General features: G+C 42.0%; 53 protein-coding genes and 1 pseudogene (1 of these 54 running past the window's edge). 27 read left to right on the top strand and 27 right to left on the bottom strand.

Features of this window, described 5'->3' with window-relative positions; genetic code table 11:
- On the bottom strand, positions 1-81 hold the 5' end (the start) of the coding sequence (gene cbiB, locus H6G74_RS04250; RefSeq protein WP_390849032.1) for an adenosylcobinamide-phosphate synthase CbiB. Its footprint begins 876 nt before the window's first position; the window shows 81 of its 957 coding nt (coding positions 1-81); its start codon is at positions 79-81; its stop codon lies off the left edge, out of view.
- Between the two features lie 232 nt (positions 82-313).
- Positions 314-757 (bottom strand): Rrf2 family transcriptional regulator, encoded by a 444-nt coding sequence (locus tag H6G74_RS04245; protein ID WP_190590751.1) that lies wholly within the window; start codon positions 755-757, stop codon positions 314-316.
- 436 nt (positions 758-1,193) lie between these two features.
- On the opposite strand from H6G74_RS04245, the gene H6G74_RS04240 reads away from it, so the two are divergent.
- On the top strand, positions 1,194-1,607 hold the full coding sequence (locus H6G74_RS04240; protein ID WP_190590752.1) for an AbrB family transcriptional regulator: 414 nt from the start codon (positions 1,194-1,196) through the stop codon (positions 1,605-1,607).
- A gap of 58 nt (positions 1,608-1,665) precedes the next feature.
- Here H6G74_RS04240 and H6G74_RS04235 read toward each other — a convergent pair whose 3' ends face one another.
- Positions 1,666-3,564 (bottom strand): chloride channel protein, encoded by a 1,899-nt coding sequence (locus tag H6G74_RS04235; RefSeq protein ID WP_190966488.1) that lies wholly within the window; start codon positions 3,562-3,564, stop codon positions 1,666-1,668.
- Positions 3,565-4,186: 622 nt separating this feature from the next.
- Between H6G74_RS04235 and H6G74_RS04230 the strand changes: the two genes are divergently transcribed.
- The gene (locus tag H6G74_RS04230) at positions 4,187-4,555 is read left to right on the top strand and encodes a hypothetical protein (RefSeq protein ID WP_190966487.1); all 369 of its coding nucleotides are present in this window, start codon (positions 4,187-4,189) and stop codon (positions 4,553-4,555) included.
- A 95-nt stretch (positions 4,556-4,650) separates the two neighbouring features.
- On the opposite strand, the gene H6G74_RS04225 is transcribed toward H6G74_RS04230, so the two are convergent.
- Positions 4,651-6,270 (bottom strand): ArnT family glycosyltransferase, encoded by a 1,620-nt coding sequence (locus H6G74_RS04225; RefSeq protein WP_190966486.1) that lies wholly within the window; start codon positions 6,268-6,270, stop codon positions 4,651-4,653.
- Positions 6,271-6,520: 250 nt separating this feature from the next.
- On the opposite strand from H6G74_RS04225, the gene H6G74_RS04220 reads away from it, so the two are divergent.
- On the top strand, positions 6,521-8,098 hold the full coding sequence (locus H6G74_RS04220) for a hypothetical protein (protein ID WP_190966485.1): 1,578 nt from the start codon (positions 6,521-6,523) through the stop codon (positions 8,096-8,098).
- An 85-nt stretch (positions 8,099-8,183) separates the two neighbouring features.
- Here the strand turns inward: H6G74_RS04220 and H6G74_RS04215 are convergent, their stop codons facing one another.
- Positions 8,184-9,191 carry a ferritin-like domain-containing protein gene (locus H6G74_RS04215; RefSeq protein ID WP_190966484.1) on the bottom strand — a complete coding sequence of 336 codons (1,008 nt, stop codon included), beginning with the start codon at positions 9,189-9,191 and terminating at the stop codon, positions 8,184-8,186.
- Positions 9,192-9,573: 382 nt separating this feature from the next.
- Here H6G74_RS04215 and H6G74_RS04210 point away from each other — a divergent pair, with 382 nt between their 5' ends.
- Positions 9,574-10,437: a Tab2/Atab2 family RNA-binding protein gene (locus tag H6G74_RS04210; RefSeq protein WP_190966483.1), complete on the top strand. Its 864-nt coding sequence runs from the start codon at positions 9,574-9,576 to the stop codon at positions 10,435-10,437.
- Positions 10,438-10,652: 215 nt separating this feature from the next.
- On the opposite strand, the gene H6G74_RS31455 is transcribed toward H6G74_RS04210, so the two are convergent.
- Positions 10,653-10,781, bottom strand: coding sequence for a hypothetical protein (locus H6G74_RS31455; protein ID WP_256364362.1), 129 nt, complete (start codon positions 10,779-10,781; stop codon positions 10,653-10,655).
- Here H6G74_RS31455 and H6G74_RS04205 point away from each other — a divergent pair.
- From H6G74_RS04205 to recJ, 3 genes are all read left to right on the top strand, one after another.
- Positions 10,780-12,093 (top strand): TldD/PmbA family protein, encoded by a 1,314-nt coding sequence (locus H6G74_RS04205; RefSeq protein ID WP_190966482.1) that lies wholly within the window; start codon positions 10,780-10,782, stop codon positions 12,091-12,093. The two genes, H6G74_RS31455 and H6G74_RS04205, sit on opposite strands and share 2 nt — an antisense overlap.
- A 106-nt stretch (positions 12,094-12,199) precedes the next feature.
- Positions 12,200-12,925, top strand: coding sequence for a class I SAM-dependent methyltransferase (locus H6G74_RS04200; protein WP_190966481.1), 726 nt, complete (start codon positions 12,200-12,202; stop codon positions 12,923-12,925).
- 65 nt (positions 12,926-12,990) lie between these two features.
- Positions 12,991-15,084 (top strand): single-stranded-DNA-specific exonuclease RecJ, encoded by a 2,094-nt coding sequence (recJ, locus tag H6G74_RS04195; protein WP_190966480.1) that lies wholly within the window; start codon positions 12,991-12,993, stop codon positions 15,082-15,084.
- Between the two features lie 45 nt (positions 15,085-15,129).
- Here recJ and psb30 read toward each other — a convergent pair whose 3' ends face one another.
- Complete coding sequence (gene psb30, locus H6G74_RS04190; RefSeq protein WP_062296431.1) at positions 15,130-15,264, bottom strand: photosystem II reaction center protein Ycf12/Psb30; 135 nt, start codon at positions 15,262-15,264, stop codon at positions 15,130-15,132.
- Positions 15,265-15,394: 130 nt separating this feature from the next.
- Here psb30 and H6G74_RS04185 point away from each other — a divergent pair, with 130 nt between their 5' ends.
- Complete coding sequence (locus H6G74_RS04185; RefSeq protein ID WP_190966479.1) at positions 15,395-15,745, top strand: YkgJ family cysteine cluster protein; 351 nt, start codon at positions 15,395-15,397, stop codon at positions 15,743-15,745.
- Between the two features lie 261 nt (positions 15,746-16,006).
- Positions 16,007-16,330, top strand: coding sequence for a hypothetical protein (locus tag H6G74_RS04180; protein ID WP_190966478.1), 324 nt, complete (start codon positions 16,007-16,009; stop codon positions 16,328-16,330).
- Positions 16,331-16,365: 35 nt separating this feature from the next.
- Here the strand turns inward: H6G74_RS04180 and H6G74_RS04175 are convergent, their stop codons facing one another.
- Positions 16,366-16,797, bottom strand: a complete 432-nt coding sequence (locus H6G74_RS04175; protein ID WP_190966477.1) for a type II toxin-antitoxin system VapC family toxin — start codon at positions 16,795-16,797, stop codon at positions 16,366-16,368.
- On the bottom strand, positions 16,790-17,044 hold the full coding sequence (locus H6G74_RS04170; protein ID WP_190966476.1) for a YlcI/YnfO family protein: 255 nt from the start codon (positions 17,042-17,044) through the stop codon (positions 16,790-16,792). The genes H6G74_RS04175 and H6G74_RS04170 overlap by 8 nt, the downstream gene beginning before the upstream one ends.
- A 146-nt stretch (positions 17,045-17,190) precedes the next feature.
- Between H6G74_RS04170 and H6G74_RS04165 the strand changes: the two genes are divergently transcribed.
- Together H6G74_RS04165 and H6G74_RS04160 are read left to right on the top strand one after the other, a co-directional pair.
- The gene (locus H6G74_RS04165; protein WP_190966475.1) at positions 17,191-17,607 is read left to right on the top strand and encodes a TMEM165/GDT1 family protein; all 417 of its coding nucleotides are present in this window, start codon (positions 17,191-17,193) and stop codon (positions 17,605-17,607) included.
- Between the two features lie 43 nt (positions 17,608-17,650).
- Positions 17,651-17,944 (top strand): TMEM165/GDT1 family protein, encoded by a 294-nt coding sequence (locus H6G74_RS04160; protein ID WP_190966474.1) that lies wholly within the window; start codon positions 17,651-17,653, stop codon positions 17,942-17,944.
- Positions 17,945-18,119: 175 nt separating this feature from the next.
- Here H6G74_RS04160 and H6G74_RS04155 read toward each other — a convergent pair whose 3' ends face one another.
- Positions 18,120-18,611, bottom strand: coding sequence for a DUF4149 domain-containing protein (locus H6G74_RS04155; RefSeq protein ID WP_190966473.1), 492 nt, complete (start codon positions 18,609-18,611; stop codon positions 18,120-18,122).
- A 232-nt stretch (positions 18,612-18,843) separates the two neighbouring features.
- Here H6G74_RS04155 and H6G74_RS04150 point away from each other — a divergent pair, with 232 nt between their 5' ends.
- The gene (locus H6G74_RS04150) at positions 18,844-19,419 is read left to right on the top strand and encodes a DUF2808 domain-containing protein (RefSeq protein ID WP_190966472.1); all 576 of its coding nucleotides are present in this window, start codon (positions 18,844-18,846) and stop codon (positions 19,417-19,419) included.
- Here the strand turns inward: H6G74_RS04150 and H6G74_RS04145 are convergent.
- Complete coding sequence (locus tag H6G74_RS04145; protein WP_190966471.1) at positions 19,390-19,578, bottom strand: hypothetical protein; 189 nt, start codon at positions 19,576-19,578, stop codon at positions 19,390-19,392. The genes H6G74_RS04150 and H6G74_RS04145 overlap by 30 nt on opposite strands.
- Positions 19,579-19,741: 163 nt before the next feature.
- Between H6G74_RS04145 and H6G74_RS04140 the strand changes: the two genes are divergently transcribed.
- Positions 19,742-20,662 carry a DUF4351 domain-containing protein gene (locus H6G74_RS04140; RefSeq protein WP_190966470.1) on the top strand — a complete coding sequence of 307 codons (921 nt, stop codon included), beginning with the start codon at positions 19,742-19,744 and terminating at the stop codon, positions 20,660-20,662.
- A gap of 193 nt (positions 20,663-20,855) precedes the next feature.
- Here H6G74_RS04140 and H6G74_RS04135 read toward each other — a convergent pair whose 3' ends face one another.
- A complete protein-coding gene (locus H6G74_RS04135) occupies positions 20,856-23,447 on the bottom strand; it encodes a GAF domain-containing protein (RefSeq protein WP_190966469.1) in 2,592 nt (863 codons plus the stop codon).
- A gap of 1,295 nt (positions 23,448-24,742) precedes the next feature.
- Between H6G74_RS04135 and H6G74_RS04130 the strand changes: the two genes are divergently transcribed.
- From H6G74_RS04130 to H6G74_RS04120, 3 genes are all read left to right on the top strand, one after another.
- Complete coding sequence (locus H6G74_RS04130; protein ID WP_190966468.1) at positions 24,743-25,105, top strand: four-helix bundle copper-binding protein; 363 nt, start codon at positions 24,743-24,745, stop codon at positions 25,103-25,105.
- 220 nt (positions 25,106-25,325) lie between these two features.
- A complete protein-coding gene (locus tag H6G74_RS04125; protein ID WP_190966467.1) occupies positions 25,326-26,795 on the top strand; it encodes an efflux RND transporter periplasmic adaptor subunit in 1,470 nt (489 codons plus the stop codon).
- Positions 26,792-28,009, top strand: a complete 1,218-nt coding sequence (locus tag H6G74_RS04120) for an ABC transporter permease (RefSeq protein ID WP_190966466.1) — start codon at positions 26,792-26,794, stop codon at positions 28,007-28,009. The genes H6G74_RS04125 and H6G74_RS04120 overlap by 4 nt, the downstream gene beginning before the upstream one ends.
- A 305-nt stretch (positions 28,010-28,314) precedes the next feature.
- Here H6G74_RS04120 and H6G74_RS04115 read toward each other — a convergent pair.
- Positions 28,315-29,273: pseudogene (locus H6G74_RS04115) on the bottom strand (HAD-IC family P-type ATPase); the annotation flags it as partial.
- 874 nt (positions 29,274-30,147) lie between these two features.
- Between H6G74_RS04115 and H6G74_RS04110 the strand changes: the two are divergent.
- A complete protein-coding gene (locus tag H6G74_RS04110; protein ID WP_190593265.1) occupies positions 30,148-30,402 on the top strand; it encodes a hypothetical protein in 255 nt (84 codons plus the stop codon).
- 3 nt (positions 30,403-30,405) lie between these two features.
- On the top strand, positions 30,406-31,650 hold the full coding sequence (gene mltA / locus H6G74_RS04105; RefSeq protein ID WP_190966465.1) for a murein transglycosylase A: 1,245 nt from the start codon (positions 30,406-30,408) through the stop codon (positions 31,648-31,650).
- Positions 31,651-31,710: 60 nt separating this feature from the next.
- Here mltA and H6G74_RS04100 read toward each other — a convergent pair whose 3' ends face one another.
- On the bottom strand, positions 31,711-32,580 hold the full coding sequence (locus H6G74_RS04100; protein ID WP_190966464.1) for a DUF5895 domain-containing protein: 870 nt from the start codon (positions 32,578-32,580) through the stop codon (positions 31,711-31,713).
- Positions 32,581-32,947: 367 nt separating this feature from the next.
- Here H6G74_RS04100 and H6G74_RS04095 point away from each other — a divergent pair, with 367 nt between their 5' ends.
- Both H6G74_RS04095 and H6G74_RS04090 read left to right on the top strand, forming a co-directional pair.
- Complete coding sequence (locus H6G74_RS04095; protein WP_190966463.1) at positions 32,948-33,652, top strand: Uma2 family endonuclease; 705 nt, start codon at positions 32,948-32,950, stop codon at positions 33,650-33,652.
- A gap of 87 nt (positions 33,653-33,739) precedes the next feature.
- On the top strand, positions 33,740-34,909 hold the full coding sequence (locus H6G74_RS04090; protein WP_190966462.1) for a homocysteine biosynthesis protein: 1,170 nt from the start codon (positions 33,740-33,742) through the stop codon (positions 34,907-34,909).
- Between the two features lie 96 nt (positions 34,910-35,005).
- Here H6G74_RS04090 and H6G74_RS04085 read toward each other — a convergent pair whose 3' ends face one another.
- On the bottom strand, positions 35,006-36,022 hold the full coding sequence (locus H6G74_RS04085; protein ID WP_190966461.1) for a hypothetical protein: 1,017 nt from the start codon (positions 36,020-36,022) through the stop codon (positions 35,006-35,008).
- 376 nt (positions 36,023-36,398) lie between these two features.
- On the opposite strand from H6G74_RS04085, the gene H6G74_RS04080 reads away from it, so the two are divergent.
- The 5 genes from H6G74_RS04080 to H6G74_RS04060 all read left to right on the top strand — a co-directional run bounded on the left by H6G74_RS04080 (position 36,399) and on the right by H6G74_RS04060 (position 38,513).
- Positions 36,399-37,277, top strand: a complete 879-nt coding sequence (locus H6G74_RS04080) for a tetratricopeptide repeat protein (protein WP_190966460.1) — start codon at positions 36,399-36,401, stop codon at positions 37,275-37,277.
- 100 nt (positions 37,278-37,377) lie between these two features.
- Complete coding sequence (locus H6G74_RS04075; protein WP_190966459.1) at positions 37,378-37,641, top strand: HigA family addiction module antitoxin; 264 nt, start codon at positions 37,378-37,380, stop codon at positions 37,639-37,641.
- Positions 37,616-38,032, top strand: coding sequence for a XisH family protein (locus H6G74_RS04070; protein ID WP_190966458.1), 417 nt, complete (start codon positions 37,616-37,618; stop codon positions 38,030-38,032). Before H6G74_RS04075 ends, H6G74_RS04070 begins: the two co-directional genes overlap by 26 nt.
- Positions 38,020-38,355 carry a XisI protein gene (locus tag H6G74_RS04065; RefSeq protein WP_190966457.1) on the top strand — a complete coding sequence of 112 codons (336 nt, stop codon included), beginning with the start codon at positions 38,020-38,022 and terminating at the stop codon, positions 38,353-38,355. Before H6G74_RS04070 ends, H6G74_RS04065 begins: the two co-directional genes overlap by 13 nt.
- Before the next feature lie 14 nt (positions 38,356-38,369).
- On the top strand, positions 38,370-38,513 hold the full coding sequence (locus H6G74_RS04060) for a hypothetical protein (RefSeq protein WP_190966456.1): 144 nt from the start codon (positions 38,370-38,372) through the stop codon (positions 38,511-38,513).
- 142 nt (positions 38,514-38,655) lie between these two features.
- Here the strand turns inward: H6G74_RS04060 and H6G74_RS04055 are convergent, their stop codons facing one another.
- The 12 genes from H6G74_RS04055 to H6G74_RS04000 all read right to left on the bottom strand — a co-directional run bounded on the left by H6G74_RS04055 (position 38,656) and on the right by H6G74_RS04000 (position 52,486).
- Positions 38,656-39,063 carry a VOC family protein gene (locus tag H6G74_RS04055; RefSeq protein ID WP_190593286.1) on the bottom strand — a complete coding sequence of 136 codons (408 nt, stop codon included), beginning with the start codon at positions 39,061-39,063 and terminating at the stop codon, positions 38,656-38,658.
- Between the two features lie 122 nt (positions 39,064-39,185).
- Positions 39,186-39,785, bottom strand: coding sequence for a tRNA-(ms[2]io[6]A)-hydroxylase (gene miaE / locus H6G74_RS04050; protein WP_190966455.1), 600 nt, complete (start codon positions 39,783-39,785; stop codon positions 39,186-39,188).
- A 596-nt stretch (positions 39,786-40,381) separates the two neighbouring features.
- On the bottom strand, positions 40,382-41,098 hold the full coding sequence (locus tag H6G74_RS04045; protein ID WP_190966454.1) for an SDR family oxidoreductase: 717 nt from the start codon (positions 41,096-41,098) through the stop codon (positions 40,382-40,384).
- Positions 41,099-41,304: 206 nt separating this feature from the next.
- Positions 41,305-42,021 (bottom strand): diacylglycerol/polyprenol kinase family protein, encoded by a 717-nt coding sequence (locus H6G74_RS04040; protein ID WP_190966453.1) that lies wholly within the window; start codon positions 42,019-42,021, stop codon positions 41,305-41,307.
- 275 nt (positions 42,022-42,296) lie between these two features.
- Complete coding sequence (locus H6G74_RS04035; RefSeq protein ID WP_190966451.1) at positions 42,297-43,265, bottom strand: SDR family NAD(P)-dependent oxidoreductase; 969 nt, start codon at positions 43,263-43,265, stop codon at positions 42,297-42,299.
- Entirely contained in the window at positions 43,262-45,214 is a 1,953-nt protein-coding gene (locus H6G74_RS04030) for a GlcNAc-transferase family protein (RefSeq protein ID WP_190966449.1), read from the bottom strand. The genes H6G74_RS04035 and H6G74_RS04030 overlap by 4 nt, the downstream gene beginning before the upstream one ends.
- Before the next feature lie 25 nt (positions 45,215-45,239).
- On the bottom strand, positions 45,240-45,893 hold the full coding sequence (locus H6G74_RS04025) for a 2OG-Fe(II) oxygenase (protein WP_190966447.1): 654 nt from the start codon (positions 45,891-45,893) through the stop codon (positions 45,240-45,242).
- A 56-nt stretch (positions 45,894-45,949) separates the two neighbouring features.
- A complete protein-coding gene (locus H6G74_RS04020; protein ID WP_190966445.1) occupies positions 45,950-46,558 on the bottom strand; it encodes a PqqD family protein in 609 nt (202 codons plus the stop codon).
- 146 nt (positions 46,559-46,704) lie between these two features.
- Complete coding sequence (locus tag H6G74_RS04015) at positions 46,705-47,232, bottom strand: PqqD family protein (RefSeq protein WP_190966443.1); 528 nt, start codon at positions 47,230-47,232, stop codon at positions 46,705-46,707.
- A 27-nt stretch (positions 47,233-47,259) separates the two neighbouring features.
- The gene (locus H6G74_RS04010; protein ID WP_190966442.1) at positions 47,260-48,108 is read right to left on the bottom strand and encodes a hypothetical protein; all 849 of its coding nucleotides are present in this window, start codon (positions 48,106-48,108) and stop codon (positions 47,260-47,262) included.
- A 320-nt stretch (positions 48,109-48,428) separates the two neighbouring features.
- Positions 48,429-49,667 (bottom strand): nucleotidyltransferase domain-containing protein, encoded by a 1,239-nt coding sequence (locus H6G74_RS04005; protein WP_190966440.1) that lies wholly within the window; start codon positions 49,665-49,667, stop codon positions 48,429-48,431.
- A gap of 248 nt (positions 49,668-49,915) precedes the next feature.
- Entirely contained in the window at positions 49,916-52,486 is a 2,571-nt protein-coding gene (locus tag H6G74_RS04000; RefSeq protein ID WP_190966439.1) for a penicillin acylase family protein, read from the bottom strand.
- Between the two features lie 344 nt (positions 52,487-52,830).
- On the opposite strand from H6G74_RS04000, the gene H6G74_RS03995 reads away from it, so the two are divergent.
- Together H6G74_RS03995 and H6G74_RS03990 are read left to right on the top strand one after the other, a co-directional pair.
- Entirely contained in the window at positions 52,831-53,301 is a 471-nt protein-coding gene (locus tag H6G74_RS03995; RefSeq protein ID WP_190966437.1) for a MarR family winged helix-turn-helix transcriptional regulator, read from the top strand.
- 208 nt (positions 53,302-53,509) lie between these two features.
- On the top strand, positions 53,510-57,532 hold the full coding sequence (locus H6G74_RS03990) for a PAS domain S-box protein (RefSeq protein WP_190966436.1): 4,023 nt from the start codon (positions 53,510-53,512) through the stop codon (positions 57,530-57,532).
- The last annotated feature ends 139 nt before the right edge of the window (positions 57,533-57,671 follow it).

Raw genomic sequence — 57,671 nt, 5'->3', positions numbered from 1 at the left:
TCCCATGACTTGGACTGGATGCGGCCAACCCCAAGGATCACCTATTAAGAAATCTAAAATTGCTGCGATGATTAATGTCATTTGTCCTTTGTCATTTGTCATTAGTCATTTGTCTGGAGTGTTGCTAAGAGGTTTTTTTAAAAGCGGTTAGTTGTGTTTATCTGCACTTCCAGATCCCCCCAACCCCCCTTAAAAAGGTGGGCTAAGAGTCTCTTACAGTCCCCCTTGCTAAGGGGGATTTAGGGGGATCTAAAATGTTTGGCTACCAACGCTAGGAATTTTAAAACATCCTCTAATGACTAATGACCACTGACTAAACCACAAAACTTGCTTCTTCCCCTAAAGATGCTTGCCAACTGCGGGCATCGTAATAAAGATCAGCCAAGGTAATGCTGTATAAAGCTTCTTTCAGTTTTTGGTTGAGTCTTTGCCAGAGAGTGTATGTTACCCAATCTTCTGCTTGTATTGGTGTTGGGTGGCGATCGGGAATATGGGTAATGGTCTCGCCGACGGCTTCTAATATTTGTCCGATAGATATTTCTTTGGGTTCTCTTGCTAGTTGGTAGCCACCAATGCTGCCCCGAATTGATTTAACTAACCCCGAACGGCGCATTTCTATTAGTAATTTTTCCAGGTATGGTGCAGGAATATCTTGACGTTGAGCGATCGCTCTGACAGATACCGGCCCATAATCTGGCTGTAAGCTTAAATCTAGCAATGCTTTGACACTGTAATGTCCTTTGGTAGTTAGTTTCATTATTTTTTAGTCAAGAGTCAAAAGTCAATAGTCAATGCTCAATGGTCAATAGTCACAAGTTAGAAAATTACTAATAAATAGATTTTGCCTTTGACTGTGGACTATGGATGATTGACTAAAAATCAGGGTTGCTTATCATTTTATGTTCCCAGAAGCAAGCTGACTGAGTAGATAAACTTTTTTGTCTTAGTTTAAAAAACTTAAACAATTATAGTTTAGCAGTTTTTTCCAAACTATATATAGCCATCAGCATTGTCGATATCTAAACAATAGATTGTCTTGACATTATTGATAATTGTGCAACAATTCTGGCTAGGATTGTAATATACTTGGCTAGGTTGATATAAAAACGAATGAATTTTGTTCCTATCAACTCAACCTCAGCTAAAATAAAATCGATTCAACTACTTCAACCATTCATTTTCAACCTAAGTTGATGCCTAAACAGAAAAAAATTGAACCCCTAGTTGGGGAGGATCTGCTCAAAAAAGTCAAAGAGCTAGAGAACCTTAGCAAAGAAGAAAAAGCTAAGGAGTGCGGCTACTATACCGTGACCAAAAATGGTATAGAGCGTGTCAATATGATGAAATTTTTGAATGCTCTCATTGATGCTGAAGGCATTCAATTAGATAGTGCGCCGAATGCAAATGGACGGGGCGGACGCAGTGCCAGCTATCGGATTAGTGTGCAATCCAACGGTAACTTACTGATTGGTTCTGCTTACACAAAACAGATGAATCTCAAGCCTGGTGACGAATTTCTGATCACTTTAGGGAAGAAGCACATTCGTCTGCGTCAAGTAGATCCAGAAGACAGAGAAGGTATTGAGGAAATCGAAGCCTCAGCATAATAAATAGTCAAGAGTGCAAAGTCAAGAGTCAACAGTCAATAGAAATCATGACTATTAACTATTGATCTTTGACCATTGACTTTTGACTAAAAATATATTTATGGAGTGTTTTGCGGGTGGCGGCTAAATTGCAGGTTAATGCAATTTGCTCTTTTTCTAATAAACCCAAAATGCGCTCTTGGTTGTCTCTAGCTACCACTGGTAATTGATGCAAACCACGCAAAGCCATCCGATCTAAAGCTTCAGATAAAGGTTCATCCCGCCAAGCATAGAGAATTTCTGTGGTGCAAATATCCATGAGAGTTTGATTGGATAATTCACCATTATTTTCTGTGGCAGAATTTTGGTAATTTTGCCAGCGAGTCAGAGCGCGATTAATATCTTCTAAAGAAATAATCCCGACTAATTGCTGGGCTTCATTAATTACTAAAGCACTGCGTATGCGATCGCGGGTCATTTCTATCGCGGCTTCTAACAATCCTAAAGTTGCAGGTAATTTTTTTGGGCAGGAAAGTACAGCATCTTCCACTAAAATTTCCTGCACAATTTCTGCTTGCTCATCCTTTAAATCGGCTAAACCAAATTGTTGCAGCTTCGAGTTAGAGTTAACATTTGGTTTAATTTGGTCTATCAACCATACACTTAAACCCACCGCAGCCATTAACGGTAAAACAATGCGGTAATCACGAGTTAATTCAAACAGCATAATAATCGCAGTTAATGGCGCTCTCACACTAGCAGCCAACACAGCAGCCATCCCCACCATTGCATAAGCTGGGGGTGCGGCCATATATGCGTCAATTCCTGGGACGATGAGACATAAAATTTTGGCATAAGCCGAGCCGAAAGAAGCGCCTAAAAACATGGCTGGGGCAAATAAACCACCCACAAAACCACTCCCGGCACTAATGGCTGTCATTAATAATTTTACTACCAGCAAAGCCAGCAACAGATTTAAGGAAAATTCCACATCTTGCAGCATGGCTTGGACAGTACCATAACCAATGCCTAAAATTTGGGGAAATTGCAAAGCCACTAGGCCTAAAATTACCCCGCCGATAATTGGGTGAATTGATTTGGGGATACTTTGAAAAAATTCCAAGCCAGGAATTGTACCAGCAAAGCCAGCTTTCGCTAACCGAATTAATTCGGTATAAGACAAAGAAATTAAACTCGCGCCCAAACCCAAGCCGAGATACAAAGGTAATTCAAACGGGCTACGGACTTGGTATGCAGGTAAAGTAAAGGCAGGTTGCGTCCCTAAGCCAATTTGGGCAATTAACGCCGCCACCACCGCCGCGAGTAACACCACACTCACCGCCGAAGTGGCAAAAGATGTCGCCCCCATAACTACTTCTAAGGCAAAAAATACCCCAGCGATCGGTGCATTAAATCCGGCGGCTAAACCTGCGGCTGCACCAGCACTTAACAGCAAACGCTGACGTTCTTGGGAGACTTGGAGAATGAGCGACAACAACATCCCAAAGTTAGCGCCAATTTCCACACTCGGCCCTTCTGGCCCCAACGAAGCCCCACTTCCCAAAGAAACAGATGCGGCAATCATTTTGGTGACAGGCCTTAAGGGACGCTGAACTGCTGTTCCTTGGGAGGCGGCGATTAAAGTTGACAAACTAGGGCCAAAATCTTGGGTGCGCCAGCGCATTAATCCGACAACTAATCCACCCAAAATGGGGACACAGGCTAAAGTCCAGCCGCCCCAAGCGCCAATTACACTCATCAAATCTTCTAACATCAGATGGTGAATTAGCTCAATTAAATAGTGGAATGTCACTACACCCATACCAGTACCACCACCAATTAATATGGCTAAAAACAGCACAACTGTTTCCGGTGTGGGTTGAAAACGGTTAATGAGATGTGTTAAGCGGTTAGTAGGTGTAGGAAGTGCAGGTTGTTCCGTTACCTTCCTGACGTTGGTGGGAGGCAAGAGAGTCATTGAACGGTTGGGGTAAATGTAAGAAAAAATTTAAATAGTTATCTGTTATTTCTCATTGTGAGCCATTATTTATCAACCAGACAAGTAAGTGAGATTAGCGGGATTTATAAAGCTTTGATTAAAAAAATGTATTGGGTGAAAGTTTTCTAGGAGAACAGCCAGATGACGGAAAATTAATATTCAATGGTCAGCGATCGCTGGTATGGTAAAAATTAGCAGTTTCGCAATTTTCTTCCGATAAAATACATTATTAAGGTATTGAGTAGATGTACCATAAGTGAGCAGCAAACAGCAGTCATCTTCACTCAAATCTAGCTATACTCGTGTTGCAACCATTGAGTTATCCCTAGTAGAACACTTAAAGGATGATTGACTGTGCCGATTTTCGATTTGAGATTGCCGATTTTAGATTTTTTTGGTTCATCTGTCGTCGCTGCTGGGCAGAAAGTATCCAAAATCCTCCATTTAAAATCTTCAACTTCTGTACCCCCACGTTCAGAGTCAATCCTAAATCACTGGCTTCAGGTCATCATCCTCAATTAGTAAAGCTACTATGTGTTACTCCCAAATTCAATATACCTATCTTTATCGAGCAAGTAGATGGACTAGGCGGACAAGGTAAATGAACACACCCATATTTGATAATCATTATGTTACTTGCCCAATTTGCCAAAGAAATGCTAGACCCAAACCAATCAAGGCTTATATAGGTTTATTTACCTGTCCCTATTGCCAGGAAAGATTAGTTGTCTGTCGTAGCGGTCATTATGTCCGCGACCCCTTTACTTTTAAGCATATACTTCTAGCTTCGGCATTGCGTCGCCAAAGTAGCCCCTTAGCCAGAATTGTCCGGGATTTTCTCCCACTAAGACGACCTTTGCTTACTCTAGCACTTGGCGGTGCAGTTTTATTCGGTGCGATCGCCATTATGCAGCAAAACACCAACCACGATGAGTTGACTTTGCCGAAAAACGAAAGAATTCAAGACTAAGTTGTAGAGACGTTGTATACAACGTCTCTACAGAATTTATAGGTGTAGCTTCATATTCAATTGGTATGAAGTATGAATTCCGGCAATTTCACACTTCATAACCTTGGTGCTTCTTTTGTCACTAATTTCCAACCTTCAGCTTGATCGATGATTTTCATTGATTTTAACTGGAGGTTATTTAGTGCTGCACCATTGAGTAAAAAGTAGGGTTTGCTGCTGTATTGCCAATAATATTGTAGTTCGTCTGCCTTAGCTGGAATAATAGTGCGATCGCTGTAAAAATCTAAAGACGAACGATGGTAAGGAAAAGATGTATAAATCTTTTTGACAGCAGGATTCACACGGGAGATCATCATCGCTACTGGTTTAACTGGATAAGCTTCCGATAATTCCCAAGCCCAATAGTTAGATTTGACTAATAAAAATAACGCAATATAACTTCCCCAAAATAAAATCCTTAAAAATTGTCCATCACCACGTTCTGCTAAAATTGCTGCCAAAATCATCGTGATTGCAACTGCGGCAAACATCAGTTGTAAATCTGTTTTGGGTGGTATACCCCAACTAAAATACATACTACTAGCAGAAGCCAGAACCGCCAGTACAGACAATCCCACTACCCAACTCCGGGGATAAGATGACAGTAAAGGTAAGTTTTCTGTCTCAGCTAATAGCGCCCCAAAAGCTAAAGCTAAAGCTGGGTAAATTGGCAAGATATACCAAGGTAATTTGGTATCTAACAAAGAAATACTAACCAAGTAAAAGCCACACCACACCTGAATTAATTTCGCCCAACTGAGGTTGCGATTTTCCCAAACATAACGCCCAGTTTGGGGTAAAAATAGTAACCAAGGCCATGTCCACTTCAAAAGCTCAATCACGTAATACCAAGGTACTTGATAACTGTTGATGAGAAATGTATCAACTTGGCTACGAGATTGATTTTGTAAGCCTGCTTCCACAACAGCATAACCATAGTGCCGGATTTGGGCAACATACCAACCCACAGCCGGCAAAATTCCGATCAAGATACCTGTCCAGAAATAGTAACTTGTGAGCAATCTGGGGGTATCCCAAAATAAAAATATCATGGCGATCGCACCCAGAAAAATACCGAAAAACCCTTGTGTGAGGCAAATCAAACCAAAACTAATCCCCACTCCCAAGCAATAGCGTAAATCACGGCGCGATCGCAATACACACAGCATCATCACTAGCAAAAAGCAGACTAACACGCCATCGCTCATCGCTAATCTGCCATAACGTACCACAGGCAGCATTGTCAGATAAATTAAAGCACTATAAACCGCCGCCCAACGTTGACGAAAGATTTCTCGCCCAATGCAGTAAAGCAACGGCACAGACAAAGCTGTTAAAATTGCTCCGGGTAAACGTGTTGTCCACTCATTCACGCCGACAACAGCGTAAGTTCCCGCAATTAACCAATGGGCTAGAGGTGGCTTGTTATAGTAGGGTTCGCCGCCTAAAGTCGGATAAAGCCAACGTAGGGAACCTGCGGGTGCATTCCAAATTTCACGGGAAATTTGGGCAATGGTTCCTTCATCCCAATCTCGTAGCGGTAAGCTTCCCAGATTGATACTAAATAATAGTACCGCCGCCAACAGCAATACTAATATCCAAACGCGATCAATCCATTTTTCCAGCGCCCGATGCTGCTTTTCTCGATGACCCCAAATAAAGCTTCCTTGTTGCATATTCTACGATCATCATTTTACTTGCTAGTTTGACTGCATAGAGACCAAAGCGCATCTCTAATGTTGCACCCTGTTACAAAATTTGTTTTTACAATTACTAGATTCCCAGGTTAACTCAATTTTCTCTGATTAGCGATAAATTTTTTGAGCAACCCTACTATTATTTTTCATTTTATTTAACACTCATTGATTGATAAAAATGATACAACTGTTACCAACCAGGTGTGTATTATTCGTTGGGAAACAGTCGATGAATCTACCTTTTATACTAGATATAACAATTGGATTAGTATTTATTTACTTAATATTAAGCTTATTGGCTTCAGAAATCCAGGAACTAATTACTACAGTCTTACAATGGCGGGCTGTTCACTTAAAAAAGTCCATTGAAATTCTGATTGCAGGTGATGTCAGTAAATCAGATGATGATAATGTCATTCAACTAGTAAATGACTTATATAATCATCCCTTGCTGCAAAGTGTTAACCAAGAAGCTAAAGGATTTTTAACAACTTTACCACGGAAGTTTATTTGGTTATTATCTTCTATTCTGAATAAGTTTTCTCTACCAGGAGAAAAGAGAACGAAAAGTATTTTTGGTTATGTTAGAAATGGCAAAGATGAGGGGCGAAAGCAGAAACATAGTGCGCCTTCTTACATCCCTGCAGAAACATTTGCGACAACCTTAATGGACACATTAGGCTTACCCAAGTTAGTCCAAAAGTTAACAGAATCAAGACTGATAAATTTTACACATCAGCAATTAGCGGAATTTGAAATTATCTTATCTAGGATAGAAGCCAGGATAGATAATACTGATGCTCATATTCAGCAGTTTTTAGCAAATACTCGTGATGAATTTCATCAAACTGTGACAGAAAGTTTTAAACAGATTATTGCTGATTTACAGAAAGATAAAATAGATTTATCTACTGGACTAAATCGGATGGCTAAAAGTGTCGATAGATATATCGGATGTTTTGCTGCTGATATGCCAGAACATGAATTATTAAACAATGCTCTTGAGCGGTTAAAAATTTTAAGAGCAGATACTTTTGATGATATTGAACAGACAATTTGCTTAAAAGGATTACGCCCTGGGATTAACGAAGTTGTACAGTTAATTAGTGTTGGTAGTGACGTTCAACAAGAGTTTATCAAGGAGTTTCAAGATCAAGATAGCGAAGCATACCAAACATTTCAATATCTCAGCCAAAGATTAGAACAGTTCAGTCAAAAACTACCGCCATCGGTAGTGGGTAATATGGCGACATTAGCCAAACGCGCTCAACTTAAAGCCAAATCCACAGAGGATGGCGTTAATATATTACGCCGCGAAATTGAGCAAACCTTCAATAACTCAATGGAACGCGCCTCTGGTGTTTACAAGCGGAATGCCAAAGGTGTAGCGTTGCTAATTGGTTTTGCGATCGCTATTATTGCCAACGCAGATACATTCCATATTGTCAGCAGACTATCGAAAGATACAGCTATTCGCACAGCAATTGTCAATAGTGCTGGTCAAATAGTCGAAACTAATACATCTCAAAATTTAAAACAACTCAAAGAAGCAACCGACCAAGTTTTGACAGATATTTCTCTCCCAATTGGCTGGAACCAAGTCAACCTCAACCAACAACTACCAAAAGCCACGGGAAATAATCAATCTACCACTTCCCTCATCCCAAACTATTTCACAATGGTTGCAGGCTGGTTTATCAGTGGAATTGCCATTTCAATGGGTGCGCCTTTTTGGTTCGATTTACTGAGTAAGGTTGTCAATGTGCGTAATTCCGGGAAAAAACCCGCAGTTCCTGATCGTGAATAGTCCGAAAAAATAAGGATGGGTTTCATCACCCATCCAACGAAAATCATGCCTTAATTGTGTGTTACCAGATTTTGATGTCTAAATGTTAATAAATTAGAAAATCTGGGCCATAATTACCACTACCATCAGGTAAAGGAATTTGCATAAGTTGAATAGCAGGTGCTTTCAAACTAAACATCAATCCAATTGCACTACTAAGTTTATCTTTATTGCCAGTAGTCCAAGCTAGTTCAAGTTCATCTAAAACTGCTTTAAAAGCACTATTAAATTGATTTAACAGTGCGCTGACTTCTGGTGATGGATTTTGCCAACCACCTTCAGGAACTTGTGCCATTGGATATGTTTCAGGAAATGGTACAACCTCACCTGCATATCGCCAAACACCATCGACTTGAATTAATTTCCGACCATGAGAAATTTCATCAAATTTATAATAATGGGCAAGTTCACCACCAAATCCTTCTGCATCTGGCGACAGGGAAGTTCCTTCTCCTTGCACCTTAATTTCTGTAATTGCTTTTTCGACATCAGCTAGTGTATTGATAGCATATAACTTATGTCCGCCGACTGAATCATCAGTTAGCTGATTAGTGCCAGACATTGCTGGTTTGAGTTCTTGAAATGCTACAAGAACAGCATCATAAAAAGCGCCAATAGTAGGGTAAGTTTCACCAGCAAAGAAAGCAATTGGCCCACTTTCAGGATATTCAATTTGCTTACAAACTTCGTCTAAATAAGTTTTACTTAAACCTGCTAAATATACTGTTAATTGAGGTCTGATACCTCCTGGTAAATTACCGGGATAGCTTGGTAATACACTGTTGATTTTCGGTGTACCACCGATAGTTGTCAGCATATTAGCAACTAATCCCATGTGCAGCATTTCTTCCATCAGCACAGTACGAATTAACTTAGCAGCAGTTTCATTGTCATCTTTAATTGACCACCACGCGCAAAGATACGGGGGTAAAGTTGCTAACTCTAATTCTATTGCTGCATTTAAACTATCTTTAAGCCAATCAATATCTCTATTTGCACTTTCCGTTCTTAATAGTTCACTAATTGCAGTGTTCTTAGTTGTGGTGAAACTCATAGATGTACCTTGACTATTGTTGTAGGAATCAGTCAATACACGGAAATGACCGTATATTTCCGGTACAAGATAGCTTTAGCTTGATAATTCAGCCTTCCGTGATATTACTGATAAGAAGACAATTTATAGTCAAGATTTATTTACGGAGAATTTTCTAAAATGTTAAGTTATGACAATTTTTCCGAGCGATCGCTTTAACCTCATCTTCTTAGCTCAACTAATCAGACCATAATACCTGGATTGCTCTCTCTCCCCACACTCCCCTCTCTCCCCACACCCGCTACCCATACGTGAAAAATTCGGGAATACTCCTTACTGCCCTAAGCCTCGTATGATCAAGATATAAGCAAAATATAAACTCGCCAGATTTTGACGGCATAACATGGGCAGTATTTGGGAACTCGATTTTTACTCTCGTCCAATTTTGGATGAAAATCAAAAAAAAGTTTGGGAAGTTGTCATCTGTGAAAGTCCCTTGGATATTCGGACGCAAACAGATTCGTTATTTCGCTACGCTCAATATTGTCCTAGCACCCAAGTCAATTCGGGCTGGTTGCGGACAGCGTTGCAGGAAGCCATTGATAAAGCCGGAAAAGCGCCTATAAAAGTCCGCTTTTTCCGCCGCCAAATGAACAATATGATTACGAAAGCCTGCCAAGATTTGGGTATTCCAGCCCAACCCAGTCGGCGCACGTTGTTGCTGAACCAATGGCTACAACAACGGATGGCGGAAGTTTACCCTCAAGAACCAGGTTATCAAGGCGGAACGAACCCTTCTGTGCGTTTAGACAGTCCTTTACCTCAGCGTTTACCTGATGCTTTAGAAGGACAGCAGTGGGTGTTTGTCAGCTTATCGGCGGCGGAATTAGCAGAAATGCCAGAATGGGATATTGGTTTTGGTGAAGCTTTCCCCCTAGAAATGGCGCAATTATCCCCAGAAACGCGCATTCCGGGAGTTTTAATTTTCTCACCCAGGGCTTTACCTTTAGCAGGCTGGATGTCTGGTTTAGAGTTAGCGTTTTTAAGAGTTGATGATAGTGCTGGTACAAGGTTGATTTTAGAAACTGGCGCTACGGAAAGTTGGATTTTGGCAAATATCAAAAATCCCAAAATCTTAGCGGAAACCCAAGGTTTTGCCGAAGCGACACAAAAAGCCAATGGAGTACATTTTATTGGTATACAGTCAAGTCCTCAAGCAGAATCTTTTGCTGGGTTTTGGCTGTTGCAAGAGATGAATTTGCTGTGAATGAGGGAATGGGGAGTGGTGAGTGGGGAGTAGGGAATCCAAGATAAAACGGCATATAGGGAAAAATCCCTACCTTTTTCTGTTCCTTCTTCCCCTATTCCCTACTCCCTACTCCCTACTCCCTAGCCTCTAAGTACAAACTGATACATACCGATGATTTGTTGGGAATTCTCTGCATTGATGGCACGCTGATAGATGCCCATGATTTGGGATAATTATCTGCGTCCATCTCCGTTGTCAAAAGCAAATTGCTGATTTGCGCGGATATGCACCAATGATTTGGGATAATTATCTGCGTTTGCTTGCAGTTCAAAATCCGAAATCCACAATTCACCAAGGGTCATGGGTTCTGAAAATTTCTCACACGATACACTAGCAGAACAGCTGCTGGAACTAGCCATCAAATCGGGAGCGGAAGCCGCTGAGGTGTATCAGTCGCACTCGCTTTCTCGTCCGGTATTTTTTGAGGCTAACCGACTCAAACAGCTAGAAACCAGCCAATCTGAAGGTACAACGCTGCGGTTATGGCGCAATGGTCGCCCTGGACTGACGGTAGCTTATGGTGATGTGTCGCCACAGGCTATGGTAGAACGGGCTTTGGCTTTGAGTGAACTAAATCAACCGGAAACAATCGAGTTAGTAACTAACTCGAAGCCTGCTTACCCAGATGTGGGGAAAAGTGTACCAATAGAAGTTTTAGTCAACTGGGGCAAAGAAGCGATCGCCATTATCCGCAATACTTACCCAGATGTACTATGTAATAGTGACTGGGAATGTGATGTGGAAACTACTAGACTTGTGAATAGTCAAGGTCTAGATTGTCACTACACTGATACTACCCTTAGCTGTTATATGTCAGCCGAATGGGTGCGGGGTGATGATTTTTTAAGTGTTTCCGATGGTCAAACCCAACGCAATACCCTAGACCCAGAAAAGTTAGCTTATCAAATTTTACAGAGGCTAGTCTGGGCGCAAGAAAATGTTGCACCGCCTAATGGACGTGTGCCGGTTTTATTTACTTCTAAAGCGGCTGATATGCTGTGGGGAACTGCTCAAGCTGCTTTAAACGGGAAACGTGTCTTAGAAGCGGCTTCTCCTTGGGCGGAACGGATGGGTAAACAAGTGGTTTCACCTAGTTTGACACTTTATCAAGACCCGGAAGCAGGCCCTTACAGTTGCCCATTTGATGATGAAGGCACGCCGACAAAGGCTTTAGTGTTTGTCAAAGATGGTATATTACAGCATTTTTATGGCGATCGCACCACAGGCCGTCAACTCGGTAGCGGTTCCACTGGTAATGGTTTTCGTCCCGGTTTAGGTAGCTATCCTTCCCCTGGGTTGTTTAATTTCTTGATTCAACCCAGTACAACTCCACTACGAGATTTAATTCGCAAATTAGATAATGGTCTAATTGTTGATCAAATGTTAGGTGGTAGTGGGGGGATTTCGGGAGATTTTTCCATCAATATTGATTTGGGCTACCGTGTACAGAACGGTCAAGTTACTGGCCGTGTGAAAGACACAATGGTTGCGGGTAATGTTTACACAGCCCTCAAACAAGTCGTAGAATTAGGTAATGATGCGGATTGGAATGGTTCTTGTTATACCCCATCTTTAATAGTTGAAGGACTATCTACTACCAGTAGAAATTATTAAGTGTAGTCGAAGGCAGTCCCGATGAAACAAGTTTCATCGCCAAGCATGAAAGTGGGACTAGCATTTTTACTCAGCACTCAGCACTTTGCTATAAACAGCCAAAATTATGAACTTTGCCACTAGCATAAATGATGCTCTCCAACTGGATAGAATTGTATTTCTGGGTCGTACTTTATCGGAGTATGTGAAATTTTTTGACCTAGATTTATCGCAGTGGCAAACAGCGAAAATTTTAGATTGTCCGGCTGGCGCAGCTTCCTTTGTGGCGGAACTGCATCAAATGGGTATTGATGCTGTAGCTTGTGACATTGTGTTTAATTTCGATGCAACAACTTTGCAAGCTAAAGGACAAGCCGATTTAGCTCATGTTATGGAAAGATTAGTTGATGTCACCCATAACTATAATTGGGATTTTTATCAAAATATTGCCAAGTTAACTGAATATCGCCAGATAGCATTAGAAAAATTTTTGGCAGATTATCCCAATGGTCGCCAAGCCGGACGGTACATTCACACTGTATTACCAAAATTACCCTTTGGCGATCGCAGCTTTGATTTGGTATTAAGTGCTAATTTGTTGTTTCTCTACAGTGACTGCTTGGATTATGCTTTTCACTGGCAAACAATTTTAGAACTTTATCGAGTTTGCTCTCAAGAAGTCAGAATTTACCCCTTGCAGGGTAAAGATGCTCAAACATATCCTTTGTTAAATAATTTACTTCATGATTTAAATCATGCGGGAATTGCCGCAGAAGTTGTCAATGTACCTTGGGAATTTCTCAAAGGTAGCAATCAAATGTTGCGTTTGTGGCGGCGCGGAAGTAAAAAGTAAAAAGTAAAAAGTAAAAAAGCTTATAAGTCGCTAATATAGATTTTGCGATTATATTTGCTTTGATTGTGCTGAACCGACCTTTACCTGAACGTTCACAAATTCGCAGGCGCTTACCGAATCAGCGTTGGCAAATTTACCCACAAAAAACAGATTTAGCTGAAAAACTGGCAGTTTCTATCAATCTTTCTCCCATCATCAGCCAGTTATTAATTAATCGTGGCATTGAAACACCAGCACAAGCACAAGCATTTTTAGAACCAGAATCAATAGTTTTACCTCCGCCTTTAGAAGAGTTTCCTGATTTGGCGATGAGTGTGGAATTACTGCACGAGGCGATCGCATCTCAAAGTAAAATCGCTATCTGTGGCGACTATGATGCAGATGGTATGACTAGCACTGCATTATTATTGCGGAGTCTCCGAGCTTTGGGCGCACAGGTAGATTATGCTATCCCTAGTCGGATGCACGAAGGTTACGGTATCAACAAACGCATCGTTGAAGAATTTCACAGCGAAGGTGTCAAACTCATTCTCACCGTTGATAATGGGATATCTGCTTATGAACCCATCGCTAGAGCTAGAGAACTCGGCGTAAAAGTTATTGTCACCGACCACCACGACATCCCGCAACAATTACCCCCAGCCGATGCTATCCTCAACCCCAAACTCATCGCCGAATCTTCACCTTATCGTGGTGTGGCTGGTGTGGGTGTAGCCTATATTCTGGCAGTTTGTCTTGCACAACAGCTAGGCGAAACAAAAGGTTTAATTCAGCCAATGCTAGAATTATTCACCCTAGGAACCATTGCAGATTTAGCGCCTTTAACTGGTGTAAATCGCCGTTGGGTAAAACGCGGTTTGAAGCATTTGCCTAAATCTAAGTTACCAGGAGTACAAGCATTAATTCAAATCGCCGGAGTGCAAGCGAAGGAGGCAGGGAGGCAGGGGGGCAGGGGGGCAGGGGAGAAAAATTCTTCTAAGTCACTCAAACCAGAAGATATCGGCTTTCGTCTCGGCCCCCGGATTAATGCAGTTGGACGCATTGGTGATCCGCAGACGGTGATTGATTTGCTGACTACCGATGATATGGGAGTTGCACTGACAAGAGCAATGCAGTGTGAGCAAACCAACACCAGTCGTCAGCAAATGTGCGAGGAAATTGAACAAGAAGCGATCGCTTATGTAGAATCAGAATTTATCGCCTCTTTACCACAAGACCGAGTGTTAGTAGTTATCCAATCTGAATGGCATCATGGTGTAATTGGGATTGTCGCCTCTCGCTTGGTGGAACGTTATGGTGTACCTGTATTTATTGGGACTTATGAAGATGAAACACATATCCGTGGTTCGGCGCGGGGAATCCCTGAGTTTCATGTGTTTGAAGCCTTGGAATATTGTCGGGATTTGTTAGGTAAATTCGGCGGTCACAAAGCGGCGGGTGGATTTTCTTTACCAGCAGAAAATTTAGAATTGGTGCGATCGCGTTTAATTGATTTTGCTAACCAGTGTCTAGAACCGCAACACCTCAAACCACTGCTCAAAATTGATGCTCAAGCCAACTTTAATCAAATCAATCACCAACTTTTCCAGCAATTAAATGCGTTGCATCCTTGCGGTATCGATAACCCCGATCCAGTTTTTTGGACACCAAACGTCCAAGTTATCGAACAGCAAACCATCGGCAAAGGTCATATTAAAGCGACATTAGCGCAAACTATTGATAACAAGCAATATACAATTAAGGCGATCGCTTGGCGTTGGCGTGATTATTATCCTCTACCACAACGAGTTGATATTGCTTACAAGTTACGCGAAAACACTTTTAACGGCAATACTACCATCGAGTTAGAATTAGTCGGCGTGAGATTAACAAAAGCCTCATCTCAAATCTTTTACACCTCGTTACCAAACCCACTCCGAGCCACATTTCAACACAATCAACGGCAGTATACTTGTGGCATCTATCAAAATAATTCTTTCCCAGAACTCAGAATCAAAAATCCTGAAGGTAAAATCTTAGTTATGCAGCCAGAACGCACAATTGGCTTATTGGGAATCAGTCGTGAAGCGGCAATAGAGGTTGATGTCACTCAACCACAGTATGATTCCATTATTCAAGCAGCGTTGCAAGCATTATCATACATAAATGCTGAGTTATGAATACTGATGTTTCACTCAGCACTCAGCACTCAGCACTTTACACTCTTACAGGTTGCCGTTGCGAAAAGCCAAGACAAAAATTACAGCAGGGCCAGCAATGACAATTAATGCAACAGAAAGCAGTTGGAAAATAACTTCCCAGTTGATGCTGGTGAAAGTGCTAATAATACCGTCTAACATTTTTTCTCTTTCCTCCCAATTGTCTTAAAAAGTTCGATAATCAATCAGTTGCAAAACCCGCAATTGATCATATCCGGGAACGGTGTGTGATTTTTAATTTACTTAACAAAATTATAGGAAAAAACACAAAATGGCAAACTGGCAATGTGTCAAGCAATGTGGAGCCTGCTGTAATCTCGACCCTAACGACCGTCCCGACTTAGATGAATATCTCACGCCGGAAGAGTTGAAACTGTACCTGAGTATGGTAGGCGAAGACGGTTGGTGTATTAATTTCGACCATACCACGAGAGAATGCCAGATTTACCCCAATCGTCCGCGTTTTTGCCGGGTAGAAGCAGAAGCATTTCAAGATATGTATGGGATTGAGCCAGAAGAACTGAATGATTTTGCCATAGATTGCTGTCGCCAACAGATTGAAGGGGTATATGGCGATCGCTCTTTAGAAATGCTACGCTTCGACAAAGCTGTGGGAATTTAAACTTATGTGAACTTGATTCTAATCTACAACATCTTTTGTAGGTTGGGTGGAGGCGCACCAGAAATATTCGCAGCAACATGGTAAATGTATATCGCGCCGTAACCCAACACCCAATCATGATGTTTTGAGAAAATATTGTGGAATTTTACTGTTTGAATTGAGATATTTTGCTAGTTGAAAGTTTTGCAGTTTTTTCATAACTTCGTTCTATCCAATCTACGGATGAGGCGATCGTACTCTGTTATTGAACGGGAGTATTTAATGGTTAGTTTCTCATTCCAGACCGATGAAGACACTGTGCGCTTATTTCAAATAGTTATCTGGTGTCTCAAGAAATACTTTTTTCATACAGATGACTCAGCCGTAGGAATTGTAAACAGCTACTATGAAAAAAATTTAAAAATACATGATGATGATTTTTACCACCATGAAATGCCATTTAGAGTAGCACTAAGAATTCATTACTTTGAAGTTTTGAAAGGAGACGCTAATAAATTCCATGACTGGATACAAGAATCTCATTATAATTATTCCCCTAGAGAAGCAATTGATTACTTTAAAAAGCATTATTTTGTGAAAAATTAATATGAGATATTGTAATTTATCTAGATTGAAAACTTTTATATTTCCCCAAGTTCCTGCAAATAAGACGGTCTTGGTGTAAGTTGTCTAATCAGTGCAGCGTCAGCAGTCCAAAACTCAGCAGATGTCATCTCAGCACAAGCGAGAAATGCGGCATCATAAAGAGTTGATAATTGGTATTTCTCCGCAATTTCCCAACTTTTTAACCGAATTGTTTCTTCTTCAAGATAATCAATCGGAAGTTCGCAGAAGTCTTCAAAAAAACCTAGTGCTTCCTCTGCGGTAATGAATCCCATTCGTGTTTTCTTACGTAATACAGAACCAACCTCTGCCCAAGCAAAAGCGGGAGCTACTAAGCGGATATTCAAGCTTAACGCTTCTGCTATTAACGTTATTGCTTGTGCTTGATTAGCTTCTGGGACAAGGTAGGGAATCCAAACACTAGTATCTATACACAAAACTCTAGTCACATCGCCCCTTATCCTCTCTCAGGCTGCGAATCAAATCTGTAGAGGCTGGTTGTATACCTGTTTTGGCTTTGACGATTTCGCTACGGGCGAGAATTCGTTGATGTGCAGCCCATCCGCGCCGGCGTTTTACCTCTCGTTCTAAAGCCTCAACTATTAAATCATTGAACGATTCCCCATCATCTTTGAGTTTTCTGGCTTTGGCAAGTAATTCAGAGGGAAAACGGATTGTTAAAGCTTCACGTTCCATAACATTTATTGCAACCAATTAATGGTATCACTTCTTGTAACTATTTTACTGTTGCCATATATTCAAGCAAAATAGTTGCAATTTATGACAACAATCTGAGAAAATGAGAAGAATATGAAAAACTCCTAGTAACAAAAATACTGCCTGTGAAACTTGACACTGCACCTGTGGTAATTTCTGCGAAAGACCTACCAGAATTAAAAGAAAACAATAAATCTCAACTGGATATTGCAACTATTGAGCCTCTGCAACCTGTAATCACTGAAATTCCCAAAAAGCGGGAATCAGCGTTTGTTGTTTTCAGCACAACATTCGTGACGATATTCCTCGCAGAAATTGGGGATAAAACCCAGCTATCCACTTTATTAATGAGTGCAGAATCTCACGCACCTTGGGTAGTGTTTCTAGGGTCTGCGGCTGCATTAATCAGCACCAGTTTACTAGGTGTACTTTTGGGAAGTTGGATATCTAGCCGCCTCAGTCCCAAAACTGTAGAAAAATCAGCCGGAGTTATGTTGCTGTTAATTTCCGTCATGCTGTTTTGGGATGTATTGCAAGGTTAATTCCTATACTCCCCACTTCCCATTCCCTACTCCCCTTAACATTATGGATTGGCATCTTTTAGGACTAAGCTTTATTACAGTTTTTTTATCAGAATTAGGTGACAAAAGCCAGTTAGCTGCGATCGCACTTTCTAGTCGTGGTCAATCTCAAAAAGCTATCTTTTTTGGTACAGCAGGCGCGTTGTTATTAACTAGCCTTTTAGGCTCATTGGCTGGTGGTGCAGTTGCAGAGTTATTACCCACTCGGATATTAAAAGCGATCGCGGCTGTAGGTTTTGCGATTCTGGCTGCAAGATTATTATTTTTTAACCATGAAGAATCAGCCGAATCGGAATAAACATTCTCCGGTTATTTACCTCATTTAGTTGCAACCTGCTGTAAATTTTAACTAAAAAATGAGAACCCCAGTTTTTTAAAAAAGCTGGGGTTTTTTCACCTTCAATTTTCACTGACGGATTAGTTTTTCAATTCAAAGACAATATTGAAGTGAGTTTCTTACTCCCAATTCCCTATCATTCAGCCTGCATCCGCCAGCATTGGCCTAACAATATTCCGCCGATTAGCAGCTTGACTGCATCTAACACCCAGTAACCACCATGTAATAAATCCATTGCTGCGGGAATTGTGGATGTTGCAAACAAATTGAGATGAACTCCAGCAGCGCACATATTGGGAGTTAAAAAATAAGTTTCTAGTAGAGATACTGTGAGCAGAATAACAGCAAACACAATAGTATTGGGATGCCAGTTATGTTGAGTTTTACTTAAAGCCAATACACCAGTTAAAACGATCGCCGCAGATAACAATTCTATGCGATTAAAATTCCAGAAAATTGCGTAGCCTGCTGTAGTAAAACTACCTTCGTTCATCATGCCAGAAAAATAAAGCGTAGGCATTATTACCCAATCTAAAATCAGACTAGCACTTAACCAAAAACCCAAGGTCAACATAATGGCGGGTTGCCAAATTGACCGCTTGAATGCAAATGTAGAAAGTGTATTCATAATACGAAATAATTGCTGTGCTTTTACTCTTAGTTTCTAACTTTAAGAGTAACTTTGACAACAAATATCAATTAAATTTTGCAAAATAGTATTAACTAAGAGCAGAAATAAGTAACAAAGATGTAATAAAAACCTCTATCGTTGTGCTTGTTTAATACTGAAGATGATGGAAATAATACAGGCAAGACGCACTCAACTTACAATATTAATTAAGTAACCATCCCAAAAATTTATGCGTCCTAGAGTATTGTTGGGTGCAGCGATCGCCAGCATAACCTTAATCAAGGGCTATCTGCTGCCAAGTTACGCCATTCAATTACAAGATGGCACAGTGTATTTTGCACAACCACCCCGTTTAGTTAATGCCATCACTACTTATAAGGAGATTTACGCCTGGGGTGCGACATATTACTTTACAATCAGTTTGCCAGAAAATGCAGGTGAACCACTACAACGCCTAGCAATTAATCAGCATGAAGGTGTAGACAATATTACTTTTGATTTAAACGATAGTGTGGCTTTTGAAGGTAAACCTTCTGGTAAAGGACAAAAGGTAGCATTACAAACTGTAACAACTGATAGCAAAACCAGAACAGTCACTCTGACATTTGAGCCGCCAGTGTCTCCCGGTAAAACCATTACCATTGGTTTAAAACCCTGGCAAAATCCCCGCAGTAGTGGTGTTTATCTGTTTGGAGTCACGGCTTTTCCTACAGGTGAAAAATCCCACGGACAATTTTTAGGTTATGGCAGATTACACTTTTACAATAGCGGTGACTCAGTTTGGCGGCCTGGTTTCTGGCGCTAGAAAATCGTTATCAATTAATAAATAAGCTTGATAATTTACGTTTAATTTACCAGCGATCGCCATCAGATATCTTTTGTGATTATGGAGGGCGATCGCTTTGATGAAGAGTGCTGAGTTGAAAGTGCTGAGTGCTGAGTTAAAAGACCGCCCACAATTCATCGTGGTATCAACCTTCTCCTGATTATAAGATTCCGCTTAACGTCGGGCGGGGCATTTACCGAGTGCGAAAGTGCTTCCTTCCTCTTTTTCTTACTCAGCACTCAGCACTCAGTACTAAGTACGGTAAAATAACAGACATTATCCGGCGTAAATCATTTAAATAATGACGAGATTTATTCATGATCAATTCTCCAAAGACTATTTAGAAGAACTCCTCAAACCATTCGGACAAGTCCAAGCACCAAGCCGAGTCGCAGCCGAAGTGCGAGAAATCGATGTGTTATTTACACCAATTCCCAACCAAACAGCTAATCTAGCCACATTGGGATTATTAGGAAAAATGGCAACAACACCAGCCATCTTTGAACCCTTTCGCAACCCAGTATCCATCGAAGAAATTAAAGATTGTCTATCAAAATCATTAGAAATAAACAAGGCAATTCAGCGAGAAGCAAATCGCAGCAAAAGCAAAATCTCAGACTTAGAAATTCCTCAACAATGGATACTCACACCCACTGCATCAGAAACAATTCTTGCTGGTTTTGGTGCAGTTCTCAAATCAGATTGGGTGGAGGGAGTATACTTTTTACCTGAATATTTGCGAACAGCTATAGTCGTAATTCATCAGTTACCACCTATTCCCGAAACACTATGGCTGAGAATCCTGGGGCGTGGTAAAGTACAGCAACGAGCGATTGATGAATTAACCGCACTACCAGCAAATCACCCCTTTCAGAGAGTAACGCTAGAATTACTTTATAGCCTGCAACAAAATTTGCGAATCAACCAGAATATCGAAACAGATGATCGGGAGTTAGTGATGAGATTAGCACCACTGTATCAGGAAGATAGAGAACGCGCTAGACAAGAAGGTTTACAAGAAGGTGTACAGCAAGGAGAGCAACAACTAATTCTGCGGCTGTTAAATCGGCGGCTGGGAGAAGTCGAGATATCTTTCACCGAGCAAATTAAAAGATTATCTATTGAACAATTAGAATCTCTGGGAGAAGCATTATTAGATTTTGTCACAGTAGCAGATTTAGAAGCTTGGTTAAGCCAACACAAAGATACAACGAATCAGTAAATTAATGACACAATAAATTTGATAATTTCAGTTTAATTGACCAGCGATTTTAATACCATTTCTTTATGAATATGTAATTAATGCCTGATTGTAGAGATGTTGTATACAACGTCTCTACAGTTTTTAATAGCAGTCCTATTTGATATATAGGACTGCTACATAGAGTGTATCTGCTCATATTATACAGATAATTTTACTTTTCATTAAATGTCCAAACGCCGTCATCCCAATCGAAATCAGTTGGGGGTGATTGTAGCCAATGCTGACAACGCAAAAGATGTAACATTGCGGCTTTATCTTGGTTGTCAAATGCTAAAACCTTGGCAAATTCAGCCCTCGCATAAGTGAACTGACGCTTGAGATAATACTCACGTCCTTTGTGATAATGTTCAATAACTTGCAATTTTTCACTGGGAATCGGGTCAGAACGTAAACCCACTAATTCATAGATAGATACTGGTTCGTTTCTACCTTTGACGCGAATGTAATCTAATTCTCGCGCCCAAATATATTCTTGGCAAGGTTTAAAGGTATTGTCACTCAAAATAATATCGCAACCATATTGTTTGCTGACACTTTCTAAGCGAGAACCAAGGTTAACACCATCACCAATGGCGGTAAATTCCATCCGCTTACTTGAACCGATATTGCCACTAATAACTGTATCGGAATTAATGCCAATGCCAATATTAATTCTTGGTTTATTTGCGGCGTAACGACGTTGGTTAAATTCGTGCAGCCGATGACGCATTTCTATGGATGTTTGTACCGCCATCCAAGCATGTTCTTCTAAAGGTAGAGGTGAACCAAACACAGCCATAATGGCATCACCGATGTATTTATCAAGTGTGCCTTTATGTTTAAATACGGCTTCTACCATTGATTCAAAATATTCATTTAGCATACTCACCACTTCTTCTGCTTCCAAGTTTTCTGTCAAAGTGGTGTAGCCGCGAATATCAGAGAACAAGATGGAAACTTCTTTGCGATCGCCTCCTAATTTGGCATCATCTAACTTGAGTAATTCTTCCGCTAATTCCTGAGTCATGTAGCGGTACATGGTACTCTTGAGGCGTTTCTCATCACTAATATCTTCCATAACCACCAACGCACCCCGGACTTGCTGTTGGTCGTTGACATCGGCTATGGAGTTAATTGATAAATTAATACTGTGTTGTTCTTGTTCTGTACCAGTGCTGATGAGCGTGCGGTCTGGATAATATTGCTGACGGCGTTTGATATCATCTCCGTGTAAAGCGTCTTGAAACCATTTGCTAAAGTCGCCTTCTTTAATGGCGATCGCTTCATCAATTGATTTCCCTTCTAGACGTTCTTCGGCTTCTACACCTAGCAAGCGTTTCGCACTTTCATTGGCAGCAATAATACAACCTGATTTATCGGTAGAAATGACACCATTAGAAAGACTCCGCAAAATATCTCGCTGCATTTGTTCTTGTTGCTTAACTGTGGCAAACAATTGAGCATTTTGCAGCGCCACCCCCGCTTGAATGTTAAAAGCTTCCATAAAATCTTCGTCGTTGCGGTCAAAGCTGGCTTGGAAGCATTCTGGCGCTTTTGGCCAAGTAGCAGGATTATACGGCGGAAATTCACCCGATTTCTTTTTGTTTACCAACTGTGTAACACCAATCAATTGTTGATCGGCGTTAAACACTGGCATACACAATAAGCTACAGGTACGGTAGCCATTTTGTTGGTCAAGTTTTTTGGCAGTTTCTGAGTCGGGATTATCGTACAAATCAAAGGGAATATTTAGGGTTTTGCCAGATGCAGCCACTATCCCTGCAAAACCTTTACCGATGGGTACACGCAATTCTCTTTTTGTCCCGTCATCTTGAGTAATTTTCGTCCATAATTCATGGCGATCGCGGTCGATTAACCACAAGGTACTGCGATCGGCGTTCATCAGTTCCTTGGCTTCGTCCATTACCCGCTTCAGGGTATCTTCTAAATCCAGACTGCTTTGACTCAAAGATTTGATGGCTTTCATCAACGCCGCCGCCGCTCTTTGTTTTTGCGTCGCCATATAAAAAGAGCGCGAAGATTCTAAAATCAGGCGAATTGAAGGCGCAAATTCTTGAAATAACTGTTCGTCGCTATGGGTAAAACCTACGGTATCAATTCGCTCTGCTAATGGGGCGTTGATATCGTGGATAGACTTTAATTTGTTCAGTAACTGCACTACTGCTACTAACTGCCCTTGTTCATTTAACAGTGGCAAAGCCAGCATTGTATAGGTACGGTAGCCGGTCACTTTTTCTTGGGCTTGGGCAAAGATTGACCGGGGGTCGCTATAAAAATCAAACGGAATATTAACTACTTGTTTGAGGGTGGCGACTTCACCCGCAATGCCTTTATCGGCTGGGATGCGAATTTCTAAGGAGCGATCGCCTTCCCCCGCAGCTACGATTGACCATAATTCTTGTTTTTCTTCATCTAACAAAAATATAGTCGTCCTGTCTGCTCCTAATAATTCCCCAGTTTTTAAGGTAATGGACTGCAACATTTCTTGCAGGATTGTCTCAAACCCGTGAGAATCCAACATTGACAGGGTTTGATGTACAATCTGTAGCTTATGCTCAACCTCAGTCACCACTTGTTTAAAAGTGTCCTGAGTCAAGGGAGCAAGAAAAGTAGAAATAGTTCCTTTTCTTCTGGCAAGAGCACCCACAGGAGCTGAATTGGGTTGTAATTGTTGATTTTCTTGGTTGTGAACACCAATAATTAAATCAGCGGTCTCCCCAACACCACGTTGATGCACTGTCATAAGTAGTTTTTTATAGCAAGAATTAGACTTTAGGAATAATTAACAATGTCATTAGTTTTATTTATGTATAGCTCAAAGCTATACAAGGATTGACATTACCCACAGTTTAATCGCTGGTTGAGCAAGCGTCATCCTGCTTTACCCCTGTCTTTGCCAATCCTAGGTTTGATGGAAGTTGGGCGTAAATAAATATAGTTCTTTTTCTGGCCATGTTCTTTGCTGAAGATACGATAGCGAATACTCAGCTGTAATTCGGAATCTTTGTGGATGAGACTAAATTCCGTCAGCTGTGATTAATCTGGCAAACAATATCTATGAGACTAGTATTTTGATAATTCCCAAAGTTTTGGCTAAACTAACAGCCCCAGTTTTTGGAAAGATGGTAGTTCCCTGTACTAATGTAATTTTATCAATTTTTAGAATTTTCTTGAGTCTGACTCAATTTTGTACAAATTGCTCAGTGGCAATGATACTTAGTTGGACAAGGTAGACTCAAATCTTATAAGTTTGGTGGCGTAAGCTATCAATGCTGCGAATTTATATAGCAATTCTAGATGATTTACAAACATCTTTCTTCCTTGTCTACCCTATCACGCCACTGAGGGAGTCGGGGAACCCTAGTCGAGCAATGGCTATTCCTTGTCTCCCTTGTCTATGTTGTCCACATATTAAAGAGGACTACTATAGGACTCATATTTGATTTATGAAAAAAACCAGTATACCCAGGTCAGGCTTTTTTCCCTACTCCCCATTCCCTACTCCCTGCCTACACAACTAGATTCAGAAATCAAATCGGATTCCCATATATATGGTTGCTATAATTGGGAAATTACATCCAATTATTAGAGATTTTTGATTTATCAAGCATAGAAACTAGCTTTGATTTTTGCAGAAATCTAGATATCTGTCAGTTGCTATAAATCTATCTTTGGATAAATGAAATTTTCATAAAATTTTCTATTAAGTTTAAAATATTTTTAATTGTTTGTTAAAGAAATATAACATTATTGAGGTCTGTAATATGCCTCTAGACTTACTTTACAGCTAGGATTTGACTCTGGGAAAGAATCTCTAGTTTAATACCGGGGTTTAAAAACTCAGGATATTAATTATTGGCTAACAAACATCACTATTTTAGGGGTTATTGTTAAAGAAATCCGGTAAATTTATCGGAATTAATGACTTAAAAAAAAGACAAAAAAATCTATTGACCCCTGAAAAATATCAGATTAACGTTATAGGTAAGTCCGGCAAAGGACGCTATAAAAGCATCAAAAAATCAGGAGATTTTTCTTATGATGATGATGATGACTGAATCCATGACTGCGGAAATGCAAACCTGTATGAACGCTTGCATGGAATGTCAGAAAATGTGTATGGAAACTATGACTTACTGCATGACTAAAGGCGGTAGGTACATGGATATGGCCATGATGGGGATGATGCGTGATTGCGCTGAGATGTGCATGATGTGTATGAACATGATGATGGGTGGTTCCGAATTTATGGGACGCACTTGTATGTTGTGTGCTGAAATGTGCGATCGCTGTGCCATGACTTGTGAAAAAATGAGCGATGATGCCAAAATGATGGAATGTGCCGCAGCTTGCCGTAAATGCGCCGAAGCCTGCCGTTCTATGCAAATGATGCCTGCTTAATTTAACTACTTCGCAGAAGTTTCTCTGCAACCTATTATTCAAACGCCCAGATTGATACAATCTGGGCGTTTGAAGTTGTTTTGAAGCAATCTCCCATCTCACCCATTTAGGTGAAGGCGGTTAAAATTACTAGAGACTAGTATTAAGGAACGTTAATTAATCTCTAACAGCGTTCTCAATAGCGATTCCCTAGCCTCAAAGTATAGATTAGACCGTGATTATGAACACTTACATAGAAGTTCCCGTGATTGGTAAAGTTTATCACCCATATCGCTGGCTAATTGGGTTGATAGCCACGGGTGCTGTTGTGGTAGGTGTTGCGACTACAGTCAATATGGTGAATCGGGGAGCCAGTGAACAAGATATTACACAACTAACTGTACCCGTAGAAGCAAAAAATGTAACTTTAAAAATTACAGCCAGTGGTAAGGTTGTACCTGTGCAGAGTGTGAATATCAGTCCGAAAAATCCTGGGGTGCTGGCAGAATTATATGTGGAACAAGGCGATCGCGTACAACAAAATCAAGTTATCGCCCGGATGGATATAGGCGATTTACAAGCCCAAATTCTGCAATATCGAGCTAACTTAGCCCAAGCCCAGGCGCAGTTAGATGAAGCTTTAGCAGGGAATCGTCCCCAAGAAATTACTCAAGCCAGGGCGCGGTTGCGACAAGCCGAAGCCCAATTAGCCCAAGCGCGTGCAGGGAATCGTCCCCAAGAAATTTCTCAAGTGCAAGCCCAAGTAGATGCAGCCCAAGCCAGAGTAAATTACACCACTGAACAAGTCAAACGTTACCAATATCTTTATCAACAAGGCGCAGAAAAAAAGCAGTCACTAGATCAAGCAGTTAGTGAAGATAAATCTGCAAAAGCTAATTTAGAAGAAGCGCGTCGGCGGTTATCACTGATGGAAAGTGGTTCTCGCAGTGAAGAAATTGACTTGAAAGAAGCTGCTGTCACTGAAGCCAGAGCCGCTTTAGTTTTATTAGAAAATGGTACACGTAAAGAAGAAATTGCCCAACGCCAAGCCGCCGTCAAAGCCGCCCAAGCACAGTTAGCGGCTGCTAACGTCAAAATGGAAGAAACGGTAATTCGCGCCCCCTTTGCGGGGATTGTGACACAAAAATATGCCAACATTGGTGCATTTGTGACACCAACTACCTCTGCTTCTAGCAGTGCATCAGCAACTTCTAGTTCGATTGTGGCGGTTGCTAAGGGGTTGGAAGTACTAGCACAAATCCCCGAAGCCGATATTGGACGAGTGAAAGTAGGACAGGAAGTCGAAATTGTGGCTGATGCTTATCCAGATCAAGTATTTAAAGGTAATGTACGCTTGATTGCACCAGAAGCAGTTGTAGAACAAGGTGTAACATCCTTTCAGATGCGGGTAGCTTTGGAGACAGGCATAGATAAACTACGTTCTGGGTTAAATGTCGATTTGACTTTTTTAGGCGATCGCGTCAGCAACGCCTTAGTATTACCCACAGTAGCCATTGTCACCGAAAAAGGTAAAACTGGTGTCTTGGTTCCCGATGCCAAAAATCAACCCCAGTTCCGAGAAATCACCACAGGCGCACAAATTCAAGACCAAACTCAAGTTTTGACAGGGGTAGAAGCAGGCGATCGCGTGTTTGTGGACTTACCCAAGGACTATAAAATCAAGAAGGCGCAAGAGCAGCAAAACCAATGAACTTCTTAGAAAGCGTACAAATGGCAGGTAAAACCCTGCTGGCGAATAAGTTGCGTAGCGCCCTCACAATGCTGGGTATAGTGATTGGTAACGCTTCGGTAATTGCCATGATAGGCATCGGGGAAGGTGGACAGAGATACATTGCGAAAGAATTAGAATCTTTGGGGCCGAATGTGTTATTTGTCATTCCCGGTAATCAAGAAACTGAGCGAATTTCCCGTGATACGCCGAAAACTTTAGTTTTAGAAGATGCTACAGCGATCGCTACTCAAGTCCCCACCATAGCAGATGTAACAGCAGAGTTAAATAGTCGGCAGGTGGTGACAGTAAGTAATAAAAACACCGATGTCAACATTATTGGTACAACTCCTAGCTTTTTGACAGTGCGCGACTTTACCACCGATAAAGGGCGGTTCTTTTCGGAAGTTGATATGAAACGCAGTAACCAAGTCGTGGTGTTGGGGGCAAAATTAGCCCAAAGACTTTTCGCCAATAGTAACCCTGTGGGACAGCAGTTACGCATCAACAATACTAGTTTTCGCGTGATTGGGGTATTAGTTTCCAAAGGTTCAAATTTGGGTGTTGATTATGATGATGCGGCTTTAATCCCAGTAATTACAATGGCAAATCGCATTGTCGGACGCACTTCTCCTTATGGATTAGAGTTAACTTACATTGTCGCCTCAGCGAAGAACGCCAATAGTGTAGATGCAGCCGTTTTTCAAATTACCAATTTGCTGCGCCAACGCCACAAAATCATCGGTGAAGATGACTTTACTATCCGCACCCAAAAAGACGCTTTGCAAACTGTCGGACAAATCACAGGTGCATTAACAATTATGCTGGCGGCGATCGCGGGTATTTCCCTATTCGTCGGTGGTATCGGTATCATGAATATCATGTTGGTTTCTGTCACCGAGCGTACCCAAGAAATCGGACTACGAAAAGCCATTGGCGCAACCGAGCAAGATATATTGCTTCAGTTCATGATTGAAGCTGTGATTGTGTCGGCAATTGGCGGTGTATTGGGAACTGCCGTTGGTGTCAGTGGAATTATGATCGTTGCTAGTCTGACACCCCTAGAAGCAGGTATTTCTCCTGTAGCTATTACTACCGCCGTTGGTGTCTCTGGTGCGATCGGTTTATTCTTTGGTGTCGTTCCCGCCCGTCGTGCAGCTAAACTCGACCCGATTGTAGCCTTGCGGAGTGCTTAGAAAGTGCTGAGTGCTGAGAGGGGGGAGACAAGGGAGAAGGGGGAGACAAGGGAGCAATTTTTCTCCCTTGTCTCCCTTGTACACCTGTCAGGCAGGGAGCAGGGAGTATCCACTTTTGGAAGAAATATCAGGCGATTGGAAATCGCGGCTATGCGGACTATCTTGAAACCCGCGCAGGCGGGTTTAGTTTGTATAGCCCCAGACTTCAGTCTGTTCGCGTAGCGTGCGCCTTAGCGCAGGGCTATGTGCTGAAAGTGGATGCACCCCGGAAGCATGGGAGCAGAGAAGAGTGAGAAGAGTGTTTGTTGTTGCATCACCCGTTGAGATTTCGGCTCAAAGGCTAGGGGTACAGTCATGGCAATGGAGTTAACCATATTTAGCCACAATACTTGTAAAGATAAAATAGGCAATTCTCTGGCAAATAAGACGCTAATTAAAATCGTCATTGATTCACCACCATTAACAGGTAGGATGAAGGCGATCGCTTTCAATAAATTACGATACACAGTCCGCCCTTCTTCTACCGCCGCTTCTATCGAGGCGAAATTATCATCAGTCAAAATCATGTCTGAGGCTTCTTTGGCGACTTCTGTACCCGCACCCCCCATTGCAATGCCAATGTCTGCTTGTTTCAAGGCTGGTGCGTCGTTCACACCATCTCCCGTCATCGCCACTATTTCGCCTTTTGATTGCAAGGCTTCGACGAGGCGGAGTTTCTGTTCTGGCGCAACACGGGCAAATACTGAACCATCTTCTATCGCAGTAGCAAGTTCTGATTGATCCATTTGGGCAAGTTGACTACCCGTAAATGCCAAAACTTCACCATTTTTATTAAAGCCCATGCGCTGGGCGATCGCTCTTGCTGTTACTGCATGGTCACCCGTAATCATTTTGACTTGAATACCTGCGCTCTGACAGGCTTCTATCGCCTTAATCGCCTCTGCTCTTGGCGGAGATCAATCATTCCTTGCAATCCCAAAAATACCAAATCCTGCTCGATATCTGCATGGTCGAGGGTATCTTGAGTTGCTGAGACAGATTTTTTCGCCAACGCCAGCACCCGTAAACCCAGGTTCGCCATCACATCAACTTCTTGATGTATTGTGTCTGCATCAACAGAGGTTTTGTTACCCTCCACGTCTAACATCTGCTGACAACGTTTGAGAATGGCTTCTACCGAACCCTTAACATAGATGGTTTTTTGGGAGGGAACTTGTACCTTTTGACCGTTGCGGAGGATAGTTGCATTGGTTTGGACTGAAGAAGCTAAAGCTGCGATCGCACTTTCGGCTTTTGATTCTTGAATAAAACCTATAATGGCGTTAATCAAAGTTACGCCCCAAATTACCCCAGTATTTACCCACTGTCCAATTAACGCTTTAATTGCACCTGCAATCAGCAAAATATATAGTAATGGTTGATTAAATTGCAATAAGAATCTGATTATTATTCTTTTAGAAGATGTTTGAAAAGTATTAAATATTTCAACTGAACCCCCCTAACTCCTCAGGGCTGTTTCATTTTCTAGAGAAAATAAGTTTAGCACAGGGTATTAGAGGGGCAGGGAGACTCTGCCCTCTACGACTAACCTAAATTCAAACGAAAAAATAAGACTTCCAGATTTTTCTTCTCAGAATGAAACAGCCCTGCCCTAACTCCTTAAAAATGGGGGATTTAGGGGGATATATAAAGTATTTGATGTATCATTTTTTATTTCCTTATCCCGAATTTCTCACGTATGGGTAGGGAGTGTGGGGAGTGTGGGGGGAAAGATTTCTTCACCATCCTCCCACCCCTCCCACACCTCCCACCCTTCCCACACCCCTGGATTTCTCTCTTGTGAGAAATCCAGGCTTATACTTTTCTATGAGAGCCTTGGCTTTGTAGTCTGCCAAAAGTGGTAAATTGAAGAGTATTTTTCACAAAGCGATCGCCAGGAGTTTGACATCCTACTCAGGAACAGGTTCAACTATTGACCGTCTAGAGGGACAATAAAAGTCAAGACTTAGGAGTAGTAGCTCATGGTTAATTAATGCAAAACTCTCCGGATAGCTTTTCTTGCTCCCGTATGCTTACCCTTTTCATTCTGGGGTGACGTGGTTAACATGGGTTGAACATATTTTTAATGATTCAACTTTATGCCTAGAACACCGAATGAGTACGCTGTACACCTGTTGCTGGAAACTGGTCATCGTGAAGAAGTGCGGTTTCCAACTATTCAAGAATTTCAAAAATGGTATAGTGGCGAACTAGTACCCAAGTCTACCTCGAATGATTTTATCAGTGTACCGATCAAGAATATTCAGGGAGAGTATATGGTTGTCCGCCCATCTCGGATTGTAGCAATCCGGGTAGAACCACTGTTTAGTTCTAGTGTTGAAAGATTCGACTAAATCATGAGAAAAACCCTTGCTTTGGCTTCTTTGAGTCTAGGAATTGCCCTTGTTAACACAATTTGGCCAGCTGTTGCTCAAGTTCCGACGACGATACCATTACCTGTACCATTACCTACACAGCCAAGCACTCCCCCTGAGTTACAATTACCACTCCAACCTGTAGAAATTAGTAATACTTGTACTCCTGTATCTACTTGTTTGGGATGGGATGAGCAAATTTTTGGTAGTCCAGGCAAAAGTGGCGATCGCAAAGCTCTTTTAGCTGCCATTGACAATAGTTTAAGTTATTTGGCAAGAGATAGTGCGATCGCCGCCTATCAAGATTATCCGGTGCCAGGAATTACCCGCGATCGCGTGCGGCGCAGTTTACTGCGTTTCCGGCAATTAGTCGCAACAGCCAAATCTGCCAGTCAACTCAGAACTGCCGTTCAGCGAGAGTTTGTGTTTTACAAGTCCGTTGGCAATGATGGCAAGGGTACTGTTAAATTTACTGCTTACTATGAGCCTATTTATCAGGCCAGTCGCGTTAGAACTTCTATATATAAGTATCCCCTTTATCGACTACCGCCAAATTTTGACCAATGGGCTAAACCTCATCCAAAACGCATTGAGTTGGAAGGCAAAGATGGTTTACTGGGAAATAAAAGCCAGTTGCGCGGTTTGGAATTGTTGTGGTTCCGCGATCGTTTAGACGCATACATGGTACACATCCAAGGTTCTGCCCAAATCAGGTTAACCAATGGCAAAACTACTTCTGTTGGTTACGCTGGCGGTACTGATTATCCTTGGACTAGCATCGGCAAAGAACTCGCCAAAGATGGTAAACTGCCCCTAGAAGGCTTAACCATGCCGCGTCTCATCAGCTACTTCAGACAAAATCCCCTAGAGTTAAATAATTATTTGCCTCGCTGGGAACGCTTTGTGTTCTTTAAAGAAGCTCCAGGGAGAAAAGCCACAGGTAGTATTAATGTGCCGGTTACAGCTGAACGTTCCATTGCAACAGATAAATCTCTTATGCCGCATGGCGCACTAGCACTAATTAATGGTACATTCCCCTATCCAGCTGCTGGTGGCAAATTACAACCGCGCACTGTCAGCCGTTTTGTCCTAGACCAAGATACAGGCAGTGCGATTAAAAGCCCAGGCAGAGTAGATTATTTTATGGGAACTGGTAAACTAGCAGGCGATCGTGCTGGAATTACAGGTGGCAATGGTTCACTATATTATTTGCTACTCAAAAACTAGGGAATGAAGTCTGAAGTATGAAGTCTGAAATTTCATACTTTACACTTCATACTTCAGACTTTAGTAAGGTGGATAACCAAAATCATCTTCATCAGCGTAAATATAGGAACTAGAAACACCAGCCATAACTGGTTTACTGGTTTCTGTTCTCACTGGTTCCTTACCAAATTCTTTGTATTCTTCAAAATACTTGCAAATAATTGCCGACTCAGGCGCATCAGAAGCAATCAAGTATTGTGTTAATGTTCCCACTGTTGGATGCTTGTAATCTACAGTCGAAGCAACTAATACAGTATTCGGCTCAATACCTCTTTCTTCACACTCAATTATCGGGCAGAAAATTCCGTGTGCGTGGAACAAAGGGCCTTTTGGTGTTAATGGTTGTTTGCGATATACAGCATAAGCTTTTTCTAATTCGGCAACAAAACCACTCACCACTTTGCCTTGTTGAAACTCACAATAGGTTTTGCTGAAACTTGCTCCGGCTGCACCATTCAGGGTTAATTGTAGTGGCAAGTCATGTAAAAATTTCTTATCTTCATTTACTAAGAAAATTAAATAGCGCGTAAAAGTTTTAAACTTCAGTTTATCCGCTAAAAAAGCATCATAATTTTCTTTGAGCGTACCTAACTTCAGCCCTGTTTCGCGGTCTTTGACTGACAAAGGGCCTCGGCGCACTATCACCAAGCGCGGAGTAGTAGTCATAAAAACTGTTTCAACACCAGAGCTAAATTCATGCTCTACTTGCTGCCAATTTTCATCCGGCTGAAAACCCACAGCATTAGCATTATCTAACTTGATGGCGAGGCCATAAGTTTGCATACCATCCGTGCCGTATCGAGGATTAATCATCTGACACCAAGGGATGACTTGAGAAGGCGGTGCATTAAATTTATCGTCCTCAAAGTCGAACTTAGCAGATGCTTTCATCGTTTTGTGCTGTAGGTGTGTTTTGCTAGACAAGTTGATGGTTGTGCGCTGATGTGGGAATTGTATTTCCCATTTGTACCATTCAAATGGTACATTCTGCACATTATGAAGTAGATTTTAACAGGAGGGGCTAGAAGCTAATACAACAAGGCAAAAGGCAAAAGAAAGAATAACGATACCACAAGCCTTTTAGCAATTTCTTATGGTCTGTTTATTTACGCCGACCTGTACTAGGATGAGAAATAATCTCGCAACCAAATATAAAAAATCTTTTCCCCCTACACCCTTATACCCTGACACCCCTACACCCTGTGTCAAGTCAGAGAGTTAAAATAAACCCATCACTACCAGATGCAGTCATCTCCTCATGTCTCTCGCCAAAGAACTAGACACTCCTCAAGCAACCCCAGAAGATGTTATCTTTCCTCCAGGTGATTTATACAGCGACGAACCTCCATTGGAAACAGAACTGCATCTAGAGCAGATTATGCTCTTACTCAAATGTCTAAAGTGGTTGTGGCGAGACAGAAACGATTTCTACGCGGCTGGAAATCTAACTATTTACTACAGTTGGAATAAACGCAAAGATGAACACTTCCGGGGTCCAGATTTTTTTGTCGTGCTGGATACAGAGCGTCGAACTCGCAAAAGTTGGGTTGTTTGGGAAGAAGAAGGGAAATATCCCAATGTAATTTTAGAAATTCTTTCAGAATCAACAGCGAAAACCGATAAAGATTTAAAGAAAAAACTATACCAAAATACTTTCCGCACACCCGATTATTTTTGGTTCGACCCAGAAACTCAAGAATTTGCTGGATTTCATTTAGTTGATGGTCAATACCAAGTTCTAGAACCCAATGCTCAAGGGCATTTGTGGAGTCAGCAGTTGGGTTTATACTTGGGGATTCATGAAGGGCTATTGCGATTTTTTACTCCAGTAGGTCTATTAGTTCCAACGCCAGAAGAAGCAGTAGAATTTGAACGCCAACAAAAAGAACTAGCCGAAGCACGAGCCGAAAAGTTAGCAGCGAAACTGCGGGAATTAAATATTGACCCAGAAACAATTGATTAATAGGTTACAGGTTACAGGTGATAGTAAAGGTTACTGAGCGAAGTCGAAGTACATCCTCATACCCTTACACCCTTAATTTTGATTATTATGCGAACGATCGCCGAAATTAACGAGAAAATCAGCCGTCAGCGAGCGGTAGTTTTAACAGTTGAAGAAGTCAAAGCCAGAGTTGCAGAAGTTGGTGTCAGCAAAGTTGCCAAGGAAGTTGATGTGATTACCACTGGCACATTTGAGCCAATGGAGTCTAGTGGTGCAATTCTTAATCTCGGACACACTGACCCCCCAATTAAAATTCGCCGTTGTTGGATAGATGGTGTACCCGCATATTCCGGTTTTGGGGCGGTAGATTTATACTTGGGTGCTAGTTGTGCCGTGGAGACGATGGACGGTGAGGAAATCCGCGAACGTGGTGGTGGTCATGTGATTGAAGATTTGATTGCTGGGAAACAAGTACAAGTCAGGGCGCAAGGACAAGTCACAGATTGTTATCCACGGGCAACATTTGAAACTACCATTACCCGTGATACTATCAATCAATTTTATTTATTTAATCCGCGTAACCTTTATCAAAATTTTATCGTGGGTGTGAATGGTGGCGATCGCCCACTTTTTACTTATCTCGGCCCTTTACAACCCCATCTCGGTAACGCCGTCTACTCTAACCCTGGGGCAATTTCGCCTTTATTCAACGACCCCGATTTGCAACTCATTGGCATTGGGACACGAATTTTTTTAGGTGGTGGTATCGGCTATATCGCTTGGGAAGGAACGCAACACTTCCCCTTACAAAAGCGGTTAGCTAATCGTACACCCATTGGCCCGGCTGCTACCTTAGCCTTAATTGGTGATGCTAAACAAATGTCAGCCCGTTGGGTACGTGGTTGTTATTTTAAAAGTTATGGCCCTTCGTTGATGTTGGGTGTGGGAATACCATTCCCCGTATTAAATGAAGCTGTCGTTGAACACTGTGCAGTGCAGGATAAAGATTTAGTCGCGCCCATCGTTGATTTTTCCATTCCCCGGCGCGTGCGTCCCACCTTTGGGTTGGTGAGTTACGCCCAACTGAAATCCGGGCGACTCATCATTGAAAATAAAACTGTGCGTGCTGCACCTTTAGCGAGTATGTCCTTATCTCGGCAAGTCGCCGCCGAATTAAAACAATGGATTGCAGCCGGCACTTTTACCCTCACAGAACCAGTCGCCCCCATTCCAATGGAGCGATCGTTTTTACCCCAAGACCGTTGGACAGATTTTTAGAAAGGCAAAAGAAAAGGCAAAATGCAAAAGTAAAAAGGCAAAAGCAAGATTCAATTCTTACTTTTACCTTTTTACTTTTTACTTTTAACTTTTTCCTTACTCTTGCGGTGGCTTTTGCTTTTTAATTGGCTTAGGAACTGGAGCAGAAGATTTTGGCAGAGGTTTGGATACTGCTGAGGCTTCCCCGCCGCCGATCTTTTTGACTGGACGTGGGCTGGAACTGTCTCCAGGGCTACGTCTGGGCGGGAATGGTCGGCGACCACCGCCGCCACCACCACCACGGAAACCACCAGGGCCACCTCTTTGGGGTGGTCGGCGTTTTTTGGGTAAATCCGCGATCGCTTCTGCTGTTTCGATGGCTAATAAATCACCATCTCGTTTGACTTGAAAATCCCAAAACTTGCCCACAGCTTTAGTCGCTAGGACACCTTTGAGTTTTAATTTAAAGTATTTGGGTTTTTCATCTTGTTTGCGAGCAGCCTGCTTAATTTTGACAACTAAATTTTTGTCATCAAAAGATTGGTAAACTACTTCGCCACGCACAGAAAAACCACCATCGGGAATATCTGATGAAGGTTTAATGTCGCTTTTATCTGTTACAGCAGCATCGGCTTGAGGCAATTCATCATCGGCCGAATCTTGTGCTTGCTGTTTGGCCAAATTTTCGGGTTCCCATACACCCACAATTTGCAGATGTAAGGCATCGGTTTCTTGCTTAGTACGGGGATAAACTACCCAGAGATGATTTTTTTCTAAATCAAGGTGATTCTTGACTAAGCTCATAATTCGACCAAGCAGAACAGCTTGGATTTCCACACCATCCGCAGTCAGGAGCGTACCTTGAGTAAACTGTTCACTGCTTGCAATGTAGCGACCCCGGACTAACCCGATCGCTCTGTACTGCATTGGTTCGCTGGGTGGTGGAATTGGTTGCTGTCGATTGACTAAATGAGCATCGTTGGCAATTTCACTAGGGTCAGTAGGCGAATTTTCCGATTCAGAAACAGTAGCTACTACTGTTGGTAGATCAGCAGTTGTATCTGTTTCGGTTTCAGGTTGATTGGACTCAGACAAATTAGAAGATTCAGGCGAAGGCATCAGGTCGGAATTCATAAAAACTCCTTGCGGCGGAGACACATCCCATTGTGGGATTTTACTAAAGCAACTGGAAAGCGCGTTTGTGCGGCTGATGAAAGTATAATTGTGTTCCACCAAGACACACGACAACGCCCAATACAATTCCAAAAACGCTAAATTTACATTTATACTCTAAATGTTTAATCTAACGTCTAGACACTAGTTTCGGAAGCATATCATAGGTAAAACTCTGACGGCTCCCCCTAAAGTCATCAATTACTTTAGCAGCGTAAATAGTTATTTGTTATAAAATTCACAGACAATTGGCGGTATTCCGCAAAGTTTTGGAAATTTTCACTTTTCAATTTGTGTCAATGATCATGTCATTAAAATTCTGGAGAATTATAAAACTGTGTCTGAACCGCGTAATCGTTGGATAGTCCGAGTCATCTTGGCATTAGCAGTTCTTATGTTTGTGGGTGTATCTATAGTTCCTATTATTAGCGCATTCAATAGCCCGACATCGACAAACCAGAATGCTGCAAATCCTACAGGTAACTTAGCTTCCTCTGACCAAAAAACAAAATTACAAGATGAAGTACGGGGTTATGAACTAGTTTTACAACGGGAACCTGAAAATCAAACTGCTCTGAAAGGTTTATTACAAGCACGTTTACAACTTTTAAGCCTGAATCAAGGGGATGTTCAAGGAGTAATTGCCCCTTTAGAAAAACTAGCTAAACTCAATCCTGAAAGATCAGAATATGGAGTCCTCCTCGCCCAAGCCAAACAGCAAATTGGTGATAAAGAAGGAGCCGCCCAAGCATATCGCACAATTCTGGATACTAAACCAGGCGATTTGAAAGCTTTACAAGGTATGGTAGCACTGCTGTTAGACCAAAAACGCCCGGAAGCTGCGATCGGTCTATTACAAGAAACTTTAAATAATGCTACCCAAGCTAACACCATTCAGCCAGGAAGTGTGAATGTAGTTGCTGTGCAAGTGCTACTAGGCAATGTCTATGCAGCCCAAAAACGCTTTCCTCAAGCAATGAATGTCTATGACCAAGCGATTAAAAAAGATCCCAAGGATTTTCGCCCCGTATTGGCTAAAGCCATGCTATTGAAGGAACAAGGCAAAACAACCGAAGCTAAACCTTTGTTTAGTAATGCAGCCAGTTTAGCGCCTGCCCAATACCGAGACGAAATTAACAAAGCTGCAACCGCTTCCCCAACTCCTGCGCCTGCTGCATCTGCCGCACCTGCACCTGCAAGTACTCCTAAGCCGTAAAATATTGGGTGGTTTAAGATAACTGTAAAAAATAAATGTTTTGGGGGTTTCTGTTGCAGGAACCCCTAATCAATGCAAAAATTCCAATCTGGAGAGATAAATGGCACGCCTACTCATTCATCCAGGAGAAATTCTTGGGGATGAAATCACAGAACTTGGTATGACAGCAAGTGATTTAGCGCGTGTTCTTCATGTTCCTAAAAACCGGATTACCGAAATCATTAATGGAAAAAGAGGGATAACAGCTGATACAGCTTTGCGATTAGGTCAATATTTTGGAACTGGTGGAGAATTTTGGCTAAATCTTCAGAAAAACTATGAATTGAGGTTAGCTGAACATGGCAGCCAAGGATCTTTTTCATGATGCAGTCAGACGGGCGTTAGAGAAAGAAGGATGGTGTATCACTGATGATCCTTTATTTCTACGTTTTGGTGGTTTGGATATGTACATAGACCTCGGTGCAGAAAAAATTCTAGCAGCTGAACGAGGTGAAGAAAAAATTGCTGTTGAAGTCAAAAGTTTTGTTAGTCCATCTGCTACAACTGAATTTAGTACAGCTTTGGGACAGTTTCTCAAATACCAGTTAGCACTCGAAGAAGAACAACCAGAAAGACTTTTATACTTAGCGGTTCCTTTTGATACTTATCGTGCCTTTTTTACGTTAGAATTACCGCGCTTGTTAATTCAACGCTATCAAGTGCGATTGATTATTTTTTCTCCAGATGAGGAGGCGATTATCAAATGGCAAAAGTAGAACAATATCGACAACTTATTCAAGAACTTTTACAAGCTTATAGCGAAATTAAAGCTAGTAATGAAGAAGTTGATGCTGAGGTTATTTTTGATCAAGAGCGCGATCGCTATCAACTAGTTCATGTCGGCTGGTCAAATAAACGGCGTGTATATGGTTGTGTTTTACACTTAGATATTAAAAACGAAAAAATCTGGATTCAGCACGATGGTACTGAAGGCGGTATTGCCTATGAACTAACTAGCCGAGGTGTACCTAAACAAGATATTGTCTTGGCTTTTCATTCTCCTTTTAAACGGCAATTTACCGAGTTTGCAGTCGGCTAATACCATTTTGGATTGTGAAAGAACTTATTTATCAGTCCTTCTGCACTCCATCTGCACATATCTTGCACGTAGCCCCGACGAATGGAATTCGCGGCTATAAAAACGTAGACGCGCAAGCGGCTTCCCGCAGGGTAGTCCGCCTACGCGGACTAACGTAAAATCAAGGTTTTTAAGCCTGCGGAGGCAGGCTTTGTTCGTGTAGCCGCGATTTTAATCGTCAGGTGCAAGATGTGTGTCTGTAGATAATTATTTTTCAAATTAATATTACAAATGACAAAGGACAAATGACCAATGACAAACTTAATTTACTGTCCCTAAATTACTAAAAATTTCAATTAAATTACCATCGGGGTCACGAAAATGAGCGGTGCGGAGTCCCCAAGCTGGACGGTCTAAAGGTTGGGTGACAATTACAACGTTGCGTTCTTTGAGTTTTTCGTACACTTCATCAACGTTATCAACGGCGAAAATCAAAGCCATTTTATTGTGACAGTCTGAGGCGGAAGGTAGGTAAGCACTGGGAATTGCTTCCGCCATGAAATCTTTTCTAAATAAGGCTAATTTGAGGTTATCTCCGGTGTGTAACTCAGCATAGCCACTATTTTCATCGCCCCAATCAATCCAAAAGCCTAATACGTCACGGTAGAAGAAGAAACAATCTTTATAGTTGTTTACTAACAGCCTGATATGTGTTAACTGAAGCATGATAAATATGATGTCTATTAGTGAATATATAGCTGTAGTTACTGAGGTTAGGACAGTATTAATTTCTTAAGACTTTGAATTTAACTGGTTAATACTCAGCACTCAGCACTCAGCACTTTGGTATTCTAACTGTGTATTCTCGGCTCTGGATGCAAGTTTACCAGGATATCGCTTTCAATAATTGCTAACTCATCAAGTCTTTGCTGAACAATTTCACGCTCAAAGTAAGTATCTGCTAAAACCCAGTATGTACCAAAGTGTCTTGCTTCTGATGCCATTAAGCCTTTATAAAATTTAGCTAATTCTGGTTCTGGACAATGTGCGGCTAAAAGTCCTAGTCTTTCGTGACTGCGGGCTTCTATTAAGCCGGTGACGAGTAAGGAATCTAAAAAACGGTCTGGTTCATTTGGACGGACTGCGGCTTTCAAACCTGCACCATAAGGAGGCGGCGATAAAGGTGCAAGGGGGACGTTGCGACGTTCTAGCCACTGGTTGACGAGTTCAAAGTGTTCTAATTCTTCACGGGCGATCGCAGTTAATTCCCTGACCATTTTAGTATTAGAAGGATAGCGAAACATAAAATTTAACGCTACCCCGGCGGCTTTGCGTTCGCAGTGGGAATGGTCAAGCAAAATAATATCTAAATTTGCGATCGCTTGTTCTACCCAAGCATCAGAGGTGGGTTGCTTGAGGGTGTTGATAGTCGGTAATCCAGAAGTAAGCACAGGCTAAAACAATAAAAATGGCAATCCTGCTGAGTATCCCAGCAACTCGATTGTAATGGTGAATGGGGTGAATTAGGGTGTGCGATCGCTGAAGAAACTTTAAGGCTGTAGGGGTTTAGTAAAGAACAAGGGAGACAAGGGAGAGATGTTGATCAATTATTAAGGAGTGTTCTATTTTTTTGGCATTAATATTTATTTTTCAAAACCTATGCTTATGAAATAGGTAGGCGAAGAATAACAAATGTCTATTGAATCTTGACAAAATTTTAAGTAAATCACCAAAGCATAGTAATTTTCCTATGTTCTTACAAAAACATTGTGGTTGAAGTTTATCAATCCTACTTTCCTAGGAGAAACTATCTATATGCTTTGGTGCTTTTGTAGCGGATATTTCCGCCATAAGGGTAAAAGTAAAGGGCTTATAAACAATATAATAGCCCTTTATAAATTACTGTATCAGCCCGCACAATTTTTCGAGATTACTGAATAAATTTTGTCTAGCGATCCCCATGTCAAGAAAAGTGTATATTTTCGCCAACTTCGTCTGATTAATTATCGTGAATTCTTTGTATCGATTCATAACTAAATACAAAATTTTACCAAGCTATTGGTTGGCGATCGCGGAAAAACCCTCCAGTAGTACCATCATCTGGAAGGGTTGCCAGCCATACAATTGTGTCAACTCCTTGTTCTGGTGTACGTGGTGCATTTGCGCCACCCATATCAGTTTTTACCCAACCAGGACACACAGAGTTAACTAATATATTTGTGCCAGTTAATTCACTAGCAAAAATTCTAGTAACGGCATTTAAAGCTGTTTTAGAAATGCGGTATCCTGGGGAACCTCCCTCCATATCTGTTAACTGTCCCATCCCGGAAGAAACATTCACGATTCGCCCATAATTATGTTTTTTCATTAAGGGAATTAATGCTTGGGTAACGCGCACTACACCAAAAACATTTGTATCAATTGTTGTCTGTAAAGTATCAATTTTTGTATTTAGAATGCCGTTGCTTCCAGCTTGAGTATCAATATAGATACCAGCATTATTTACTAGTGCATCAACTTTGCCAAACTGCTGCCGAATAAACTCAGCTAAACTTTGACTACTTTCGTCACTGCTGACATCCAAAGGATAAGCAATGACATCTAAACCCTCAGCCTGTAACTTTTGTGCTGCGGCTTGACCTTTAGCTTCATCCCGGCTGGTGAGAATTACTTTATAGCCTTGTTTAGCTAATTGGCGAGAGGCTTCAAATCCCAAACCACGATTTCCACCAGTGACGACAGCAATTTTTTGGTTTGTACTCATGGTGATTTTCTCCACATCAGACTTTTATGGTGGCAACTTTTAAAATACAAGGGGTAATGCGAGAACACACCCATCGTTTGACAGAAAGGAATAAGCAATGGAAGAAGGCTCACTTCTCCTGCGGAGACCCTAACGCGAACGACTGCGCTCAGTGAGCGGAAAGGATAGTGTGTATACTCAGCACTCAGCACTCAGCACTCAGCACTTTACCATACTGAAATCTGCATCAATGCCCAAATCACACCTGCTGTAACTAGTGGCACACTGAGGTTATCTGTACCGTGGGGTGAGATGGCTTCAACTAAAGTTGCAAAACTCGCACTAATTAACGCTGTTAACAAAGCCTTGCTCAAACTAAAAGGTACAGCTAAAGGACTCAGAAAAGAACCAGGTAAAAACATCAGTACCAAAAATATTGCTGTTGTGCTGGCTAAAAACATCGCCAGTGAACCTTCCCAAGAACGCACAGATGAACCGATTTGGTATTTGTGTTTTCCAAAACTTTTACCAATTAATGCGGCTAAAGCATCTCCCCAAGTCATAGCCATAATTCCAGCCACAGCAATGGGGACATGATCAACTGAATTATCTGGTCGCCAGAATAACCCAAAAAGTAGCGTGACTGAAATCGCAAAATAAACCGTCCCTGGAGAACTATCTTCAGTATCCATTGCACCGATGATTCGATAACGGTAAAGCAGATAGTTAACACCGATAAAGGTAGCAAAGGGAATAATCCCAATTTGCCAATGTTTAAACAGCAGCAACACACCAAAAATCCACATTCCGGCACTGATGTGGATAACTTTGCGAGTTAAGTCTGGCTGAATACCAAAAAATCTTCGCAGTCCTTCACCAAGGGCTAATAAACTTATAGCGTAGGTGTAAGAAGCGGCTAGTCCAAGCAAATCAGCGTTGGTCATTTGTCACTGCTCAAGGGTCAATGATTAATAGTTATTTTCTCTTTTATTGCCTATTTCTCAACGACATTTTTTCAGAGGGGTGTATGTATCCAAAACCTTACATACGGGAGTATCCACTTTTGGAAGAAATACCAGGCGATTGGAAATCGCGGCTACACAAACAAAGTCCGCCTACGCGGACTATCTTGAAACCCGCGCAGGCGGGTTTAGTTTGTATAGCCCCAGACTTCAGCCTGAGGGCTATGCTTTTCTGCTTAACTGAGCCGTATTGAGTTTTAAACGACTATTTTTGTACGTAAGTTCTGCATTTGTAGTTGATGAGCAGGGGTAAATAGTAAGCGAGTCAAGCCTTGATGAATATCTACTTGGGGAGACCATTTTAAATATCGCATAGCTGTATTATCGGCGCGGCTGTGGTGAATATCTCCGGGAAGACCTGGGCGAAAGATAGGACGCAGATTTTGTTTAGTAATTTTATTTAATAGCGCAATTAACTTTAATAAGCTGGTAGCTTGGCCGCAGCCAATATTGAGGATTTTACCTGCGGCTTGGGGATGTTCCATTGCAATTAAGTTGGCTTGGACTACATCAGAAACGTGAATAAAATCACGACTTTGCAATCCATTACCATAAATTATTGGCGGTAAGCTTTGACGGATACGATCGCAAAACTGAGAAATCACCCCTGTATAATCACTATTCTGACGCAGACCAAACACATTAAAATAGCGCAACGAGACAAACTCCACCAAGCCTTGTTGATGATAAATTTGTCCCAACTGCTCAGAAGCGAGTTTATCTGCACCGTAGGGACTAATGGGATGAGTCGGCATTGATTCTCGTTTTGGCAATGTAGGATCATTCCCATAAACAGCCGCACTACTAGCAAAGATGACTCGTTTGACTCGACAGTGATGGGCTGCTTTTAAAACATTGACTGTCCCACCATAATTAACTTGATGTGTCCTGACTGTATCTTGGAAGGATGCGGCGATATTAGCGATCGCAGCTTGATGAAAGACATAATCACAGCCTTGAGTCGCTTTTTTGACATGATTATAATTTGTCACATCACCTTTAATCCATTCCCACCTGTCTGGAGGTACAGCCAGTAAATTTTCTAACTTGCCTGTGGAAAGGTTATCCAGCACTCGCACATAATACCCTCTATTCACTAATTCTTCGACTAGATGGGAACCGATAAAACCACATCCGCCTGTGACTAATACTACTTGGCGATTCATGATTCGCTCGCTCCTAACCACGGTATGGTGATGGTAGAAACTTCTGGCATAGTTTCTAAGGACTGTATAACTGCTGCGGGTAAAACAATTTTGAAACACTTATGAGCTAACCAAATTCCTGTCAACAAGGCTTCTTTTGCGGTCATTTGTTCTGCCTGCTGTAACAAGTCATCCCAGGGCTGTGAAGGGTAACGGGCGATTAAGGCGGCGATTTGGTAAACTTTCAACAGCGATCGCTCCCAACCAATTTTCGCGGCACTAAGACAAAGTAAAAGTAAGTAATCTCGCGGTGGTAGGGTCTGGATTGTGTGATTTTCTAACTCTACTTTACACAGGCGTTCTTTTTGCCATTCCCAACCTAAAAGCTGCCAATGTAGCTCAATTTTTACGGCGCGTTGGGGATGGGTGAAGGATTGCTGCCCAATTTGCCAAATCTCTCCCGGCTGATATCCGGCGGCTGTGAGGATTTCTGTAGCGGTGGCGCGATCGCTGGCTGCTATCCACAAATCCAGAGTTTGAAATTGCCAGAAAGATAAATCACCATCTACCAAGGCGGCGAGGGCTGGTTCGTTGATGGGAATCGCCGTGACTTGGGCGGCGGCGAGTTGATTTAATAAATGCAGTAAAACTTGGCTATGAGAACGATTACGCAGGGCATTAGCGTAATAATATTGTTGCAATTCTCGCAGTGTAGACTCTGGGACAAGGTGAGGAGCCGTTTTGTTTAAACTCCAATAGACCAGTGATAATACACCTAACTCAGAGGCAACCTTGATAAAATACTGCCAATCAATCTGCACGAGGCGAGAATAGTCTTTGTCGTCGTTTAACAGAGACTTGAGGCGATCGCTAACTGTCTCATCAAAATATAGCGGTTCTCGGTTGGATGAGGTACATTTCAACCCCACCCCCAACCCCTCCCCGCTTGCGGGGAGGGGAGCGTTTGCGTTAGCAAATGCGGGGTGGGGTTCCGACTGTATTACAAGCAAGTAAGAACTGCTATAGACTTGGAGACATCCAGACAGCAATTGCATCGCCCGTTGTTGTTCGTCTTTGATATATTGTTGCCAGTTGCGAAAACTCACACCAGCAAATGCTTCGTAATCTGTGAGCGATCGCACATTTCCTAACCCATAAATGCCAAAATCCTCAGTCATCGGTTCCATCTGCAAAATTTGGCGAAATCGCTGTTCGGAAATAGTATGGCGCTGATACCAGTCTTGATTGTCTTCCCAGTTTAGCGGGCGTGGCTTTTCTTGGATGTCATAGTAATAGTGCCAACAGGTAACACGATGGGGATGGTAAATATCCCAACCATTTGTCCAGGCGCGGACAGAATAAGCCACCTCAGTAGCCGAAAAGTACAGCAGTGGATCATGGGGTACTTCCTGCATCAACCGCGCATCGGCAAACATAAATCCCCCCGCCATAAATGCGCCAGATTTAGGGGCGTGATAGTTGCTTAAATCTTCCACAGCCCTTGGTGTCATCATCCCATTGTGGGCAAATCTGCCTGTGGCTGTACCTGTGGGGAAATTCGACACAATTACTCTGGGGGGATGATAACCAGGAGGAAATGCTGTGAGTACAGGCTTTTGGCTGGGACACATCGCCAACATTTCAATCAGTAGGGTATCCCAGCCAGTAGCAAAGCGCATGTGTGCATCTGTTTGCAGGGCATAGCGTTCTCCTTGCCAAAGTTTTTCAGTTTGGGATCTTGCCCAACCCAAACCGCAAGATTCGGCTGCTGGTACTGTAGCAACCCGACAATTGGGAATATCTTTCAGCCCATCAATGAAGTGTAGTTCTTCATCATTGCCATATTGCCAGCAAATACCAAAACTGATGCGTTCGGGACATAGTGCCTGGGCTAAGGCATCTTTGACTGTGGGGATTAATTCAAAATCGCGGTAAGCCGCAATCTGGACAAAAATGCGATCGCTGATCATATATCACCGCCAAAACAGCAACAAATTACCAATTAGTAGGGTTTGTAAACACCGATTTCCGAATCCAGCCGTTAAAAGTGAAACGGCTGTTAGCAAACATTTTTGATGGACAACAAACAGGTAACACTTCATGTAGATAACGACTGGGAAACAGAATGATGCTGTTTTGCTGGGGAGTTATCTGTTGTTCTAAGAGTTGATTACTGTCATCTACGCAAAAACGCAACTCACCACCAGAAAATGCCTGTAGTTCCCGATAAAAGTAGTAAACATAGGAAATTTCTCGGTTGAAAGTATCGTAACTACCGTTATCACTATGCAGTTTGTAATAGTTGCCATCGTTATGTGCAGTAATTTGTGTTTCAATTAACGTCACAAAAAATGGTGGAATATCTAACTGCTGGCAGACTTGTGGCAGTAAGGACTTTACTTTATCAACTATGAGTGATTGGACTTCTGCAACCGCATTCAAACTTTGGGAAACTCGATAGTCTGGCTGATTGGTAAAAGTGGTACTGCAAACAAACTGATTTGCTTGCGCCAGAGTGTAATCGAGTAACGTTTGCCATTCTTTGTGGTCTAGAAAATTTAGCACCTGTACATAAAGTGGAGTCTTGACCACTTGTTGGTCATCTGGCTGTTTATCAGTTCCCGGTTCTAAACAGACAATATCTTGCATAGTGCTGCTAACAGTAAAAATCTGGAAAAAGCGGTAACAGAAGTGTGTCAATCACACTAAGAGGGAGGTGGTGTTACAAAAGATATTGTTGGCGGTGGTGTTACAAAAGATATTGTTGGAGGTGGTGTTACAAAAGATGTTGTAGTTGGTGCTGTTGTCGTTGTACTTGTAGATGTTGTAGTTGGTGCTGTTGTTGTTGTACTTGTAGATGTAGATGTTGTTGTCGGTGAAGAGGTGGAGCTAGAGCCAGTAGGAGCCGCCATTGCTGGGGTAGGAACAATAATTGATTTAATGGCTGGGAACAAAGAGCCAATGGCAAAGCCACCTACTAAACTGACTTTTTTGAGGACTTGGCGGCGGGAAGTTTGGGGACTATTCAGGGGTTCGGTAACGGCTGCATCTAACAGGTGAAACTGTTCTAACTCAGCTAATGTCAATTGAACTAAACCATGCCAATCAACTGTTTGATTTGGTGGAAACTCGAACTCTTCTTGTAGCAAACGTGCAATGGTTTCGACGGTGTTTTGACCATTACACAGATACCAGACACGTACGGCGATCGCACTGAGGCAATGGGCAGTATCTCGCGTTTCATCATAAACAATTAACTCATCTCCGACTTCTTGAATCAACAGATTTTCGGTACGAGCCACTGGAATCATCATTTTATTCTCCTTGTATTTGGTTTGGGCTTAAGAAAGAAAGTCATCTGGCTGTTTATCAGTTCCCGGTTCTAAACAGACAATATGTTGCATAGTGCGGCTAACAGTAAAAATCTGGGAAAAGCGGTAACAGAAGTTTGCCAATCACACTAAAGAGGCGCTGTGGTAGTTGGTGCGGCTGTAGTTGTAGTTGTAGTTGTAGTAGTGGTGGTTGTAGTAGTGGTGGTTGTAGCAGTTGTCGTTGTCGTAGCACTAGAGCCAGTGGGAGCCGCCATTGCTGGGGTAGGAACAATAATTGATTTAATGGCTGGGAACAAAGAGCCAATGGCAAAGCCACCTACTAAACTGACTTTTTTGAGGACTTGGCGGCGGGAAGTTTGGGGACTATTCAGGGGTTCGGTAACGGCTGCATCTAACAGGTGAAACTGTTCTAACTCAGCTAATGTCAATTGAACTAAACCATGCCAATCAACTGTTTGATTTGGTGGAAACTCGAACTCTTCTTGTAGCAAACGTGCAATGGTTTCGACGGTGTTTTGACCATTACACAGATACCAGACACGTACGGCGATCGCACTTAGACAATGGGCCGTATCTCGCGTTTCATCATAAACAATTAGCTCTTCTCCGACTTCTTGAATCAATAAATTTTCGGTGCGAGCAACTGGAATCATCATTTTATTCTCCTTGTATTCGGTTTGGGCTTAAGAACGCAATGTCAATACTTGATCAACTAATTGTGCTGCTTCACCCCTTTGTCCAGCGAAGCATGAGATACCGACAGTTGCAGCAGTCAAAATAGATAATGTTAGCTCCGGGTATAACCGAGCAGTTAAAGTGTTATCCAACAGCCCCAGAATGGCTTGTCCAGTGGATATTGCTGTTGGTTGCCATTTTGCTTGCGGATGATACTGTGTTTGTAAAATTACTTTGATTTTCACAGGACGGCTACCCACTGCGACACCTAGATTTGTGGCAGTCAATCGCTGTCTTTTGTCAGAAGAAGTACGTACAGATACGGCTCTAGGATAGGGATGAACTAATCCCTGGCGATCTAAAACGGCGTATTCATCCGAGTAATAAGTTGCGCCAGCTTGCAAAAAGGCCATGACTAAGGTCGTTTTCCCACTGAAACTACGCCCAGGAATGACGATCGCATAATCGTCCCAAGCAACTACACCAGCATGAATAAATAACCAATCCTGAGTAGCTATCCCAATCGATAAACACAGGTCATTTTCTAGTAGCGTTAAGACCTCATCCAAATCGGGAGAACAAAGCAGTTCGGTTTGTCCTTCATATAGCCGATAGACAGACTCATGATCTTTGTCTGCGCCAACCCATAACGAATAGAGTTTCTGAACAGGTAATCCAGATAATGGAAAGCGGATGGGTGGCAAATACGCTTGCAGTGGTTCTAGCAAAGTAGACTTGTTCAGTCTGATGCCAATTCCTATGCCATAACTGCTGAAGAAAATGCGATCGCTCCATTTCAGATTTTCTAAGCAGAATGCCTGTTTGTTGGCATCCTGATCAACTGGTGAAGTTGTCAAAATCATCCTAATGCAGTAGTGTCAAACCCTGAGAATAAATATTAAAACAGTTAAATTAGCTCAAAAAAATTTACCACTATGAATCAGATAGAACGTAGAGGCTAGTATTCTTACTCAGCACTTCCAGTCAGTCAATCATGGTAAACATTTGCCATCAAGCACGAAAAAAAGATTTACACCCTATTACCCCCTATCGATAACACCTTTTCTCTAGCCAGAAGCCGTGACTTTGCTAGATCAAATCAATTTATTACATTCGCTGGTGATTCTAATCTGACTTCTTCGCCAAAGCAGATGACTGGCAACAAATTGTTACTGAATCATGTCAATCGGTTTCTGATCGCTTTACTTAATTGTTCGACGCACAAGCGGATTGGCCTGATGAGGTAATACAAGAAAGAGAGTGAATTTGGCAGGTTGAACAATCGCCGATCGCGCACATTGGGAATTAACAACCGCCAAACAAAATACTGCACCCAATCCCGACTGCGATCGCGGACTCGCAAACGAAACATTGTTGTTTGCCAAGTTGTAGGTAAGGGCATAGGATGTGAGAATAAGCGATTGATCACTTGTTGAGACAATTCAGGTAAGCAAGTGTCTTGGATAATTGCGGTTTGTAAAGATTGGGGAATTGGGGCTTGTAACAAATCTTGAGCCAGTTTCAGCCCTAAAAGTAGCATTCGATGACAGTGTAATATTTGCGATCGCTCCTCCACAGCCTGCCAATCGAGATGTTTGTAAGTTTGTAATAATTCAGCAATATCACAAATCCACTTTAATTGTGACCAGCATTCTTTAGCACCGTGAACACACAATACTAACAGCAAGTCTTCGGGAGATAAGGTAGCAACATCAGTGTCTAACAAATTCACTAACTGACGACGTTCCCACAGTTGGTCAAAAGGTATTTCTAAAGCAAAAAATCTTGGTGTTAATCGCCAGTGTAAATCTATGGCTACATCCTTATTTTGCAGCAAAAAATCTCGTTCACTATCTGACCAAATATTCATTCTTTCTTGAATATTATCCACTGCCAGGGTTTCATAACCATGCTGAATTAGTAAAGCTTTTGTAGCTAGTAAATAATCTGGATGGATTAAGATATCCAAGTCACTGAAATAGCGGAGTGCGTAACTACCATAGAGTGCTACTGCTAAAGTCGGGCCTTTGTAGGGTAAAACCGGAATTTGATGTCTGTGGAAATCTTGCAATAGTCTGATTAATTCATGACTGCAAATCATCCCTTTGAGTATATAACCTTGATAATTTTGCTGGAGTTGATTCAACAAACTCTTGGGTACATTCACCGCATCAATATTTTGCAAACTTTCCCATAGCAAACCATCAATTCCATTACGACTTGATAAGTTATGCAACAACGTCCAATTAATTTGTGTCTTGCAAAGTTCCTGAATTGCTATATTTAAAGCTGGCGATCGCTGAGTATGAGCGCAATGCAAAATTAACTGCACTTCTGGTGAATAATCAAAATTAGACAGCACAATACTTTCATAGCTTTTCTTGGCTTGCTGAGGTAAAAATTCATCTGTTTCCATCTGCGTTTATCTGCGGTTAATTATTCTTACTTATACATCACTAGTACAGGTCATACCAATTCACAATTCGCAAGTCGCAATGACGCTCGCAGGCTCGCTACCGCTTCGCTAACGCAATTAAAAAACTTAGATACAGTAAACCTTTCAGGGTTTACATCTGTATCAGATTTTTCGTGAAATGGTGTCAGCAGAAATAAACAGACAATCTGGAATTAGTAAGAAGCTTGTGGTTGGGTGATTCTTTCTTTTTACTTTTGCCTTGTTGTATTAGAATGAGATTTCGGAATTAACTTCAAAGTTGTTGCTGTATTAGCTTTAATAGTCTCACTTTCCCAAAGCATCTGATGATATTCAATTTTCTGCCAAGGTTCTACCATATCTACATAATGTTGATGAAAGGCGTGTCCAGATTGTCCGGGAGTGTGAATAGCCAGTGATTCATCCAAGTTGCCCAAGTCTACTATCATCCGCAAAGAAGGAATATCTGTAACTTCAAAAGATTTATTCGCTCGCCAACGGTTAGCATTAACAGTTTCACCATTTCCCGCCGTTGCAAAAGCACCACGATTAAATAATGCTTCAATTGGGGGAACACCAGATTTACCTAATGTTGCATGACGAAAAGTAATGGTGTGCAATTTCCCCCAATTCCATTGTTGTGCATCTTTACCTTGTAGACTTTCTAATTCTGTCACCGCATCTTTTAAGGCTTGCTGCAAAATTTGGTCGCGGGTTTCTCTTTGTGGTGTTTTACTGTTGTCCCACCAAAAACTATCAGGCTGAGTTACTAAATTCTGCACTACAGCATACCAGCGATCGCCACCATCAGGATAAAATTCATTCGGTAAATTATCATGAAAAGCAGCTACTAGCAAATGTTTCCAAAAAACTTCAAATAATGTTGCTGCTGGCGATGAAATTTCTAGCTGGAAATTCCAATTTATCAGTAACTTCCGTGCTGTTTCTAATTTCTGATTATCTAAAGATATATTATGTAACAACGGCACTAAAATTTGTGCAGTTAAATTTTTATTGTCACCTTGAATTTCTTGGACATCTTGAATAGAAATGTCTTCAGTTTGTTGGTTAATCATTTCTGTAATTCGCGCCGCCCGATAGCCGTATACCCAATCGGTTGTAATCACATCAGGATAGTTTTCTGCGACCAAATTATTAGCGGTAGCAATGTAGCCTTGTTGGGGATTAAAGCTATAAGGTAACTTGGCAAAATCAATATAGCTTTGCCATTCATATTCATCTGTCCAACCTGGAACCGGATAACGCCCATTTCCCTGGGCGCGAATTGGCATTTTACCGGGCATTTGATAGCCAATATTGCCATCTATATCTGCATAAACTAAATTTTGAGCAGCTATATCAAAATCCTTTGCAGCAGTGCGAAATTCTGGCCAATTTTGGGCGCGATTTATGCCAGTAATCGAGTAGGCTAATCTCGAAGGTTCTAACGCTGTCCAACGCAAAGCTACAGCATATTTTTGTGGAACTGGAACTGATGGCTGTGATGGAAATTGTTGCAAATTGGGTGACACATCGGAAAGAATCGGCCCGTTTCGGGTGTAACGGACTGTATGCAGTATTGGCTGAGTACCTGCAACTTGGATAATTTGTGGAACAAGCTGCATATCTACCCATTTACCGTTAACTTCATACTGATTGGGATTGTTGGGATTGATTTTTTCGATATATAAATCCATCACATCAGATTGTACGTTAGTCACACCCCAAGCAATGCGATCGCTATGACCAACAATCACCCCTAACATTCCCGCAAAGGAAAAACCAGCCACGTTGTAAGGACATTCAGCATTCTTATTTGTACAATGCAATCCCACCTCATACCAAATCGAAGGAATCTGCACAGCTAAATGTGGATCATTTGCCAAAATTGGTTTCTTAGTAACTGTGCGTTCACCAGATATTACCCAGTTATTAGAACCGATACCAACTCCCGTTGCACCGATGAGGTTTTCCAACGCCTTGATTGCTGGGATAGTTGACTCTAGAGTAGAGGCGATCGCAATTGGGAAATTAGGTGGTAAATTTTCTTTGACTTTATCAACTGGATCAGTTTGCAACTCTGGCAAAATCACAGGTAAATTTTTTGGATAAGGTGGAAACAGTTCTTCAACCTGCTGTGGTGACAGACTTTTTAACAAAATAGTCCGTTCAATTTCACTTTGAAAGTTCCTCCCCAAATCGTAAGCCATCACTTTACCCCAAGTTAAAGAGTGTAGGGGTTGCCAAGGTTCCGGTTTGTAGCGGGGATTAAGTAACTGTAACACCGCATATTCTAAACTCAAGGCGCTACCTTGATGTTCTGCCAAATAAGCATTCACACCGTCAGCATAAGCTTGCAAATCAGCTTGCATCTGCCCATCCATTTGCTGAATTTCTTGCTGTGCTACCCTGTCCCAACCCATTGTCCGCAGATATTTATCTGTTTCTACCTGGGACTTACCAAAAATTTCAGCCAGCCGCCCAGAACCAATATGTCGCCAAAAGTCCATTTGCCAAAAACGGTCTTGAGCGTGTACGTAACCCTGTACCATGAATAAATCATGGGTGTTACTTGCATATATATGAGGAACTCCCCATTGATCTCGCTGGACTGTCACCTCTGCTTTCAGTCCAGGTATGGGAATTGTGCCACTTACTTGGGGAAAAGAACGCCGGACAGTATAAATGGCAAATCCTCCTAGCAATAGTCCCAACCCTAGCAGCGTAATTACCACAAGTTGGCATCCTTGGTATAACCAACGTTTTTTTCTGCTTTTGATATATGAGTAGCGTGGATTCATGGAGGAGTTCTGCCAATTTTATTACTGGAACAAATTGTCCTGGTAATTGGCAATCTGAGGAATTTTTCTTTTCAATCGTTTACATCACTGGCTTGAGTTGAAAGTGCTGAGTCACCGAAGTTTGCTCAACGCAGGGAACCCACGCAGGCATCTTCTCGCTGAATGCTGAGTGAAAATGCTAGTCCACTTTCATACTTGGCGATAAAACTTGTTTCATCGGGACTGCCTTCTTCAAAGATTTAGTCTGGATTGTACAGTTATCCTACTAACATGAATAATATTAACCCTCATCTGTGGCCAAATTGATCCACGGGTGGCGATGTAACTAGGAGAATAACTCGCCCATGAAGCTCGATAAACCCTCACATGGTGCAAATTCTGAAGAATGTGCAGCCAAAGTTATGGAGACAATTCCATTAGTGATGCGGTTTATCAGGAAGGAGATGCGAGCGCATAACGCTGGGTTTTTGTCAATTCCCCAGGTGCGATCGCTGGCATTTATTAATCGTCATCCTGGTGGTTCACTCTCTGATTTGGCAGAACATCTTGGTGTCACCTCTGCAACAGCCTCAGCAACCATAGAACGGCTAGTACAGCGCAACTTAGTACAACGTGAACATCATCCCCAAGAGCGACGGCGGATAGTTCTCAACTTGACTGATGAAGGCAAGTACCATCTCCAACAATCCCTCAATCATACTCGCGCTCAAATTGCTGACATTCTCAATGGTTTGTCAGCCGAGGAATATTCTCAGATTGAACAAGGGTTAAGCTTCTTAAAAAAAGTCTTCGATCAAACGGAAATTAACTCCTAACAGCAATCAGGCTGAAAAAACGTCAATTTCTCTCTCTACTCCCTGTTCCCTACCCCTTGCCATTAAAGTGATTGTATATTTTTTTAATTGGAAGTCCCCTAGCCCTAGCCCCTCATCCCTAATCAAAACCTCAATCTCAAGGTAGATACTAATTAGAAGTCACTTCGGATTGAATATAAGAACCGTGTACGCATACGGATAAATCTCAATGAAGCGTGATTCAACGGGTAAGTTTGTTAGCAACTGGGACTCAGAAAAAAAGCAACGATTTAGTATATCTCTGACCAGTACAGCATGGCGATCGCTTGATGAAGAAGCGCACAAGCAAGGAATTTCGCGTTCGGAATTGATTGAACACTTTGCCCGTAGCTTGGGAAATGAGCCACATCCTGATTTTCAAGAAATGCAGAGTAATGCTGAGAATGCTTTATTAAAGGAAGGCTTGTTACAAGCACTGGAAATAGAACATACTCGCTTTACTGCGGTTTTACAGCAGTTACCAACCGGTGTATTAATTGCCGATGCGGCAACTGGTAAATTAGTGCTGGCTAATGAACAAGCCAAACATATTATTGGTTACGACTATGAAGAGTTTCTAGAATTAGAAGAATACGTACCGATTACCCCATTTGTCGCTTTTCGCACTGATGGACAAATGTATGAACCCTATGATTATCCATTAGCGCGATCGCTCCAAACAGGTGAAGTTATCTCTAACGAAGAATTACGACTAGAAAGCGATGGTCGCCAAACTTTTATTAGTGTCAATTCGGCACCAATACTCAATAGCCAAAATCAAATTGTGGCAGCTGTAGTAGTCATTCAAGATATAACTGAGCGTAAGCAAATTGAGGAAAATCTTCGGCAAACAGAAGAACGCTTACAACTAGCTTTATCTTCAGCGCAGATCATCGCTTGGGACATGGATTTAATTACAAATTATGTGGTGTGTTCTCCCAATGCGCTTTGGCTTTGGGGAAGAGAAGCAGGTGCAGCAGAAGATTTTATGGCTTTGATTCATCCAGATGATCAGCAGCGAATTTTGCAAGCAGCCCAAAGAGCAGCTGCGGGAGAAACAATTTATCAGCAAGAGTATCGGATCATTGCTCCCGACAAAACGATCCGTTGGATTAATAGTCAAGGCAGAGTTTACGTGGATGCAACTGGACGGGGAGTGCGGATAATTGGCATCACTGTCGATATTACAGAGCGCAAACAACTGTGGGAACAGGTGCAACACAAAGAAAGGCAACAGGAATTTTTAATTCAATTAAATGATGCGATTCGCCCAATTCCAGACTCAAAAGAAATTATGTGGCAAGTGGTGTGTGCCACAGGTAAACATTTTCAAGTGAGTAGGTGTACTTATGGTGAAATTGATCCTACCCAAGAATATGTAATTGTTGAACGTGACTATTGCAATGGGGTGAGTAGTGTGGTTGGGACTCATCACATGAATTCTTTTGGACTGGAAATCATTGCGGAACTCAAGCAGGGCAGGACAATTATTGTAGATGATGTGGATGCTGATCCTCGGACTCAGGGTGCGGGCGCAGCTGCTTTTGATGTGATCCAAACAAAGTCTCTGTTATGTGTGCCGTTAGTAAAACAAGGAAAGTTTATCGCTTTACTTGTACTGCACCATATTTTTCCGCGCCATTGGCAACAGGAAGAAGTGACCTTAATAGAGCAAATTGCCGAACAAACTTGGTTAGCTGTAGAGCGATCGCGTGCGGAAGCGGAATTACGAGAAAGTGAAGCACACCTGCAACTGGCGCTAAATGTTGGACGTATGGGTTCATGGGATTGGGATGTCCAAACTGGTATATTACGCTGGTCAGAAGGACACTTTACAGTGTTAGGTCTGCAACCATATCAGTGTCAACCCAGTTATGAAGTTTGGCAGAATCGGGTGCATCCCAATGATTTAGCACAAGCTGAAGCTAAATTTCAGCAAGCTATGCAAGCAAAGAAAGAGTATCATCATGAATATCGCCTGCGTTGGTTAGATGGCTCGATTCATTGGGTAGAAGCCAGAGGAAAGTTTACTTACGATTTGAAGGGTAATACCAAAAATTCCATTGGTGTTGTCATTGATATTACAGAACGCAAGCAAGTAGAACAAGAACGAGAACGATTACTAGAACGCGAACGCATTGCCCGAATGCGAGCAGAAACCGCACAACGCCAACTAGCAACTATATTTGAAACTTCACCAGTGGGAATTGCTTTGTTAGATCGCCAACAACGATTTATTGCGATTAATGAAGCATTAGCCAAAATCAACGGATTAACTCGTGAACAACATTTAGGACATTCAGTTAAGGAACTTTTTGCTCAAGTTGATCCGGCCATAGTTGCCGTCTTTGATGAAATTTACAATACCGGAGATCAATTTATTTCCCTCAGTCTGGCGATCAATCCTCCTGGTCGGAGCGATCGCACTCCTGGCTACTACAATGTTTACTATCTGCCCACAACTAACTCCCACCATCAAATCGAAGAGGTTTTAGCGTATGTGGTCGATGTGACTGAGCAAGTCAGGTTAGAGCGCAACCAACGCTTTCTGGCAGAGGCGAGCGCAGTTTTAGCATCTTCTCTCGATTACCAAACTACCCTAGAGCGAGTCGCTCAACTGGCAGTACCGGAATTAGCAGATTGGTGTACAGTCCACATAGTCAAAGAAGATGGCATTATTGAACAGATTGCTGTAGCTCATATTGACCCAGCCAAACTCCAATGGGCTGAGGAAATGCAACAGAAGTATCCTCTCAATCAGGATAGTCCTAGAGGCGCTGCCTGGACATTACGCACAGGTAAATCCGATTTCTTACCTGATATCCCTGATGAATTGCTAGTCCAAGCCGCCCAAAACCCAGAACATTTAGAAATTTTGCGTTCTATTGGGTTTAAGTCTGTGATGACAGTGCCATTAAAAACTCAAGATAAAGTTTTGGGGGTAATTTCTTTTGTTTCTGCGGAGTCGGGAAAACGCTATGACCACGGCCACTTACAATTAGCCGAAGAACTAGCTCGTCGTGCTTCCTTAGCCATTGATAACGCTCAATTGTATCGCATTGCCCAACGCGATCGCGCCACAGCCGAAGCCGCCAACAGAATTAAAGATGAATTTCTTGCCGTACTGTCTCATGAATTGCGATCGCCCCTAAATCCGATTTTAGGTTGGTCAAGGCTGCTGCGGAGTCAACGGCTAGACCCTAAAAAAGCTGACCAAGCATTAGAAACCATAGAACGTAATGCCAAGTTGCAAGCGCAATTAATCGAAGATTTATTGGATGTCTCCCGCATTCTCCAAGGCAAAATGTCGTTAAACGTTGCACCTGTGAATTTGGCTGCAACCATTAAAGCCGCCTTAGAAACAGTCCGACTCGCAGCAGAAGCGAAAAATATTCAGATCCAAACTACTCTTAACTCGCTTTCTGGTACAGTTTCCGGTGATACCAACCGCTTACAGCAAGTTATCTGGAATCTGATTTCTAATGCTGTCAAATTTACCCCCTCTGGAGGACGAATAGAAGTGCAGCTAGAGCAGGTGGGAATGTATGCTCAAATTAAAGTTCAAGATAACGGAATTGGCATTACTCCAGAGTTTTTACCATTCGTATTTGAATATTTCCGTCAGCAAGATGGCGCAACGACAAGACAATTCGGCGGATTGGGCTTAGGACTAGCTATTGTCCGCCATTTAACAGAACTGCATGGTGGCACAGTTCAAGCCGATAGTCCAGGTCAGAATTTAGGTGCAATCTTCACTGTGAGATTGCCATTAAATGTTGTTGACCAAGCATTATTCTCAGATCATAACCATTTGGGGGATGCAGTTGATCTCACGGGTATGCAGATATTAGTTGTAGATGATGATGCAGATATGCGTGACTTAGCCGAATTTATCCTCACCCAAGTTGGCGCACAAGTTACTACAGCTGATTCAGCTTTACAAGCATTGACTTACTTCAATCAATCTATGCCGGATTTACTAATTTCTGACATTGGTATGCCAGAAATGGATGGCTATTCTTTGATTCGGCACATTAGACAATGCCCACCCGAACAAGGCGGAACTATACCTGCGATCGCACTTTCTGCTTATGCAGGTGAAATCAACCAACAACAAGCACTACAAGCTGGATTTCAACAGCATATAGCCAAACCCATCGCACCAGAAGAGTTAGTAAGAACAATTGCAATATTGATGGGGAGTCGGGAGTAGTATCAGGGACTTCCAATTAAAAAAATACGCCTTATGTGAGATGGGGTAGCAAAAAAGAAGGGGAAACCACAAGATAAAGGTAACGACACCAAAGCTTGAGGTCTCCCAATGAATATGGTAGACGGTTCGACCCTGTTGA

This window comes from Nostoc spongiaeforme FACHB-130 (genome assembly GCF_014698475.1).
Taxonomy (GTDB): Bacteria; Cyanobacteriota; Cyanobacteriia; order Cyanobacteriales; family Nostocaceae; genus Nostoc_B; species Nostoc_B spongiaeforme.
The sequence above is the reverse complement of the archived record's forward strand: the minus strand, read 5'-3'. Positions and strand labels throughout refer to the sequence as shown.

Excerpts from the sequence above, each read along its gene's own strand:
- H6G74_RS04030 (WP_190966449.1), bottom strand. The coding sequence starts at position 45,214 with ATGATCAGCGATCGCATTTTTGTCCAGATTGCGGCTTACCGCGATTTT.
- H6G74_RS04065 (WP_190966457.1), top strand. The coding sequence starts at position 38,020 with ATGGCAAAAGTAGAACAATATCGACAACTTATTCAAGAACTTTTACAA.
- H6G74_RS04005 (WP_190966440.1), bottom strand. The coding sequence starts at position 49,667 with ATGGAAACAGATGAATTTTTACCTCAGCAAGCCAAGAAAAGCTATGAA.
- H6G74_RS04035 (WP_190966451.1), bottom strand. The coding sequence starts at position 43,265 with ATGAATCGCCAAGTAGTATTAGTCACAGGCGGATGTGGTTTTATCGGT.
- H6G74_RS04100 (WP_190966464.1), bottom strand. The coding sequence starts at position 32,580 with ATGAAAGCATCTGCTAAGTTCGACTTTGAGGACGATAAATTTAATGCA.
- H6G74_RS04225 (WP_190966486.1), bottom strand. The coding sequence starts at position 6,270 with ATGCAACAAGGAAGCTTTATTTGGGGTCATCGAGAAAAGCAGCATCGG.
- H6G74_RS04095 (WP_190966463.1), top strand. The coding sequence starts at position 32,948 with ATGTCTCTCGCCAAAGAACTAGACACTCCTCAAGCAACCCCAGAAGAT.
- H6G74_RS04240 (WP_190590752.1), top strand. The coding sequence starts at position 1,194 with ATGCCTAAACAGAAAAAAATTGAACCCCTAGTTGGGGAGGATCTGCTC.
- H6G74_RS04110 (WP_190593265.1), top strand. The coding sequence starts at position 30,148 with ATGCCTAGAACACCGAATGAGTACGCTGTACACCTGTTGCTGGAAACT.
- H6G74_RS04130 (WP_190966468.1), top strand. The coding sequence starts at position 24,743 with ATGATGATGATGATGACTGAATCCATGACTGCGGAAATGCAAACCTGT.
- H6G74_RS03995 (WP_190966437.1), top strand. The coding sequence starts at position 52,831 with ATGAAGCTCGATAAACCCTCACATGGTGCAAATTCTGAAGAATGTGCA.
- H6G74_RS04125 (WP_190966467.1), top strand. The coding sequence starts at position 25,326 with ATGAACACTTACATAGAAGTTCCCGTGATTGGTAAAGTTTATCACCCA.
- H6G74_RS04090 (WP_190966462.1), top strand. The coding sequence starts at position 33,740 with ATGCGAACGATCGCCGAAATTAACGAGAAAATCAGCCGTCAGCGAGCG.
- H6G74_RS04215 (WP_190966484.1), bottom strand. The coding sequence starts at position 9,191 with ATGAGTTTCACCACAACTAAGAACACTGCAATTAGTGAACTATTAAGA.
- H6G74_RS04135 (WP_190966469.1), bottom strand. The coding sequence starts at position 23,447 with ATGACAGTGCATCAACGTGGTGTTGGGGAGACCGCTGATTTAATTATT.
- H6G74_RS04145 (WP_190966471.1), bottom strand. The coding sequence starts at position 19,578 with ATGAATTGTGGGCGGTCTTTTAACTCAGCACTCAGCACTTTCAACTCA.
- psb30 (WP_062296431.1), bottom strand. The coding sequence starts at position 15,264 with ATGTTAGACGGTATTATTAGCACTTTCACCAGCATCAACTGGGAAGTT.
- H6G74_RS03990 (WP_190966436.1), top strand. The coding sequence starts at position 53,510 with ATGAAGCGTGATTCAACGGGTAAGTTTGTTAGCAACTGGGACTCAGAA.
- H6G74_RS04120 (WP_190966466.1), top strand. The coding sequence starts at position 26,792 with ATGAACTTCTTAGAAAGCGTACAAATGGCAGGTAAAACCCTGCTGGCG.
- H6G74_RS04150 (WP_190966472.1), top strand. The coding sequence starts at position 18,844 with ATGCGTCCTAGAGTATTGTTGGGTGCAGCGATCGCCAGCATAACCTTA.
- H6G74_RS04205 (WP_190966482.1), top strand. The coding sequence starts at position 10,780 with ATGGGTTCTGAAAATTTCTCACACGATACACTAGCAGAACAGCTGCTG.
- H6G74_RS04070 (WP_190966458.1), top strand. The coding sequence starts at position 37,616 with ATGGCAGCCAAGGATCTTTTTCATGATGCAGTCAGACGGGCGTTAGAG.
- H6G74_RS04075 (WP_190966459.1), top strand. The coding sequence starts at position 37,378 with ATGGCACGCCTACTCATTCATCCAGGAGAAATTCTTGGGGATGAAATC.
- H6G74_RS04220 (WP_190966485.1), top strand. The coding sequence starts at position 6,521 with ATGAATCTACCTTTTATACTAGATATAACAATTGGATTAGTATTTATT.
- H6G74_RS04160 (WP_190966474.1), top strand. The coding sequence starts at position 17,651 with ATGGATTGGCATCTTTTAGGACTAAGCTTTATTACAGTTTTTTTATCA.
- H6G74_RS04210 (WP_190966483.1), top strand. The coding sequence starts at position 9,574 with ATGGGCAGTATTTGGGAACTCGATTTTTACTCTCGTCCAATTTTGGAT.
- H6G74_RS31455 (WP_256364362.1), bottom strand. The coding sequence starts at position 10,781 with ATGACCCTTGGTGAATTGTGGATTTCGGATTTTGAACTGCAAGCAAAC.
- mltA (WP_190966465.1), top strand. The coding sequence starts at position 30,406 with ATGAGAAAAACCCTTGCTTTGGCTTCTTTGAGTCTAGGAATTGCCCTT.
- H6G74_RS04085 (WP_190966461.1), bottom strand. The coding sequence starts at position 36,022 with ATGAATTCCGACCTGATGCCTTCGCCTGAATCTTCTAATTTGTCTGAG.
- H6G74_RS04020 (WP_190966445.1), bottom strand. The coding sequence starts at position 46,558 with ATGATGATTCCAGTGGCTCGTACCGAAAATCTGTTGATTCAAGAAGTC.
- H6G74_RS04045 (WP_190966454.1), bottom strand. The coding sequence starts at position 41,098 with ATGAGTACAAACCAAAAAATTGCTGTCGTCACTGGTGGAAATCGTGGT.
- H6G74_RS04245 (WP_190590751.1), bottom strand. The coding sequence starts at position 757 with ATGAAACTAACTACCAAAGGACATTACAGTGTCAAAGCATTGCTAGAT.
- H6G74_RS04000 (WP_190966439.1), bottom strand. The coding sequence starts at position 52,486 with ATGAATCCACGCTACTCATATATCAAAAGCAGAAAAAAACGTTGGTTA.
- H6G74_RS04235 (WP_190966488.1), bottom strand. The coding sequence starts at position 3,564 with ATGACTCTCTTGCCTCCCACCAACGTCAGGAAGGTAACGGAACAACCT.
- H6G74_RS04185 (WP_190966479.1), top strand. The coding sequence starts at position 15,395 with ATGGCAAACTGGCAATGTGTCAAGCAATGTGGAGCCTGCTGTAATCTC.
- H6G74_RS04040 (WP_190966453.1), bottom strand. The coding sequence starts at position 42,021 with ATGACCAACGCTGATTTGCTTGGACTAGCCGCTTCTTACACCTACGCT.
- H6G74_RS04170 (WP_190966476.1), bottom strand. The coding sequence starts at position 17,044 with ATGGAACGTGAAGCTTTAACAATCCGTTTTCCCTCTGAATTACTTGCC.
- H6G74_RS04015 (WP_190966443.1), bottom strand. The coding sequence starts at position 47,232 with ATGATGATTCCAGTTGCTCGCACCGAAAATTTATTGATTCAAGAAGTC.
- H6G74_RS04025 (WP_190966447.1), bottom strand. The coding sequence starts at position 45,893 with ATGCAAGATATTGTCTGTTTAGAACCGGGAACTGATAAACAGCCAGAT.
- H6G74_RS04155 (WP_190966473.1), bottom strand. The coding sequence starts at position 18,611 with ATGAATACACTTTCTACATTTGCATTCAAGCGGTCAATTTGGCAACCC.
- H6G74_RS04180 (WP_190966478.1), top strand. The coding sequence starts at position 16,007 with ATGGTTAGTTTCTCATTCCAGACCGATGAAGACACTGTGCGCTTATTT.
- H6G74_RS04200 (WP_190966481.1), top strand. The coding sequence starts at position 12,200 with ATGAACTTTGCCACTAGCATAAATGATGCTCTCCAACTGGATAGAATT.
- H6G74_RS04140 (WP_190966470.1), top strand. The coding sequence starts at position 19,742 with ATGACGAGATTTATTCATGATCAATTCTCCAAAGACTATTTAGAAGAA.
- H6G74_RS04230 (WP_190966487.1), top strand. The coding sequence starts at position 4,187 with ATGAACACACCCATATTTGATAATCATTATGTTACTTGCCCAATTTGC.